Raw genomic sequence first — 57354 nt, forward strand, 5'->3', positions numbered from 1 at the left:
GTATCGGGGCAGGTGGCCAGGCAACGGATCCGAGTCCAGTCATGGCGGGCAACCTATCGCACGCCAGTGAAAGTGATCCGAAAGAGACGGCCTAGCCCCGCACGCGCGGGATTCGACGTGCCCGGGGCCCGGTCGTCAGGAGTCGTCCGTCTCCCGCACCACCCGGACGGTCCGCAGCTCCGGGTCGGCCGCGTCCGGCAGGTGCATTCCCGCCTCGATGCCGGTCCGCAGGTACTCCAGGACCGGCCCGGTGAGGCGTTCGCCGGGCAGGACCGCCGGGATGCCCGGCGGGTACGGGGTGACCATCTCGGCGGCGATCCGGCCCTCGGCCCGGTCGTACGCGACGTCCTCGACGGGTCCGAAGTAGGCGTCGCGCGGCGGCAGGGCCTGCTCCATGCGCAGCTCTCCCGGCGAGGGCACGGCGACGGCGGGTGCCGGCCGCAGCCCCGGGGCCTCCTCGGACAGGTCGCGGAGGGCGTCGAGCAGGGTCTCGGCCGTCTTCTCGTCGTCGGCGTGGGTGAGCTGGGCGCTGATCCGCCGGTGATCGACGAGGTGCAGGTCGATGTGGTGCCGGTCGCGCAGCCAGTCCGCCGCCCGATAGCCGGTGGTGCCGAGCTCCGCCATGTCGATGATCACGGGCAGCGGGTCCAGGTCCGCCGCCAGGTCCGACCCCGTGAAGTCGGCCCGGTCGTTCACGTGCAGCCCGTCGATCCGCTCGATCCCCTTGCGCACCGACGCCGCCAGTTCCAGCGTGTGGTCCAGCAGCTCGCGTCCGTGCAGCATCATCTGGCGCCGCCAGGCGTCGATGCCGGCCAGGATCAGGACGGACGGGCTGGTGGTGCCCAGCAGGTCGGCGCGGGACTTCAGGGCGGCCGGATCGATCAGGTCGCCCTGGAGGTGGAACACCGAGCCCTGCTCCAGGCCGCTGCCCATCTTGTGGATGCTGGTCACGCACACGTCGGCGCCGGCGTCCATCGCCCACGCCGGCAGGTCCGGATGGAACGGCAGGTGGGCGCCCCACGCCTCGTCCACGATGAGCGGGCGCCCCCGCTCGTGGCAGACCTCGGCGATGCCCGCCAGGTCGGCGCAGGACCCGTACGGCGTCGGGCTGGTGACCAGCGCGCCGCGCGCGTCCGGATGCTTCGCGAAGGCGCGCGCGAACGCCTCGGCCGACGGCGGGTGCGCGAGGTGCCGCTCCGCGTCCCACTGCGGCTCCACCCACACCGGGTGGATGCCGGCCAGGATCAGCCCGGCGACCACGGACTTGTGGGCGTCCCGGCCCACCAGCAGCTCCTCGTGCGGGCTGGCGACGGCCAGCATCGCGGCCTTGACCGACAGCGAGCTGCCGCAGGTGGTGAAGAACGTGTGCTCGGCGTGGACCGCGTCGGCCATCAGGGCCTCGGCGCGCTCCAGGACCCGCCCGGTGGTACGCCGGTCGTCCAGACCGCCGGAGGCCAGGACGTCCGCGCGGAACACGGCGTCGCCCAGCTCCCGCCGGGCCGCCGGGTCGGCGCCCCTGGCCTGTTTGTGACCGGGCGGGGTGAACGGCAGCCGGCCGGCCTCGTGGTAGGCGGCGAGTGCTTCCAGGACGGGGGCCTGCGTGTGGTCCATCGGTTCCCTCCGGACGGCCGGCGACGTTCGTTACCCGTGTGACCCGGCCCCCGCGGCGGAAACCTGACCCGTCCGGGTGACCCGGTCGTGGTCCGGTGACGACCCGGTCGTGGTCCGTGGTCCGTGGTCGGTGGTCCGAGGGCCGGTCATGGCCCGGTCGGGATCCGGTCGGAGACCGGTCAGTCCGACGCGGGCGTCCAGTCCGCCACCAGCGCGAGCAGCCCGGGGAACCGGGCCTCCAGGTCCGTCACCCGCACCTGGCTGCGCCGCTCCAGGCCGTACTGGCGCTGCCGGGTGACCCCGGCCTCGCGCAGCGCCTTGAAGTGGTGGGTCAGCGAGGACTTGGGCCGGTCGAGGCCGAACCAGCCGCACGGGTGGTCGAACGCCTCGGACTCCAGCAGCAGCTTGCGGACGATGCGCAGCCGCAGCGGATCGCTCAGTGCGCCCAGCACGGTCTCCAGCCGGAGGTCCGCCACGTCGGGTTCGGGCAGCGGGGCCGGCGCGCCGGCGGGCTCCGGGGGGATGGCGAAGGCGGTGACGGGGTGGGCGGTGGCCATCTGCTGCTTCCTCACTTCCACGGGTCGAGCGGGGGTGCGGGGGGCGTCGATTCACTGTACGAGTTTGATCGTACTGCATGCTAAGTTCGAAATAACTCGTACAGCGGCGCCTGCGGATGCCGCCGTCGACACGTCGGCGCGCCCCGGCGCGCCCCCCTGATTCCCGAATAGGAGTTCCGGTGACGGACATCCGGCTTGCCCCCGCGGCCCCACGCTCCGCCCGCCCGACGGCCACCGCCCTCGCAGGTGCTCCCGGAAGTGCCTCCGAGGCCACCCCGGGCCGGTGGCTGTGGCTGTCCGCCTGGCCCGTGACGGCCGTGTTCGTGCTGTCCAACGCCGCGACGCCGCTCTACGCGCTCTGGCAGCGGGACATCGGCTTCTCCCGGGGCACCCTGACCCTCGTCTTCGCCAGCTACATCGTGGGCCTGATCGGCTCCCTCCTCGTCTCGGGCGTCCTCTCCGACCGGATCGGCCGACGGCCGGTCCTCGTCCCGGCGGTACTCCTCGCCCTCGTCGCCTGCGGGATCTTCGCCACCGCGTCCTCCGTCGCCGCCCTCACGGCCGCCCGGCTGCTCACCGGGGTCGCCGTCGGCGCGGTCGTCTCCGCCGGCATGGCGGCCGTCTCCGACGTGGCCGGGCCCGCGCGCCGACGCCAGGCGGCGCTGCTCGCCTCCACCGCGATGGTGCTCGGCGCGGGCCTCGGCCCGCTGCTCGCCGGCGTGCTCTCCGAGACCCTGCCCGCCCCCACCACGACCGTCTTCGCCGTCGAGGCCGTCCTCCTCGTCCTCGCCCTGGCCGTCGTCCTGCGCATGCCCCTCCCGCGACCGGCCGGGAACGGCGGCGGCTCGTGGATCCGGGTGCCCGGCGTCCCGCGCGGCCGGGGCGGCGACCTGCTGCGGGCCGTCGCCGTCTTCGCCCCCGGCATCACCGCCACCTCCTTCGTCCTCTCCCTCGGCCCGTCCCTGCTCGCCGGCCTCCTCGGCACCGCCAACCGGGTGGTGCCCGGCGCCTTGGCCTTCGCGATGTTCCTCACCGCCACCGGCGTCCAGTTCGCCGTCCGCCGGCTGCGCCCCGACAACGTCCTGCTCGCCGGCGCCGTGAACACCGTGCTGGCCATGGCGGCCCTCGTGGCCGCGGTGCGCCTCTCCTCGGCCGTCCTCCTGGCCGCCGCCGCGCTGCTCGCCGGCGCCGGGCAGGGCATGGGACTGCTCGGCGGGCTCTCCCTGCTCAACGGCGGCGTCCCGGCCCGGCGGCTCGCCGAGGCGAACGCGGCGCTGAACGTGGGCGGTTACGTGCCGGCGGGCACCCTGCCCGTCGCCGTCGGGTTCCTCAGCGACGCGGTGGGGCTGCCGACCGGGACGACGCTCTTCGGGGCGTTCCTCGCGGTGGCCGCGGCGGCCGGGGGGCTGGCCGTCCTGGCTCGACGGGACCGCGTCTGAGCCCTGACCGGGCAGTGGGAGTAGTGCGGGCCGTGGGGTTCACGTGGTTCATGTGAGTCCGTGTAGGCCATATAGGCCGCGCGGGTCGTGGGGGTCGTGCGGGTCGTGTGGGCCGTGTGGGTTGTGCGGGCCGGGCGCGGCGCCCGGGAGTGCCTCCCGGTACCGCGAAGCCGCCCCGAGACGACGGGGACGGTGAACTCCCGTGCCACCGGGGTATGCCTGAGCCCGTGCGGATCGGCCGGCACCGCCCGACGGCCCGCCGGACACGGACCGCCACAAGTGACGTGACACCAACGGAAACGGAAAGGGCAGCGCACATGCCGCTCAAAGGCGAGTACGAACCGAGCCCCGAGCAGTGGGTCAGGGACCAGGTGGAGCTCTACGAGAGCTCCGGCGGGACCGAGGGGACGACGCTGCGCGACATGCCCGTCGTCATTCTCACCACACGCGGGGCCAAGAGCGGGAAGCTCCGCAAGACGCCCGTGATGCGGGTCGAGCACGAGGGCCGGTACGCCGTCGTCGCCTCGCTGGGCGGCGCCCCCAAGCACCCGGTCTGGTACCACAACCTCAAGGCCGACCCCCGGGCGGAGCTCCAAGACGGGCCAGTGCGGCAGGACATGACGGCCCGCGAGGTCACCGGCGAGGAAAAGGACTTCTGGTGGCAGCGGGCCGTGGCGGCCTATCCCGACTACGCGGACTACCAGCAGAAGACCGACCGGGTGATCCCCGTCTTCGTCCTGGAGCGGGTGCCCGACGGGCACTGAGCGGGCCTGCTCGACGGGTTCCGCTCCGGGAGCGGCCGGTCCGGGCGACGACGCAGGGCCCGGCGCGGCTTGCGGGTGCCGCCTCACCGCCCTCACCGCCTCACGGGCCGAGCGCCGTCCCGCTCATCGCGTCCCGTGCCCGTCCGGCGGTCCCAGCCGGGGCAACGTCCTGCGCCTCGGCCGAGGCGCCGTAGGCGAGACCGGACCAGGGCGTCGCCCTGGGCCTTGCCCCAGACGTCGGCCGGCGGTGCTCCGCCGACGCCGCTTACGTCCTTGGGCCGGACGCGGCTCTCGTTTGCGGGCCGGCCGGCGGGAAGAAGGTCCGGTCGCAGACATGGGTCCGGCCGTCGATGTGAGGGCGGTCGGTGGTGAGGGAGCCGGCGAGTGGGAGGCCGTATGAGAGGGGTGGGCAGTCATTGCCGGGCCCTCCGCCTGCCCGCCTGCCCGCCTGCCCGTCGGCCGGGCGGTCGCGCGGGCCCCCGCCCGGTTCGGGAGCCCGGTCTCCGGTGTGCGTGCGGCCGGTGGTGAGAGTCCGGCCGGCGGTGGGGATGCGGTCGGCGGTGGGGGCCGGGAGTGGCACTGCCGGGTCGTCCGCCCGTTCTTGGGCTGGGCGGTCACGCGGTTCCCCGCTGCCCGCTCCCGATGTGCGTGCGGCCGGTGGTGAGAGTCCGGCCGGTGGTGGGGATGCGGTCGGCGGCGAGGGTGCCTACGGGCTGAAGGCCTCGTGGCCGGGGAGGAGGGGGCGGGCGTTGGCTGCCGGCCCCCGTCTGCCCCCCTTGACCGGGCGGCCGCCCGGGCCTGCGTCCCGCCCCCGGACCCGCCTCAGGCGGTCGCGGTCAGCAGCCGGGACGCCACCGCTGCCCCGGGGCTGGTCTCCGTCAGTGCCTCGGCCAGCGCGTCCCCCGCCGCGTCGAGCTCCGCGTCGCTCATCGGCCCGAGCGCGTCGAGGACGAACAGCGCCCGGGTGGTGGTCTCCGTCAGCCGGGTGCGCGTGCACTGACGCCAGTTCCAGCGCCGGCAGGTGACGCCCGCGTCGTCCCGCCAGACCACCTCGCCGGGCGGGCAGTGCTCGACGACGGCCTCCCCGCCCGCCGTGGTCTCGAACGGCTCGTCGCCACCGGCTCGCACCAGCCGGGGCGCGCCGGCGTAGTGGTCCAGGTCCTCGCCGCCGAGCGGCAGGACATGGGCGACCGAGACCGCGTTGTAGACGTCGGTGAGCCGGTCCACGCGCGGCAGGCCCGGGGGAACCCGGCGGAGCAGGGCCTCGGCGCTCGGCCGGGTCCGCTGCGGTTTCGCGCCGAATGCGCGGAACGCCTCGCGCCAGGCGGCCAGGTGCGGGTGCTCCTCGGGCGGGACATCGGCGAAGCGGCGGCGGGCGCTCGCCTCGGCCGCCGACAGCAGCCGCTCGCTCGCGGCATCGCTCGGCCCGGGCCGGAGGCCTTCGGCGACGACGAGCAGCGCCCGGTAGTCGGGGCGCAGGGCGTGGACCGAGGCGTCGATGGCGGCGGCGTCGAGCCGGCTCCTGAGGTCGGCGGTGACGGTGGGCATACGTCTCCTTGAGTTCAGCGCAATGAACTCAAGAGTGCCATACAGTGAACTAGAAGGGAATCGCTTTCCGTCTTCACCGGGTACGGGCCCGGCCGACCCTCGCCGATCCCCTAGGGGGCGAGGCGGACGAAACAGTCGTAGTTGCGCTGCGACACGATCCTGCCGTCCCGGAAATCCAGGAAGACGGCGAGGTGCGCCCGCAGTTCGTGGCCGGCGGGCAGCCTGCCGAGCGGTACGGCGAGTGTGCCTCGCCAACGGACTTCCAGGGCGACCGTGTCGCCGGCCGCGACCGCCTCCACGACGTCGAACGCCTGCGCGGCCAGCACCGCGCGGCCCCGCTCCGCCGCCGCCAGGATGGCGGGCAGGTCGCGGACGGCGCCGTCGGGGGCCAGGGCGTTGGGCAACTCGTGCTGGACGACGTCCGGATGGAAGAAGGGCGCCAGCTCCTCAGCGGTCGCCAGGCGGGCCACCGTCGCGAGGTAGCGGACGGCGGTCTCGACGTCGGGGTGCCGGGGGGTGGCCGTCATGGCCGTCAGGGTAGGGGTGCGGTCGCGGCGCGGGGAAGGCGCTCGCGAGCGCCGGCCGGCCTGGTCCGTGGCGGCGGGCCGGCCTGGCCCGTGGCGGCAGGCCGGCCTGGTGTGCGCCGGCCGCCGCGGTCTCGCTGTGGCGGCGCCGTGCCGGTTGTCCGCGTGGTGCCGGGCGACGGCGGGGCGGCGGGTGGGGCGGGCGGGGGCGACCGCGTCAGGCGAGCCCGAAGACGTCGATCGTGTCGCCGAGGGGCCGGTAGCGCTCGGGGGCGGTGGTGAACACGGTCCATCCGGACGGCACCGCGACGGCGGCCGTGTGCGCCAGCGCGATGTCCTCCAGCGCGTACCGGCGCATCATCGTCCCGGCCGCCTCGACGGCCGTCAGATCCAGCGGCCGGATGAGCACCGACGGGCCGCAGCGGGCGAGCAGCAGCTCCAGGGCGACCCGAGCGCGGCCGGGCTTCTCGCGCTCGGCGAGGACGAGCTCGGTCTGCGGCACATTGACCGAGACGGCGTGCCAGCTCCACCGGTCCGTGAGGACCTCGTGCTCGATCCTGCGGTCGGTGGCCAGGTCGGAGAGGAAGCCGGCGTCGAGGACGACGCCCGTCACCGCGTCGACCGTCACGCGGCGCTGCTCCGGCGGGTGGCGATGTACTGGTCGAGGGACAGCCGGGTGCGGCGGCCGGTCGCGTCGTCCGCCCACTGGCGGGCCAGGGCGATCGACTCCTCGTCCAGGCCGAAGTCCCGTCGCAGCCGCTCCTCGCTCTCACGGTGGCGACGGTCGCGGTCGATCTGGCCGGCCAGCGTTCTCGTCACGAACGCGGACACGGACTCGATGACGTTCGCGTCCTTCAAACCGCGCAACTGCTCGGCCAGCTCGCGGGGCACCGTGATGCTGATCCGCTCGAAGTCGGGGGTCTGCTCGTCGCCCATGGTCGAATACTACGGGAGCCGCCCCCGGGCGCACCGCCGGTCGGGCAAGGCGATGGCGCGCGCCGGGGCCCGGGCTCCACTCCGCGCAACGTGCGCCGTCGGGGCGGACGTTGGGGCAGCGGCGGTCGCGGAGGCGTCGGGTCCGTGACCGCGCCGCGGGTGCGTGAGCGCGCCGCGGGTCCGTGAGCGCGCCGCGGGTGCGGTCCGTGCCGCTGTGGACGTCCGTGCCGTCCCCGGCGTTCGTGCCGCCGCCCATGTCCGTGCCGCCCCGTGTCCCTGCCGCCTCCGTGTCCGTGCCGCCCCGGTGTCCGTACCGTTCGTGCCGCGGGCGCCTGCCGCCCCTGCCGTCCGCTCCGGCGTCGGAGCCGTGACCTGCGAGGCCGACGAGGACCGCCTCCGACACCAGGCGCGGGCGGCGTCGGTGGCCGCCGCCGACCCGGTCGGCGCGGCCGACCTGGCCGTGTTCGTCCCTCGGCGACAAGCCGATCGTCGGAGCCCGGGGCGAGGCCGCAGACGGCATCCCGACCGAGGCCGATGGACCGGCTCCGGAGGGCGGTGGCCAGGCGGCGGCGTGCCTGACGCGGCGTCGCGGCGCCCCCGCGATGTTCCCTGTCGGTGAAGGCCGAGGCAGGCGGCCCTCCTGCTCCCGGACGGCGCGGTGAGCCGGGAGTCCGGCTCAGGGCTGTGCAAGGCCGTGTCCGGCAGGACGATGTGCCATGACACGACCGCGTGCGTGCCGGGGGAGTCACGGTCGCGCCGGTGGTGCCGGGCGGAGGCGTCGACGGCCTCCAAGAGGTCCGTGCCGTCGGGAACCGCCTGTTCGGTCTCCGCTGTAGCGGGGCCGCAGACGCTCGGTGGCCAGGGCGCCCGCCAAGCCACAGAAGGCACGCGTGGAGTGGGGGCGGGGACGAGCCGGCCGCGCACGCGTGGGCGTGGGGTGTCGCCGACGGTGCGTTCGAGACGTGCTCGGTGCGGTGCGGTGCGGTGCGCGTGATCGGGGCGGCCGCACTGGAGGGACCGTTCGACGAGCCTCCTGGCTGCTGATCGCAACCGGCGTCGTACTGTCGGCCACCGGCGGCGGGACCGAGCTCGGGTACGTGCGCGCACGAGCCCTGCCCGCCCGCATCCACCTGATGACCGCTTACGTCGGCGGCCGGGCGCCGCGACGCTGACCGCTCGCCTAGTGGCGAGGTGTGGCGCGGCGGTACCACCGGCGGTGGGGTGGGGCTCGGCTGTCGGACGGTGGCTTCGCTCGTGTTCGCTGTGCTGCTCGTGACGGTCGTGCCCGTACCGCGCTCCGTTGACACCGGTGCCAGGCGGGCGCTGAGGCCGGCGCGCGGGACGCCGCGTCCTGATGGAGCGCTTGCGTCTCCCGGCCGCTCCGGTGCCGCCGCGTGACCGCCCCGCCCCCGTCCGGACGCCGACCGGCCTTCGCCCACCCCCGGCCGGCCCCCGCCCAGGCCACACCCGCCGGGCGTCGGCCGGGAAGCCGGTCTAGGGTCGGAACCGTGCGGTGCCGGACAGAACGGGACGGAGGCGGGCCGACCGGGCGTTCCGGCGCGGCCTGTCCGGGCGGGCGCCGATGACGACCCGCCTGCGCGAGGAACGGCTGGGCGACGCGGCGCTCTCCTCCCGCCGCGTGGCCTGGATCCGGCTCGCCATGACCGTCCCCCTGTTCATGGCGGGACGCCGGCCGCCCGACGTCTCGTACCGGCACTGGTTCGACGGTCTGCTCGTGGCCTACCTGATCTGGGCCGTCGGGCGGATGGTGTGGATCCGGCGCCGCCCGGTGGCCGGCGTGCGCGGTGCCGCGGGCGCCCTCGTCGTGGACCTCGCGCTGATCACCGCCCTCGCGGCGGTGTCCGGCGGCCCGGACTCCCCGGTCCGTTACGCCTACTTCCTGTGGTCCACGGCCACGGTCCTCTGGCAGATGCCGAAGGTCACGGCCGGCTTCGGAGCCGTCTGTGTGGTCTGCTACGCGGCGATGTCCGTACCGCACGCCTTGACGCACCCGGCGCGGGAGTCCTGGGACATCGTCGTCGACGAGGCGTACCTGCTGTGGACGGTCGGCGCCTCGGTGCTCATCGCGGTCCTGCTGGCCCGGCGCAGCCGACGGGTGGCCGAACTCCTCGACACCCGCGAACTCCTGCTCGACGACGCCCTCGCCGCCGAGACGCGGGAACGCTCTCGTGTCGCCGACTCCCTGCACGACGGCGCGGTCCAGACGCTGCTGGCCGCTCTGCACGACCTGGAGGAGGCCGAGGAATCCGCCACCGACCCCACGGCCCGTGCCGCCCTCGGCCGCGCCCAGGACGAAGTGCGGCGCACGGTCCGCGAGATGCGGGAGATCATCTTCAACCTTCATCCGCAGATCCTCGCCGCCGCCGGACTGGGCGCCGCGCTGGAGGCCGCGGGGGAACGGTTCGCGCGGCGCGGCGGCTTCCGCGTCCACTACGACGTGCGGCTGCCCGGCCGCGTCGGCCACGAGACCCTGCTCTACTCCACCGCCAGGGAACTCCTCCGCAACATCGTCAAGCACGCGCGGGCCGCCGACGTGTGGCTGACCCTCGCCACCGAAGGCGACGAGACCGTGCTGACCGTCCGCGACAACGGCGTCGGCTTCGACCCGCGCGTCGTCCAGGACCGGCTGCGCGCCGGGCACATCGGCCTGGCCAGCCACTATGTGCGGGTCGAGAGCGCGGGCGGGCGGTTCACCGTGGACAGCGCGCCCGGCCGGGGCACGGCGATCGAGGTCCGGCTGCCCACGGCGGAGCCCGGCCCCCCACCCGCCGTGCCCGTCGTCCCGTGACCGGGCGGCACGCCGCCGCGCGGCGGGTGCGGGGACACGGTCCGCCGGGCCGGCTCTCCCTGCCCGCCCTCCTGCGGCCCGAGGGCCGGCCGCGCTACGCGGACGGCGTCGCCGCCGGGGCGGCGCTCGCCGTCCCGCTCGCCGCCGGTACCGCGACCGGCCATCCCGGCGCCGGCGCGGCCGTCGCCCTGCCGGCCGTCCTGCTGGCCATGCCCCTCCCGGAGGGCGCGGGCCGGGCCGAACGCGCCCGCTGCCTCGCGGTACGCACCGCCTGGACGACCGCCGCGGGCGCCTACACCGCCCTCACCGGGAGCGGCCTGCTCGCCCTGGCCCTCGGCGTCGGCGCCACCGCCATCATCGGGGCCCTCTTCTCCCGCGTGGGCACCACGGCCGCCCTCGCCGTCCTCCTCACCGGCATCACCGGCACCCACGGCGCACCCCCGGAGGGCCTGCCCCTCCCCGGACTCGCCCAACTCATCGGCTCCGCCTGGACATCGGCCCTCCTCCTGCCCCTGAGCCAACGAGCACCTGCCCACCCCCAGCCGATCACCAACTCCTCGAACACCCCACCACCACCCTCACCGCCCTCACCACCCCAACACCCGCACCCCACGCCTTCCACCGTGTCCCGGACCGCGTCGGCGGCCACCGGCCGACTGCGCCACGCCGCCCGGCTCGGCGCCCTCACGGCCGCCGCCGTGGCCGCCACCGGCTCCCAGGGCGTGCTCCGGGGCGAGGGCCACTGGTTCGTGACGTCCCTCCTCCTCACCTTGCGGCCCACAGCTGAGGAAACCCGCACCAAGTTCGCCAAACGGGTCGTGGGCAACAGCCTCGGTGGTGTGGCCGCCGCCCTGATGCTGCTGGGCGGACCCGGCCCCTACGCGGTCGCGGCGCTCGTCGGAATCTCCGGCGCGACGGCCTACGCCTTCCGCCCCGCCAACTACGTCTACTGGTCACTCGCCTCGCCCGCGCTCCTGCTCCTCCTCAGCGACTTCGGCGAACCGGTCCCCTGGTACGCGACGGCGATCCGGGTGGCCCTGAACCTGGCCGGCGGCTGCGTGGCCGTCCTCGCCACCCGCGGCCTGTGGCCGACACCGCGGACCCCCGACGGTCCACACGAAGCCGGACGCCGCTGACGGACGCGGCGAGCGGACGGGTGAATCCCCGCCTGGAGCAGGACGGCCGACTGGCATGCGGTGCTTCGCTGTGCCGCGGTCACGCTTTCGCCACGACGACAGAACCGCGGCAACGGCTGCCCGGCGCACTGTCGGACCGGCGCACTGGCGGACCGGCTCGGGGGAGACACACGTCGACCGCCGGCCCGCACCTTCGCCGCGCCACGCTCCCAGTGCGCGTACCCAGTCGTGCCGGCGTATCCGAGCCCGCGCCGGGTCGGCCAAGCTCAGGGGTCCGTTCATTCAAGGAGTGCGAACGACGTCCGCTTCTGCCACCCCGCGCCGTCGAACACCATGAGGTCAACGGATGAGACCCGGGAGGTGAAGGGGAGACCGCCGGGCAACTCGGCCTCGATCTCGTCCAGAACAGCGTCCTCCTGACCATCCGCGACGGTCAGGTGGGGCACTATTTCGGCGAACTGGCCTCCGTAGGGCGGGGCTTCCGACCATTGGTCGGTGATCACCTCAGTGAGCCGCCGCAACTGCGTATCCGGCTCGGGAGCGAGATAGAGGACCCCTGGAAACCGTCCACAACTCTCGAACCGCACGTCAAAGGCATGATGTCTGCCGAGGACGTCAGTGAGAGCCGAGCGGACACGCGCATCCATTCGGTTCTCGTCGAGAAACGGGAAAAGTACCGTGACATGCGCTGGCACTCCTGCTTGCGCCGACGGATCGAACCGTTCACGCCACGTGCGGACGGCCGGCTCCGCGTCCGGGATCCTGACGATGAGGCCCGTCTGGCCTGCCTGGAACCTGCTGGTGCTGCCGTCTGCCATGACACGGGATGCTGCTACTCCGGGAGGTCACGGCGCTGAGAACGCGTTCGTGATCGGGATCGATTCGCCGCACAGGAGAAGCAGGTCCGCCGCACTGGAGAAGCAGGGAAGCCGGCGGCGCCGGGGCACGAATGCCGTCATCTCCCGTGGGTACCCAGAGGGCCGCTGACGAGCGACAGGCGCGGCCGGACCCGTGGGCAAACGATGTCGGGTGAGGTGAACGAAGCCACGACGGACGCGCGCGTCAGCACGCGGCTCCGGCCGCGCGTACTTCGGCGAGTGCTTGCCGTGCCAGCGGGCCGAAGCCCTCGCTGTTGCCGGGGGCGATCCAGTGGTCGTAGGCGATCTCCCAGACGAGCGTGCCCAGTTTCGTGGCCACGCGCGCGGTCAGGTTCGGGACTCCGCGGCGGTTGAGGGCCTCGATCATGGAGGCGGTGAGGTCGATCCTTTTCAGGGCTTCGCGTTCACGCAGTTCCGTGTGGGCGTTCAGCACGGCCTGGCGTCGGCGGCTGAACTCGCGGCGGTCGGCGGTGAAGAACGTTCGGCCGAGCGCGTCGAGGGCGTCCGCCACCGCGTCGAGCGGCTCGGCCGCCGGTGGCGCCGAGGCGATCCCTTCGACGAGCAGGCCGGTCACTGTGCCCCTGCCGAAGAGCACCTCGCGCTTGTCCGGGAAGTACCGGAAGAAGGTGCTTTTGGTGAGTCCCGCGCGCTCCGCGATCTCGATCACGGTCGTGTTCTCGTAGCCGTTCTCCTCGAAGAGGTCGAGGGCGGCGGCGGCGAGTCGTCCTGGTGCGTCGGGTTGCCATCGAGCCATGGGAGAAGTGTACGGGACTTGGTCCCATCACTGGTGTACGGTCGATGAGACCAAGTCCCATCACTGGCCAAGAGAGGTCACCGATGAGCAAAGCTGTCCGTTATCAGCGTTTTGGCGGTCCTGAAGTGCTCGAACTGCAGGAGATACCCGAGCCGCACGCCGCACCGGACGAGATTCGCGTCCGGGTCAAGGCCGCCGGGCTGAACCCGATGGACTGGCAGATCACTACACAGCCCGACATGGCGGCGCGGTTCGGCATCACCTTGCCGGCCGGCTTCGGCAGCGACTTCGCCGGAGTGGTGGACGAAGTGGGCGCCGAAGCCACGGGATTCGCCGTCGGCGAGCGGGTGTACGGGGCCGCGATTGGGCGTTCCGTCGCCGATTTCGTGCTGGTCAAGACGCCTGCGGCGACGCTGTGGCCCACCCCGGGGGGTGTCGGCGACGAGGTGGCGTGCACACTTCCGGTGTCCGGTCTGACGGCCTCCGCCGCGCTCGCCACGATCGGGCTCGGCGCCGGGGACACCGTCCTGATCGGTGGGGCGGCGGGGGGTGTGGGCATCTTCGCCGTGCAGTTGGCGCAGCTCGCGGGTGCACGGGTGCTCGGCACCGCCTCCGAGGGCACGTTCGGATTCCTGAGTGGACTCGGCGCCGAACCCGTGGCGTACGGCCCCGGCCTGGCGGACCGGGTGCGGACCCTGGCGCCCGAGGGGATCACCGCCGCAACCGACCTGTTCGGAAGGGAGGCGGCCGAGACCGCGCTCAAGCTCGGCGTGGCACCCGAGCGGATCTCCGTCGTGGCCGACGGCCCCGCCCCGCCGCCCGGCGTGCGCAAGGTGGGCGCCCTCGACGCGGACCCAGGCTCTTTGGAACGGATCGCCGAGGCGATCCACTCCGGCGAGATCACGGTGCCCATCGCGGCGACCTTCCCGGTCGAGCGGATCCGCGAAGCCGTGACGACGCAGGCCGAGAGGCATGTTCACGGCAAAATCGTGATCTCACTGTGAACCGGTACACGGTGGACGCGGCGACAAGAAGGAGAGTGCGTATCGCGTCATGACCATGCTGTGGGTCTGCCTGCGCTCCGAGGCCCGATCCGTGGACCACTGTGCGTGACACGAGTACACCTCACTGCCGACGAGCGTGGCCACCGGCCCGTCGGAAGCGAGACCCTGACGGGCGGTGTCCTCGGACGCGTCGTTGGACTGGCCTCGGCGGCGCGCAGGCCGTCGTAGGTCAGCTCGCGTTGGAGTTCGCCGGCGGCGGCGAGGGCCTGCATCGTGAACTTCACGGTGGACAGCAACTCGCCGGTGCGCGGGTGGCGGGCGGTGAGGGCCATCGCGGAGAACACGCCGTCGTGGAACCGCAGGGCGAGCCGGCCCGCGTGCAGGACGTCGAGGATGTGCCCGGTGCCGCGTACGAGGCGGAACATTTCGGAGATGTGCACGGTATTCCCGGGCCGCGCGTAGTCGAGGTGCGCGCGGAACTTCGGACGCTGGAGCGGGTGGAGGCGGCTGGAGGTGCCGCCGTCCTCTTCGAAGACGACCGGGTGATGATGCCGGCCTCGGCCTGCCGCCTCTACTGGACGGTTCCAGCGGAGCCACCTGGGGAGACAAGCCCTGTCTCGTAGGCGAGGACGACGGCTTGGGCTCGGTCGCGCAGGGTGAGTTTGGCGAAGATCCGGGCCACATGGGTCTTCACCGTCGCCTCACTGAGCGTCAGCGTCTGCGCGAGTTCGCTGTTGGACAGACCTCGGCCCATGAGCGTCAACACCTCGCGCTCCCGCTGCGTCAGGGCGGCCAGGTCGCGGTGGACGGCCGGGGTCGCGGGCCGCCTGGGGGTTCCGGCGGAGACGCTGTGTCGTGGTTCGCGTTCGGCCCCGTTTCGTTGTTCACCGCCGGAGCGGCTCTGATGTCCGCCTCCGGTAAAACGTTCCACCAGGCGGCGGGTGATCGAGGGTGCGAGCAGTGCGTCACCGGTCTTGACCAGACGTACGGCGGAGGCGAGGTGTTCGGGGGTGACGTCTTTGAGGAGGAAGCCGCTGGCACCGGCGGCGAGGGCGGCGTAGACGTAGTGGTCGAGGTCGAAGGTGGTCAGCATGATCACCCGGCAGTCCGGGACCTGCGCGATGACGCGGCGGGCGGCTTCCAGACCGTCCATGGCGGGCATCCGGATGTCCATCAGCACGACGTCGGGCCGCAGTTCGCACGCCGCTGCCACCGCTTCCGCTCCGTCGGCGGCCTCGCCCACCACGTCGATTCCGCGGGCGGTCAGGATCAGTCGGAAGCCGGTGCGGACGAGTTCCTGGTCGTCGGCGACGACGACGCGGGGGGCGGGGTCGGCGGGTGTCACGGCCGGTCCAGGGGAATCCGGGCGCGGACGCGGTAGCCGCCGCCGAGGCGGCGGCGGGCGTCCAGGTCGCCGCCGTAGACGGCGACCCGCTCCCGCAGCCCGAGCAACCCGCGTCCGGTTCCCTCCGCCCGGTCGGTGGCCGGGCCGCTCGGAGATGCGGAGCCGTCGGCCGTCAGGACGCTCGGCCCGCTGTTGAGTACCTCGACCCTCAGGTAGTGGTCCGCGTACCGCACTGTCACCTCGGCCTTCACCGTGTTTCCGTGTTTGAGGGCGTTGGTCAGCGACTCCTGGACGATCCGGTAGGCGGTGACGTCGATTCCGCCCGGCAGCGGGCGTGGTTCCCCGGAGACGCGTACGTCCACGGGCAGGCCGGCGAAGGCGAACCGGTCGATCAGCGGGCTGAGCCGGCTCAGACTCGGCTGGGGTGACAGATCGGCAGCGTGGGGCTCGTCGTCGCCGTTCTGTGCGGGGGCGAGCAGGCCGAGCAGGTGCCGCAGCTCGGTCATCGCGTTCCGTCCGGCGCTCTCGACCGCGCTCATCGCGGCCGCGGCCTCGTCCGGCATGGTGGTCAGCACCTCGCGGGCGGCACCAGCCTGGACCACCATGAGGCTCACGTTGTGGCTGACGATGTCGTGGAGGTCCGCCGCGATCCTGGCCCGCTCGGCGTCGACCGCGGTCCGTGCCGCGCTCTCCCGCTCCCGCTCCAGCAGCCAGCCGCGCTCCTCGATGGCCGATCGGTGGCGCCGCCGCATCCGGACGAGGGCCGCGCCCAGCCAGCCGGCGGCCGTGCACGCCGCCGCCAACGCGAGGACGAGCCACCCCACTCCTGAACTCCACACTCCGTCAGCCTCGCAGTCCCGCCCGTGATCCGCGTCATCCCCAGGGGTCGGCTCCGTACATCCCCGGGATGACGTGCTCGTACGGTTACATCCGGGGAGGGACGCCGCCCCGCCCCACCGATTCTAGGTTCGTGGCATGACTGATGATCCCGGAAGTTCGCAGCAGGTCGTCGTGCGGTTGGACGGCGTGCACAAGGAATACGGCGACGCCAAGGCCCTGGACGGCATGTCCCTGAAGATTCGCGCGGGGGACGCGGTCGCGGTGATGGGGCCCTCCGGCTGCGGCAAGTCCACCCTGCTCAACATGGTCGCGGGCTTGGACCGGCCGACGTCCGGCACCGTCGAGGTCCACGGCCAGAACCTCGGCAAGCTGAACGAAACCGGGTTGGCCCTGTTCCGGCGGCGGCACATCGGCATGATCTTCCAGTTCTTCAACCTCATCGACGACCTCCCGGCGCTGGACAACGTGGCGCTGGCGGCCCAGTTGACCGGGGCCTCGGTCCGGCAGGCGCGCCGTCGTGCGTTGGAACTCCTCGACGAACTCGGCGTCGCCGACCGCAAGGACACCTATCCGGCCGCGTTGAGCGGTGGGGAGCGCCAGCGGGTCGCCGTGGCCAGGGCGTTGATGAACCGTCCGGCCCTGCTGCTGGCCGACGAGCCGACCGGTGCCCTGGACAGCCGCTCGGGCGAGCAAGTGATGGACCTGCTGATCGACCTCAACCAGATCGGCCAGACCCTTCTGGTCGTCACCCACGACCCGTATCTGGCCACCCGCTGCGCCAGCCGTCTGATCGAGGTGGCCGACGGCCGGGTGGCTCGCGAGAGCGCACTGGAGCCGACCGCATGAGCGCCGTGTGGTCCGCCTCGCGCGCGATCGTGAAGCGCCGCAAGGCCCAGACGGTCGTCATTGGACTGGTCGTGCTGTGCTCCACCACGACCATCCTGCTCGCGCTGGCACTGCTGAGCGCCGCGTCGGCCCCTTTCGAGCGGTCCTTCGGCCGGCAGCGCGGCGCCCATGCGGTGGCGGCCTTCGACCGGACCAAGGTCTCGGACGCCCAGTTGGCGCGCACCGGCCGGCAACCGGGCGTCGAGGCCGCCGCGGGGCCGTACCCCCAGGCTGTCGTCGACATACCCAAACAGTGGCTGTGGGTCCCGGCCGGTCCCCTGACGATCGTGGGCCGGTCCGATCCGGCGGGCACCGTGGACCGCGTCCATCTCCTGGAGGGCCGCTGGGCCACCAAGCCCGGCGAGATCGTCGTCAGCTCCCCCGGCCGAGGCGCCGCCGGCCCGCTCAGGCCGGGTACGACGTTCACGGTGCGTGGTGCCCCGCCGCTCACCGTCGTCGGCTACGCCGGCAGCGTCAGCAAGTCCGCCGGCGCCTGGGTCGCACCGGAGCAGATGGCCGCGCTGCACCCGTCCTCCACCCAGATGCTCTACCGCTTCGCCAAGTCCTCCACCGAGAGGGAGATCCGCGACGGCCTGTCGGAGGCTACCGCGGGGCTGCCCGAGGGCTCGCTGACGACCACGCAGTCCTACCTGACGCTCAAGCGAGCCTTCTCCGCGGGGGCCGATTCCTACCTCCCCTTCCTGACGGCCTTCGGCGTGCTCGGCCTGCTGGTCTCCATCCTGATCGTCGGGAACGTGGTCAGCGGGGTGGTCGTCTCCGGGTACCGGCGCATCGGGGTGCTCAAGGCGCTGGGCTTCACACCGAACCAGGTGCTCGCGATCTACCTCACGATGATCTCCGTACCCGCGGTCGCCGGCTGCGCCGCCGGCGTCCTGATCGGTGACGTGCTGTCGCAGCCCATCCTGCGGGATGCCTTCAGTGGCATCGAGACCGGCGACGCCTCCATCGGCGTCGGACCCTGGGTGTACGCCGTCTGCCTGCTGGGCATGCCCGCCCTCGTCGTGCTCGCCGCGCTGGTCCCCGCGCTGCGCGCGCACCGGCTTTCCGCGGTGCGGGCGATCAGCGCGGGCAACGCACCGCGGACCGGGCGCGGCCTGTGGATCCAGCGGTGGCTTGGTGGCACCCGGCTGCCGCGCGCCGTGAGCCTGGGCCTGAGCCAGCCGTTCGCCCGCCCGGGCCGCACCGTCATGACGATGGCGGCCATCGTCCTCGGCGTCACGACCGTGACCCTGACGACCGGTCTGACCAGCACCATGGTCGCGTTCGGTAAACACGGCCAGAACAACGGCTCCGCCTGGGTGAACGTGGAGGCGGGCAGGCCCGGGCTCGGCCAGAAGGCCGCGAAACTGAGCGACCGGCAGATCGAGGCACGGCTGCGGTCCCTGCCCGGAGCGGACCTGGTGACCGCCCGCGCCATCAGCAAGGTGCGCCTGGCCGGGTACACGGAGACCGCCGCCGCGAACTTCCACCGTGGGGACACCCGGATGTACGACTCCGAGGTCGTCAAGGGGCACTGGCCGCACGGACCGGGCGAGGCCGCGGCCGCGCCGGCGTTCCTGAAGCAGCGCGGGCTCGCGGTCGGCGACCGGATCACCCTCTACCTGAACGGCAGGCAGGCACACGTCACCGTCGTCGGCGAACTCATCGAAGGCCACGCCGATGCCTTGGAGTGCGACTGGCGGACCCTGGCCGAGTTCGCACCGGACCTGCGGGCCATCCTGTACACGGTCGAACTCGCCGACGGCGCCGACGCCGAGGCGTACGCCCGGGCGGTCAAGGCATCCGACCCGGGCCTTTATCTGATGCCCGGTGCCTCGACGAACACCACCGCCGTGACCGTCGTCGGCGTCTCGGCGGCGTTCACCGTACTCCTGACCGTCGTCGCGGCCCTCGGGGTGTTCAACACGGTCCTGCTGAACACCCGGGAACGCCGCCGCGACCTGGGCATGCTCAAGTCAATCGGTATGACGCCACGTCAGGTCATCGTGATGACCGTGATGTCCGTGGCGGGATCGGGCGCGGTCGGCGGGCTGCTGGGGATACCCCTCGGGATCGCCGCGCACCGGCTGCTCGTGGACCACGTCGGGCAGGTCGCGTTCCCGGAGTCCATGAAGGACGTCTGGCACACGCCCCAGTTGGCCCTTCTGGTCCTGTCGGGGGTCGCGATCGCCGTCCTTGGCGCGCTGATCCCGGCCCGCTCGGCGGCGCGGCTCACGATCGCCAAGGTGCTGCACAACGAGTAGGCCGTCCGTTCCCCCTTGCAAGCGCATCCCGTGCACCGGCTGACCATGATCAATCTCAGCGACACTTTCCGTACCGCAAGTACTCATACCCGACACAGTCCACCCGGCGCCGCCCCCCCCGTGGGGCGGCGCCGGGGCCGATCGCCGTCTCAGGGAGGCCCGGCTGCCGTGGTGCGGAGGCCGGCCTGCCGGTTCGGCCTCATCCCTCCGCCCCTGCCCCCGCCCTCGTCCGCTCCGGTCTCGGCGGCGGTCAGAAGCGCCGCCGCCGCCCGGACCAGTGCGCCGTTGCCGGGCGTCGGGGAGCCGTCCGGGAGATGGAGGACGTCCTCCAGGCCGACGCGGGTCGGGAGACCTCGTCGCGCGGCCAGCCGGAGTGCGGGCCAGGCGCCGCCGTCCTCGCCGTGGAGGAGTACGGGCGCGGAGAGGTCCGTACCCAGATCGTCCAGCAGCGTGCGGGCCGTTCTCTCGGCGGTCGTGGGGGAGGTGTCGGTGATCTCCGCCAGGATGCGCAGCACCTTGCCCGCGAAGGGCGAAGCGCGGAAGCGGGCCACGGCGTCCGTGCCGGAGAACAGGCCCGCCTCGATGCCGATGCCGCGCTCGGTCAGCGCGGCGGCGACCAGGTCGGCGCCCTCCTCGTGCCAGTTGACGGACGCGTGGTCCGGGAGGACCGTCCACGACCGCACCAGGGCGGCACGGGTACGGGCGTCGGGGGCGGCCCAGGCGCCCGTCGTGACCCCGACCGGAACGCCGGGCACCGCGGCCCGTATCCGCGTGACGGTCTCGGCGACGGCGGCCGGATCGAGGGTGTCGGCGCCGGCGGCGTCCTTCGGGTGCACGTGGAGGTCCACAGCCCCGGCGGCGACCGCCTCCCGTGCCGCCTCCGCCAGTTCGGCGGCGGTGACGGGCAGAGCCGGATGTTCCCGCCGGGAGCGGGAACCGTTCGGACACGCTTGCAGGATCATGCCGACAGCATGACAGCGGGGTCTGACAACGGACTCCGACCGGTTCTGGTCAGGCGGCTCGCCTTGTAGGGATCCCACAGGGCGGGCCGGTCCACCCTGACCCTTGCCGCACCGGCGCCCGGGGCCGCCCATCAGTGAGGATGAGCGGGTGGCCGATCTTCTGAACCCGGCGGACCCCGCCTTCGCGCGCGACCCTTACCCCTACTACGCGCGCCTGCGCGCCCGCGGCCCGGCCGCACGGGTGGAACTCGTCAACGGCACCCACGCCTGGCTCGTCACCGGTTACCGGGAAGCCCGGGCCGTCCTGGCCGACCCCCGCTTCTCCAACGTGCCCCCGCAGGCCGCCGGCCGCCCCCGGCCCGACTCGCCCGCCCGCCGCGCGCAGGCATGCCTCGCCCGGCACATGCTCAACTCCGACGCCCCCGACCACACCCGGCTGCGTCGGCTCACCACCGCCGCGTTCAGCCCGCGCCGCGTCGACGGCCTCCGTCCCCGTATCGCCGGGCTGGCCGCCGGCCTGGCCGGGGACCTCGCGGCCCGGCTGGACCGCGACGGCACCGCCGACCTCGTCGACGCGTTCGCCTTCCCGCTGCCCGTCCTGGTGATCGGCGAGGTCCTGGGCGTCCCGGAGGCCGACCGCGCCGACCTGCGGGAGTGGACGTACCGCGTCGGATCGCCCGCCGACGCGCTGCCGCCCGGCGCGGTGGACGCCGCGTGGACCGACCTCCACGCCTACTTCACGTCCCTCATCGCGGACAAACGACGCGCGCCCGGCGACGACCTCTTCAGCTCCCTCGTGCACGACGCTCGGGGCGGTGGCCCGGACGGTGGTCCGGTCGGCGGTCTGGACGGTGGTCCGGTCGGCGGTTCGGATCGCTGCCCGGACGGCGGCCCGGACAGGGGGCTTGACAGGGGCTTGGACGACGCCGAACTCCTGGCCATGGCCTTCCTGCTGCTGTTCGCAGGCTACGAGACGACGATGAACCTCCTCGCCTCCGCGGCCCTGCTGCTCCTCACCCACCCCGACGAACTGTCGGCCGCCCGGCGCGACGGAACCGGACGCCGCTGGGAAGCCGTCGTCGAGGAGACCCTGCGGCACGCCAGTCCGCTGGAGGGAACCACTTGGCGGCGGACGACCGAGGCGGTGGACCTGGGCGGGGGAACGGTCATACCGGCCGGGGCCTCCGTGCTCGTCGTCCTCGCCGCCGCCGGCCGCGACCCCGGCCGCTTCCCCGACCCGGACGCTTTCCGGCCCGCCCGCTACCTGCCAGGTCCCGGACGGGCCGCCGCGCACACCGCGTTCGGCCACGGACCGCATTTCTGCCTCGGCGCCCGGCTGGCCCGGCTGGAGGCGACGATCGCCCTGCCGCTGCTGTGGGACGCGCTGCCGGGACTGCGCCCGGCCGCCGACCCGGGTCTCCTCCCGTACCGTCCCGGCCTGTTGGTCCGAGGGCCCCGGGAACTGCCCGTCACCCGCTGACCGATGCCGGGGCGGCCGGTGCGGCCACCCCGCGCCGACGGGCGGGCCCGTACCGTCAGCCGACGGCGGCGAACCGGTCGAGCGCCGCCCGGGCCTCCGTCCGCATCGTCTCGCTGCCCAGGTGGCCCGAGTCCGACACGACCACCAGCCGGGCGTCCGGCCAGACCTTCGCCAGTTCCCAGGCGCTGACGAGCGGACCGGCGACGTCGAACCGGCCGTGCAGCAGCACGCCCGGTATCCCGGCCAGCCGGCCCGCGTCCCGGAGCAGGGCGCCCTCCTCCAGCCAGGCGCCGTGTGCGAAGTAGTGGGTGACGATCCGGACGAACCCGGCCCGCGCCCGCGAAGACCGGTCGGTGTACGGCGTGGGGGCGGGACTGGTGCCCGCACCGGTGCCGGGCTCGGCGGAGACCACCGCGTCCTCCCAGGCACACCAGTCCCGCACGGCCCGTTCGCGTACGGCCGGGTCCGGATGCTCCGCCAGCCGGGCGTACGCGGCCACGAGGTCCCCGTCGCGTTCCGCCTCCGGGACGCCGTCCCGGAACCGCTCCCACTGCTCCGGGAAGAAGCGGGCGGCGCCCCGGTACAGCCAGTCGATGTCCGAACGTCCGGTCACGGTGACGCCGGTGATCACGATCTCCGCGACCCGCTCGGGGTGCCGCTCCGCGTACGCGAGGATCAGCGTGGACCCCCAGGAGCCGCCGAACAGCGTCCACCGGTCGACGCCCAGGTGCTCGCGCAGCCGCTCCATGTCGGCGATCAGGTGGTGCGTGGTGTTGTGCCGCATGTCGGTCGCGGGGTCGGCGGCGTGCGGCGTGCTCCGGCCGCAGCCTCGCTGGTCGAAGAGGACGACGCGGTAGCGGTCCGGGTCGAAGTACCGGCGGGCTCCGGGCGAGAACCCGGAACCGGGTCCGCCGTGCACGACGAGCGCCGGCTTGCCGTCCGGCCTGCCGCACACCTCCTAGTACACGCGGTTGCCGTCCCCGACGTCGAGCATGCCCTCGTCGTACGGTTCCGTCGGCGGGTAGAGGACGTCGGTTGCCATGCGGGATCCCTTTCGCTCGGATGGTGTTGCGGGCGTGCGGGCGTGCGGGCGTGCGGGCGTGCGGGCGTGCGGGCGTGCGGGCGTGCGGGCGTGCGGGCGGTCAGCGGTCAGTGGGTGTGGTGTTGCCGCGTCCGCTGGGCGAGGGGCGGGGTGGCCTGTGCGGCTGCCGGCTCGGTGGAGGACTCTCTCGAGGGTCTTGTGCGGCTCTAGCGGCAGGAGTCGGGAGTGCCCGGCGCTCGCTGAGGAGGGGTGAGGGAGTGTGTCCAGGTGGCTGATCCTCGGTCGGCCGGTGGAGCGGACGAGGCGGAGGGGTTCATGGTGAAGCCGGCCGGGCCGGTGGCAGCGGGTGCGTTCGGTGGTTCGCAGCGCTGGGCGTCGTGGCCGGCGTCGAAGACGATGAGATGTTCCGGAGATGTCCCGGCCACCCACGCGCCAACAGCCTATCTCGATCACGCTGGTTGCCACACGGTGGAGCTGGGTGGCGATGACCTCGGCGACGTCGTCCTCGCGGCCGGTCCGTGGCCATCGGGCCTCCGCGGAGTGAGATGTCGGCTCGGGACACAGGTGTGTCGGACCCAGACCTGGGCGTTTCGGTTGGCCAGGCCCGGACGCAGTCGTATTGCGGGGCGTCGATACCCCACCGGTCATGCGGGGCCGACGAATCGGAAGAGGGGAAAACCATCACGTTCCCCAGCTCGCTACCCGAAATGCCGCCTCATCGCCACAGGTTGAAGAACAAGGCCGCAATTCACCCCTTGTAGGCACTCCGCGGGTACGTCATGATCACCCAATTGGTGCTCTTCGCCCTCAGACGGTGCGGAGTGCCCGAAACACGGCCCCGGCAGGTGACTTCGCGTCCGGGGATCCTTCGCTGTTGAGGAGTGATGGGCAGCATGCCCGGTTCAGGAATGGCGAGAACACGCCCCGGCGGGCGCGGACGGCACAGACGCCTGCGCGGCAATTTCCTCATCACGTTCGCCGTGACGATGGCGTTGCTGATGGTCGGGTCCGCGGGACCCGCCATGGCGCAGGGGCCCACCAAGGGACCTGGTGAGGCGTGCGGCGCGCACGCCACGTCCTTTACCGTCGAACAGGACGCTCCCGTATCGCTCCGTATGGGCTGCGCCCGGGACGCCGGGACGCTCCGGCAGTTGGGGAAGAGCGATGACGACTTGATCATCGCCCTCGATTTCCATGTTCCCCCCGAGCGTCAGGATCAGTTGGACCAGGTCAAGTCGGACTGGGCCGACTCGATACGTGCCGACCAGGACGCGGGCATGACCGTGGGCGAGTCGGTGGCCAAGCGGCTCCAGCAGCACAGCGTGGGGATCTATCCCCCGAAGGACTGGAGCAACACCACCGACCTCGACGGGCGCGTGGTCTTGGTCGATAACAGCCTCGTGTTCGTGGTCGCCAAGGACAAGGTCGGTACCACGGCGAACGCTTGGCAGAAGTGGATAGCCAGTGGTGTCGCCCTCGGCGTCACCATCGTCTCCGGAGCCGCGTGCCTGATCGCGTTCAACGTGGGAGCCCCGGCCGCGGCTCCGGTATGCGGAGCGGTCAGCGGGGCGATGGGCGCACTCGTCGGTGAGCTGATGAACGCCTATTTCGACAACCGGTCGCTGGGCGACGCCGACGTGTGGGCGGAGGCGCTGGCCGTCGCGATGTGGGGCGGCGTCAGCGGCGGCCTTGGCGGCCAGTTGCTGAAATGGGCTGCCTCGGGCACCACCTCCGTGATAACGAATGCTCAGACGAGCCTGCGGAGCTGGGCGACGACGCTGGGGAACATGGGCAATCCCCTCGGGTTCATGGCCGACCGCCTGAAGGGTATGGGGCCGAATCTGTACGAGTCCCTGCAAAGGCTTTCCCGCGGTGTCGGCCAGTCCAAGGTGCCGCTGAAGGTCATGGTGGTGGGTGATTCGATGTCTCAGGGCTACGAGGGTGACTGGACCTGGCGCTACCGCCTGTGGGAATGGTTCAAGAAGGAGCGCATCGACGTCGATTTCGTCGGCCCGTACGAGGGAACCCGGCCGCAGGACGCCCCCAAGGCCCCGTCCGCGCCGCCACTTCAGGGGGAAGCCCCGCCACCGGCCGACAGCGCTCCCGTCACCTCGGGCGGATACGCGGCCGGGGTCGCGCCGGATTTCGACACCGACCACTTCGCGGTCTGGGGACGGCAGGCGGCGCAGGACAAGAAGCTGATCGCCGAACAGGTGGCGAAGTACCAGCCCGACCTGCTGCTGGTGGGGCTCGGGTTCAACGACATGGGCTGGTTCGTCAGTGGCCCGGAAGGCACGCTGGACAGTATGCGGACGCTGGTCGAGCAGGCCCGCGCCGTCAAACCGGACCTCAATTTCGCCCTGGCCAACGTTCCGCAGCGGACGTACATCGGCGGCCGGGACGACCTGCCGGTCAACACGGACAAGTACAACAGCATGCTCGCGGCCGCGATCCCGAAGTGGAGTACCGACAAGTCCCGCGTGGCCCTGGTCGACTGGGCCCGAAACTACAGTTGCGACAGGACCACCTGTCATGCCGGCTACGACGGGCTGCACCCCAACGCCCTGGGCGAATACCAGATCGCCCAGGCATTCGTGCGCACACTGCACGACAGCTACGGTCTCGGTAGAGAACTGGTCAGTTTCCCCACGCACATCCCCGACCGGCCGGCGCTCGCGCCGGGCACGATCTGGGTCGACTCCGGACCGAGCGGAATCACCCTGAAATGGAAACCGGTCTACGGAGCCCGCGGTTACACCGTCCGGCACCGGATCAAGGGCTCCGGCACCTGGAACGAGACGCCGGTCAGAGCGGCCCGCTTCGACACCACCTGGACCCTCGACGGCTGGGAGTGGGAATACCAGGTTCGCACCGACAACGCCGATGACGGGAAGTCGGGGTGGTCCGAGACGCTCAGCGCCACCGCGCACCCGAAGACCGCCGCGGCGCCCAAGAAAATCGTCACCCGCGCCACCGCCACCGGCGTGGACGTCTCCTGGGACGCGCCGACCGGCCCGTACACCGATGCGATCGACCGGTACGAGGTCATCACCTGGGACAGGGACACCCCCGGAGCGTTCATCAACAGCACCGCGGTCAGGGGGACGTCCGCGCGCATCAACGGGTTGCACGAGGGCCACCACTACCTCGTCGCGGTGGTCACCTGGAACGCCGCCGGCGGCGGTATGCCGGGCGTCGCCCGTTCCGTCACCGTCGGCGCCGGGACACCACCGGCCCCCAGCGGCTTGAAGGTCACCTCCACCGACGCCACCACCGTGCAGTTGACCTGGTCCGGGTCCGCCCAGGCCGCCGGCTACCGCGTCTGGGTCCGCAACGTCAACGACGGCAGCCCGTCCAAGGCCGACGAGTACGTCACCAACGAGACCAGCCGGGGCATCGCCTACCTGTTCCCCGGCGTCTGGAACTACGAATTCTGTGTCACCGCCGTCAACGGCGAGGCCGAATCCGGCAAGTCCGACTGCGTGATCGCATCGCGGCCCGGAATGAAAGGCAGCGGCGTGGCCCCGCCGGCGGACACCAGGAAGCAGGGCAACCCGCTCTCCGCCCTGATCCGGGCTCCCCGGACACCGACCGCGTCGGCCGGATAGCCCCACCTGACGAGACAGCGGCGGGGAACGCTCCCCGCCGCTCCTCGCCTGCCGTGCCCCCGGGCCCTGCTCCGGCACTCCGGCCTCCGGTCCTCCCGCCGCCGGTACTCCGGCCTCCGGTCCTCCCGCCGCCGGTACTCCGGCCTCCGGTCCTCCCGCCGCCGGTACTCCGGCCTCCGGTACTCTCGCCGCCGCACGGTCGCCCGGCCCGGCCGGACGCTCCGGCGCCGGACCGGATCACTTACACCACCGACGGTCCTCCCCTGTGCGTTCGGGGTGCAGTTCGCCCGTTTCGCGGTGAGGTCCACGTTGAGCGTGCCGTCGCCCGAGGTGTGGCCGTCCCGATGCATGGGCCGTCCCGATGCGTGGGCCGTCACGTTTCCGGTGTCCGGATGCTCTCGCGCCCCGTTGACCTTTCCCCTGGGGAAAGCCGCAGCATCGGCCGTGCCGGGTGACGGACCCGGCGTGAACGAGGAAGGACGGGCCCGCCGTGGGACTGCTGACCATCGGGGCGTTCGCCAGGGCGTCCCGGCTCACGCCGAAGGCACTCCGCCTCTACGACGAACTGGGCCTGCTGCCCCCGGCCAAGGTCGACGCCGTCACCGGCTACCGCTTCTACCACCCGTCCCAGCTCGAACGGGCCCGGCTCGTGTCGTGGTTACGCCACGTCGGCATGCCGCTGGCCCGGATCCGCCGGGTCTGCGCATGCCACGACGAGGTGTCACCGCTCGTGGCGGCCGAAGAGATCCGCGCTTTCTGGAGCGAGTTCGAAACCGTGTTCGCCGCGCGGCGCGAGCTCGTCGCCTTCCTCGTCGACCACCTCTTGTGTAGGGGAAAGGAATCCGCCATGACATCCACCGGCAGCTCCCTGCGCATCCGCTGCGCGGCTCTTTCCGACCCCGGTTCCGTCCGGGCGCTGAACCAGGACACCGCCTACGCCGGTCCTCGGCTCCTCGCCGTCGCAGACGGTTACGGTGATCAGGGTGCCCGGGCCGGCGCGGCCGCGATCGAGGCGCTGAAATGGCTCGAGGGGGTTGGGGACGGGGGTGCCGTCGACGCCGCTCGCGCCGCCGGTCCCATCGCCGACGCGGCGGCCGTGCCTGCCGATGACCTGCTGAACGTTCTCCAGGAGGCCGTGGACCGGGCGGACCGGGCGGTACGGGATGTCGCGGCAGCGGACACGGCAGAAAACCGCGGCGTTTCCCGTGCCTCGGCCGCCGCTCCCGCCTCTTCCACTCTGCCCGCCCCTTTTACTCCTTCCACTCCTTCCGCCTCTTCCGGCACGACGCTCACGGCGCTGCTCTGGACCGGTTCCCGCGTGGCCCTCGTCCACATCGGCGATTCCCGTGCTTACCTGCTGCGCGAGGGCGAGTTCTTCCAGATCACCGAAGACCACACGTTCGTCCGCGCGATGGTCGAACAAGGCGCCCTCACCCCGGGCGAGGCCGCGTCCCACCCGCAACGGGTGTTGCTGCTCCGGGCCCTGGGCGCGGGTGAACGGGCCGTCGCGGACGTGCGGTTGCGCGAGGTGCGGGCGGGGGACCGGTACCTGCTGTGTTCGGACGGCCTCTCGGCCGTCGTCCCGGACGACGCGGTACGCCGCGTGGCGGCGGCCGGCGAGGACCCCGAGCGTACGGTCGGCGAGCTGGTCGCGCTGGCCCACGCGGCGGGTGCGCCGGACAATGTGAGCTGCGCGGTGGCGGACGTCCACCAGGAACGCTGACCGCCGGTGACAGGGCGCTCCACGACTCCCCGTCACACCCTCGACGCACCGTCGCCGTACGGCCCCCATACCGCCTTCCGAACCGCCTCGGAACAGGCACAACCTCCCCTCCCGGACGAACCGTCGCACCACATAGGGTTGGCGGAATGACGACCCATCCCTTCGATGCCGCCGTGACCGCCCTGAGCCGGAACGCCTGGCTGCCCACCGGTGAGGAGGTGGCCCTGGGCCAGGAGTTCTTCCACCGCCGCGAGGGGCTCCAGCGACGCCTGCTGCCCGGTATGCCCCCCTGCCCCGACCCGCAGGGCTGGGTGACCGAACACGTGCTGTGGCTGGAGGACGTCGTCGGCATCGCCGACTCCCTCGTCGCCGCCTGGCGCTCCTACCTCCCGAACAGCCACATGATCGCCCTGCTGGAGGCCTACGCCCACCAGGCCCGCCCGGCCGTCCCTTACGCCGCCGACCTCCTCCGCGCATGGGAGGCGGAAGCGTTCGAGTCCTGCTCGGTGGAGGAGGCGGGGTGGTGGGAGGAGTGGCACATCCCGGAAACGGAGCGGCAGGCGCTTGACGCCTTGAACCAGCAACTGATTCCTATCGGGGCGATGCTTGTCACGGCGGTGGACCGGGGGGTGGCGGCTGTGTGAGGGCCGGGGGTGTGGTGAAGGGATGGGTGGGGTGGGGGGTTTGTTCTGTATGTCGCGTTGCTTGGAAGTGAGTAAAAACCAGGGTGGGCCGCGATAAAGCCCCAGGTCGCGCCCTGTGCTCCCCGCGTACGCGGGGGTGGTCCCTTGGACAGCACCAGGCAGTTCTTCGAGTCGGCGTGCTCCCCGCGTACGCGGGGGTGGTCCCTCCGAGGACGTCTCCGACCAGATCAAGATCATGTGCTCCCCGCGTACGCGGGGGTGGTCCCGACGCCCGCGAAGTGGAGGGTCCCTCCCGGCAGTGCTCCCCGTGTACGCGGGGGTGGTCCCCGGTACAGCACCCGCGCCACCTGCCCGGCCAGGTGCTCCCCGCGTACGCGGGGGTGGTCCCCAGTCACCACGGCAATCGTCGTGATGCCGGCCGTGCTCCCCGCGCACGCGGGGGTGGTCCCGTCAAGACGGTGGAGCGCTGGATCGACGACGAGTGCTCCTCGCGCACGCGGGGGTGGTCCCATCACGACGGGCGAGACCGTCGAGTACGACATGTGCTCCCCGCGCACGCGGGGGTGGTCCCGATGCGCCCCATACGGTGACCCGCGTCCCGGTGTGCTCCACGCGCCAGCGGCGGTGCGCCCAGCCGACTGGTAACAGCGAGCTCCCTACACGCCACCCCCGCCCGCCCGAAGTTCCCCCGCCCAGGCCTCCGCCCCCACCGAAGCCACCAACCGGTACCCCCGCTTCGTCACTGTCCCCACCAAGTGTCCGTATGGGCCCAGCGCTCCCCTCAGCCGTCCCACCACCGCCTCCAGCGCGTGGTCGTCCGGCCGGTGGCGGCTGTTTTCCGTCGGCCAGAGGCGGTGTGCCAGTTCCGTGCGGCTGAGGACTGTGCCCGGGCGTTCGGCCAGGGTGGAGAGGAGGGTGGCCGGCAGGGGTGGGAGGTGGAGGATCGTTTCGGGGGTGTGGACGGTGGTGCCCTGGATGGTGAGGGGGCCTGCCGGGGTGGAGAGGGTGTGGCGGTGGCGGCGGGTGAGTTCGGTGGTGAGGGTTCTGACCAGGGAGCCGAGTCTGCCGCGCTCGGGCCAGGTGCAGGGGATTCCTTCCGCGAGGAGGGGGCGGGCGCAGAGGGGGCCTATGCAGACCGGCAGGACGTCGTGGCGCAGGGCGGCCAGCAGATGCTGCCGGGCCGGGCCTGCCGCGTCCAGGAACGCCTCGATCGCGGGGGCGCTGGTGAAGGGGAGGGCGTGGATCTCCCGGCGGACGGTCCGGGTCGCGAGCCGGCGTACCGCGTCGGGGTCCTCGGGCGGGCCCCAGCGGTAGACGGGAAGCGCGGTCACGGAGGCTCCGCGGGCGCGCAGCGCGTCGGTGAAACCGGCGAGCGGAGCGCCGTGTTCCTGGACGACGACATGCCGTCCGCGCAGGTCGCGGGCGAGCAGCCAGGCGAGGACCGCCTCAGTGGTCTCGGACTCGGGGGCGTGGTCCTCGCGCAGCCCGCTGGCACGCAGCGCCCCCGTCGTCTTCGAGCCGCGGCTGAGGACGGCCGCCTCCCGGCAGGCGCCGAGCAGCGCCTCGGCGAGGCCCCAGCCCTCGGCGGCGCTCATCCAGCCGCGCCAGCCGACGCCGGTGGTGGCCACGACGTAGTCGATCGGGCGGGCCAGGCACGCCTCCGTCGCGGCGCGGAGCAGCGCGTCGTCTGCCAAGGGCACCATGCGCAGGGCGGGGGCGACGGTCACGGAGGCGCCGCGGCGGAGGAGGAGAGCGGCGAGTTCGTCCCGGCGGCGGTCCGCCGTGACGCCCACGGTGAGACCTGTCAACGGGCCGATCGGCTCACCGGGGGCTCCCGGTACGGCTGTTCCCATGGGGCGAGATTCGTCGACGGGGATTAAGCGGCCGTTGCGCCGTCGTCACAGGGGCGTTAGGACCGCGCGTGGTTTCGTACGGTCATGTGTCGGGTGCCGCACATCGGGTACCGCCCGGGGTGTGGGGGACGTGCGCGCATGGCAACGTCGCTGTATCACGGCCGTAATGAGGGCGGATGACGCTTACCGGCATGACCCCAGCAGCACCGCCGACCGACACCCACTGCCCGTACTGTTCCCTGCAGTGCGGTATGCGGCTGCGCCGTATCGTTTCCGCGGGTCCGGACACCGACTCCGACTCCCGGTCCGGTTCCGGGTCCGGCTCCGGGTCCGACTTCGCGCCGGAGCCGGAGCCGGTGCCGGGCGACGGTCCCGGTCCCGTCGTAGCGGTGGAGGAACGGCCCGACTTCCCCGTCAACCGCGGTGCGCTGTGCGGCAAAGGGCGTTCGGCCGCGGCCGTGCTCGCGCCCGGTGCCCGGCTGACCGCTCCGCTGGTCCGTGACCGCCGCACCGGCCGGCTGCGCGAGGCGGGCTGGGACGAGGCGCTGGGGCGGGCCGCCGACGGGCTCGCGGACGCCGCCGCGCGGTACGGCCGCGACGCGGCCGGCGTGTTCGGGGGCGGCGGTCTCACCAACGAGAAGGCGTACCTGCTGGGCAAGTTCGCCCGGGTCGTGCTGCGCACGGCCAACATCGACTACAACGGCCGGTTCTGCATGTCGTCCGCCGCGGCCGCCCAGCGGGCGGCGTTCGGCCTCGACCGGGGGCTGCCCTTCCCGCTCGCGGACATCGGACGCACCGGCTGCCTCATCCTGGTCGGGGGCAATCCCGCCGACACCATGCCGCCCGCCATGCGCTACTTCCGTGCCCAACAGGCGGCGGGCGGGCGGCTGGTGGTCGTCGATCCGCGCCGCACCCGGACCGCCGAGACCGCCGATCTGCATCTGCGCCCGGCCCCGGGCACGGACCTGGCGCTCGCTCTCGGCCTGCTCCACCTGGTCGTCGCGGAGGGGCGGGTGGACGAGGAGTTCGTGGCCGCCCGCACCACCGGCTGGGAAGAGGTCCGTGCGGCGGCCATGGCGCACTGGCCGGAACGGGTGGAACGCCTCACCGGCGTCCCGGTGGCCGCGATGCGCCGGACCGTGGAGCTGTTCTGCGACGCGCCCAGCGGCATGGTCCTCACCGCGCGCGGCGGCGAACAGCACAGCAAGGGCGTGGACACCGTCGGCGCGTGGATCAACCTGTGCCTGGCGACCGGCAAGGCGGGCCGGCCGTTCAGCGGCTACGGCTGCCTGACCGGGCAGGGCAACGGCCAGGGCGGGCGCGAACACGGCCAGAAGGCCGACCAGTTGCCCGGCTACCGGTCGATCACCGACCCGGCGGCCCGCGCGCACGTCGCCGGGGTGTGGGGCGTCGACCCCGACACCCTCCCCGGCCCCGGCCGGTCCGCGTACGAACTCCTCGACACCCTCGGTACCGACGGCGGCGTACGCGCCCTGCTGCTCATGGGGTCCAACCCGGTCGTCTCCGCCCCGCACGCCTCCCACGTCACCGAGCGCCTGCGCGCTCTGGACTGCCTCGTCGTCTGCGACGTCGTCCGGTCCGAGACCGCCGAACTCGCCGACGTCGTCCTGCCCACCGCCCAGTGGGCCGAGGAAGCGGGCACCATGACCAACCTGGAAGGGAGGGTGATCCTCCGCAGCCCGGCACTCGCCCCGCCGCCCGGCGTCCGGACGGATCTCGACGTCCTGCACGGGCTCGCCGAACGACTCGGCGTCGGGAAGGGGTTCCCGACCGATGCCGAGGAGGCGTTCGAGGAACTGCGCGAGGCGTCCGCCGGCGGCCAGGCCGACTACTCCGGCATCAGCTACGCGCGGATCCGGTCGGAGGACGGCGTCTTCTGGCCCTGCCCGCGCGGCGGCGCCGGGCGGCTCCGTCACCCCGGGACCCCGCGGCTGTTCCTCGACCGCTTCGCCACCCCGGACGGCCGCGCCCGGTTCGCGGACGTCTCCCACCGGCCCGCCGCCGAGGAGCCGGACGCCGACTACCCCCTGCGGCTGACGACCGGACGCGTGCTCGCGCACTACCAGAGCGGCGCCCAGACGCGCCGCACTCCGGAACTCGTCCGGGCGGCGCCCGGCCCCTTCGTCGAACTCCACCCGCGGCTCGCGGCCCGGCTCGGGATCGCGGACGGCGACCGGCTCACCGTCACCAGCCGGCGAGGCCGCGTCACCGCCCCCGCCGTGGTCACCGACCGGATCCGCCCCGACACCGTCTTCATGCCCTTCCACTGGCCCGGCGCCGGCCGCGCCAACACCCTCACCAATCCGGCCCTCGACCCGGTCTCCCGCATGCCGGAGTTCAAGGTGTGCGCGGTACGGGTGGAGGCGGCGGCGGGGGAGGAGCGGTGAGGGGAGTGGTGGTGAGGGGAGCGGTGGGCGGCCGGGATCCGGGTCGGGAGCCGGCCGGCGAGCCCGGCCGGGGTGCCGGGGCGAGCCCGGCGGGTGCCTCCTCCCTCCCGGCAGGCGCCCCCGCGCTCGCGCCGGGGAGGAGCGGGCGCGCCCCGCGCTCCGGCGAGTCCGCGCCCGCCGCCGAACGGGCGCGGCGAGCCGACGCGGCGGGCGCCGCGCGGACGGGCAGGGCCGGAAAGCCGTCCCAGGACGACACGTGGGTGACGGGCGAGGCCGTGACGTGCACGGCCACCGGATCGCCGGGAGGCGGGGCAGCGACCGTGGGGGACCCGGACGTTGCCACTGACGCGGGGGTACGAGCCGTCCGCGCCGCCTCGAACGCCGTCCCGGCCCGCCCGTGCGGCGGTTCCGGGGCGGTGCCGGACCAGGGCACGCTCGGCCGGGCTCCGCGGACCCGCCCGTCGGCCGGGCACCCGGAACAGGACCGGCCCCGGCCCACCACCCGAGCCGTGCCGCGCCCCCGCGCCCCCCGCCACGTCGCCGTCGTCGGTGCCGGCATGGCCGCCGCCCGGTTCGCGCGGCAGTTGCTCGCGCTCGTGCCGGACGGGACCGTACGGGTCACCCTCTTCGGGGCCGAGCCGCACGTGCCGTACAACCGCACCCTGCTCACCGGCCTGCTGGGCGGCCGGTACTCGTCCGATGCCATCGCCCTGCCCACCGGCGGAGCCGTTGTCCGCACCGGCAGCGAGGTCGTCGGGTTCGATCCGGACGCGCGGACCCTGCACACGGCAGACGGGGAGACGGTCGCCTGGGACACGCTCGTCCTGGCCACCGGGGCCGCGCCCGTCGTGCCGGATCTGCCCGGGCTGCGTACCGTGTCCGGGACGCTCAAGGGCGGCGTCCACCCGCTGCGCACCCTCGGTGACCGGGCCGGGATCGCCGCGGACGTCCGGGCCGGCGGCACGGCCGTCGTCGTCGGCGGGGGAGTGCTCGGCGTCGGCGTGGCGCAGGCCCTCGCCGGGGCGGGCGTCGCCGTTCGTCTGGTGCACGACGGGCCGCACCTGATGGACCGGCACCTCGACGCGGGCGCCGCCGGGACCGTGCGCCGCACGCTCGCCGCGCTCGGCGTCACCGTGTACCAGGACCAGTGCGATGGCGCCGTGCTCGGCGACGACGTCCGGATCACGGGGTTCCGGCTGTCCGACGGGACGCGGATCGACGCCCGGACCGCCGTCCTCGCCTGCGGAGCCCGCCCCCGGACGGAACTCGCGCGGGCCGCCGGCCTCGCCGTGGCCACCGGCGTCGCCGTGGACGACACCCTCGCCACCTCCGCTCCGGAGGTGTACGCGATCGGCGACTGCGCCGAGCACCGGAACGTCGTACACGGGCGGGCGGAGGCCGCCTGGGAACAGGCCGACGCACTGGCCGCCGCGCTCGCCGCGCGCCTTTCCGGGGCGTCGGGGGACCGTCCCTGCCCACCCCCTCCCGTCCTGCTCCGGCTCGGGGCCGGGCCCCTGGACCTGGCCGCGTTCGGCGACTCCACCGCCTCGGGTGACGACGTCGACGTCATCACCCTGGCCGACGCGACCCGCGGCACCTACCGGAAACTGATGTTGCGCGACGGCGTCCCCGTCGGCGCGATCCTCGTCGGCGACCTCACCGCCGTGGGCGAGGTAGGGGACGCCGTGGTGCGTGGCGAACCGGTGGTGGGGGATGCGCTGGGCCTGCTCGTGGGGGAGAACTGCCCATGATCCCACCGGACATGTCCAGGAAGCGTCGTCGAAAGTCGCCCGTACGATTGCCGGGGGCCGGCCGGGATGGTCGGAAGGGCGACCCGCAGACCCTTGCTCCGGACGCTCTGGACGCCCCGCACGCGGCGGCCACCCGCGACCGCGCTGCCGGGACCGTCCGGCGTCCCCTCCTCGATGTGGACCGCCGGACGAGCCACCACGGGCCGGGACGGCAAGCCGCGCCGGGGGCCGCGCCGCCTCGACGGACTTCCCTGGCCCGGCCTCGTGAACCCCCCGGCCCGGTCCGACCACCACCCTTCCCGAGCCGGGTGAACCGACCGCGCGCCCCCGGATGAACCGCCTGCGATCCGCCCGCCCCCACCTGCAACCCGCCCGCAGCCCACCTGCAACCCGCCGGCTGAGACGAACCCGCCACGCCGCCCGAACCTCCCCCGCCCCACCGCTCGCCCCCACACCACGGGCCGAACCATCACGGACCGAACCACCACCGACCGAACCGCCACCGTCCTCCCCGCCGACGACGCCGGGGCCCAGGGGACACCGAGGAGACCGAGGGCACACCGTCCGACGCCGGATCCGGCGGTCCCGCCGGAACCGTCGCCGACAGCGAGTCCACCACCGCGCGCACCGGTGGCGCGTCCTCCTCCGCCCCCCTCCCACCCGCTGACGCTCCCGAAAGGCGGACGACCGCATGACCACTCCCGGCACCACTGCCGGCGCCACCCCCGGCACCACTCCGCCCCACCTCGTCCTGATCGGTCACGGCATGGTCGGCCAGCGCTTCCTCGAAGCGCTCGCCCGCCGGACGGACGGGCTCGGCGCGGACGCGCCGCACGTCACCGTCCTGGCGGAGGAGCCGCGCCCCGCCTACGACCGCGTCCGGCTCACCTCGTTCCTCTCCGGCGTCACCGAGGCGGAACTCTCCCTCTGGAAACCCGAGTTCGCGGACCGCCCCCACCTCGAACTCCACCTGGGAGACCCGGTCACGGCCGTGGACCGCGCCGCCCGGAAGGTCACCACACGCTCCGGAGCGGTGCACGCGTACGACACCCTCGTCCTGGCCACCGGCTCGCGCCCCTTCGTCCCGCCTGTCACCGGGCACGACACTCCCGGCTGTTTCGTGTACCGCACCATCGACGACCTGGAGGCACTCCGCGTCCGCGCCAGTGCCGACGGGGTGCGGGCCGGGCTCGTGGTCGGCGGCGGGCTGCTCGGGCTGGAGGCGGCCGGGGCGCTGCGTGCCCTGGGGCTGGAGACGCACGTCGTCGAGTTCACCTCGCGGCTGATGGCCGCGCAGGTCGACGACGGCGGTGGTGCCGCCCTGCGCCGCAAGGTCGAGGAGCTCGGGGTCGTCGTGCACACCGGGGTCGGCGCCGGTGCCGTGGAGGCCGGCCCGGACGGCACCGTCGCCCGCGTGACGCTCTCCGACGGCACCGTCGTCCCCTGCGGTCTCGTCGTCTTCTCCGCCGGGGTCCGGCCCCGCGACGGCCTCGCCCGCGCCTGCGGCCTGCCCGTCGGCGAGCGCGGCGGCATCGTCGTGGACGACGGCTGCCGCACCGCCGACCCCCGTGTGTGGGCCGTCGGCGAGTGCGCCCTCACCCCCGACGGCCGGGTGCACGGCCTGGTCGCCCCCGGGTACGCGATGGCGGAGGCCGCCGCCGACCGGATCACGGGCGGCGACGGCACCTTCACCGGGGCCGAACCCGCCGCCCGGCTCAAGCTGCTGGGCGTCGCCGTGGCCAGCTTCGGCGACGCCCACGCCACCGGCGACGACGCCCTGGAGGTCAGCTACGCCAACAGCCGCGACGGCGTCTACAAGAAGCTCGTCGTCACCCCCGACGGCCGGCTGCTCGGCGGCGTCCTCGTCGGGGACACGGACGCCTACGACGTGCTCCGGCCGCTCGCCGAGGCGGGTACCCCGCTGACCACCCCGCCGGAACGGCTCCTCCTGCCGGCCTCCGCTTCCTCCGCCGGCGCGGCGCCGGGCCCGGAGAGCCTCCCGGACACCACGATCGTCTGCTCCTGCCACAACGTCACCAAGGGCTGCATCCGAGCCGCCGTCACCGACCACGGCTGCGGTGACGTCAAGGCCGTCCAGCGGCGCACCAACGCCGGTACCGGCTGCGGCTCCTGCCTCTCCATGGTGGGCAAGCTCGTCGAGGGCGAGACGACTCCAGCGGGCACCACACCCGCCCCCAAGGGCCTCTGCGAACACTTCACTCACACCCGCGCCGAACTCTTCGACATCATCAGCGTCACCGGCATCACCACCTTCTCCCGCCTCATCGACGAACACGGCAGCGACGAACACGGCGGCGACGCCCACGGCAGCGACGGCTGCGACACCTGCAAACCCGTCGTCGCCTCCATCCTCGCCACCCTCAACCCCCGCCTCGGCAACTCCGTCCACATCCTCGACGGCGAACAGGCCGCCCTCCAGGACACCAACGACCACTTCCTCGCCAACCTCCAGCGCAACGGCTCCTACTCCGTCGTCCCCCGCGTCCCCGCCGGCGAGATCACTCCCGAGAAACTCATCGTCCTCGGCGAGATCGCCCGCGACTTCGGCCTCTACACGAAGATCACCGGCGGGCAGCGCATCGACCTGCTCGGCGCCACCGTCGACCAGCTCCCGCACATCTGGCGGCGGCTCGTCGACGCCGGCTTCGAATCCGGCCACGCCTACGGCAAGGCCCTGCGCACGGTGAAGTCCTGCGTCGGATCGGTCTGGTGCCGGTACGGCGTCCAGGACTCCGTCGCGCTCGCCGTCGAACTCGAACTCCGCTACCGCGGCCTGCGCTCCCCGCACAAGCTGAAGGCCGCCGTCAGCGGCTGCGCCCGCGAGTGCGCCGAGGCGCGCGGCAAGGACTTCGGCGTCATCGCCACCGCCGCCGGCTGGAACCTCTACGTCGGCGGCAACGGCGGAACGACCCCCCGCCACGCCGAACTGCTCCTCGCCGACGCCGACCGCGACACCCTCGTCCGCACCCTCGACCGCTTCCTCATGTTCTACATCCGTACCGCGGACCGGCTGGAGCGCACCGCCCCCTGGATCGCGCGCATGGAGGGCGGCCTCGACCGGCTGCGGTCCGTCGTCGTCGACGACTCCCTCGGCATCTGCGCCGACCTCGACGCCCTCATGGAACGGCATGTCGCCACCTACGAGGACGAGTGGCGCGCCACCCTCGACGACCCCGAACGGCTGCGCCGCTTCGTCTCGTTCGTCAACGCGCCCGGCACTCCCGACCCCGCCGTGCGCTTCGAGGGCGAACCCGGCCGGATCCGCCCGGCCGCGCCGCCCCTCCTCCCCGTTCCGGCCGTCGAGACCGCCAAGGCCGTCGAGACCGCCAAGGCCGTCGAGACCGCCGAGGCCGTCAAGACCGCCAGGGCCGCCATGGTCGCCAAGGCCGCGGAGGTCATCGCGACGGTGGCCCGGTGACCGCCCGCCGCGCCGTCGAGGTCGACACCGGCGCCGGCTGGACCCCCGTCTGCGCCTACGACGACCTGATCCCCGGCCGCGGGGTCGCCGCCCTCGTCGGCGGCCACCAGGTGGCGGTCTTCCGGGACCGCGCCGGACGGCTCTACGCCGTCGGCAACCGGGACCCGTTCAGCGGGGCGTACGTGGTCTCCCGAGGCCTTCTCGGGAGCCGTGACGGGACGCCCGTCGTGGTCGAGCCCATGTACCACCGAGCCTTCGACCTGCGCTCGGGCGTCTGCCCCGACGAATCCGAGGCGCCCGGCGGCGTCCCCGCCGCGCTGCCCGTGTGGCCGGTGCGCCTCATGGGCGCGTCCGAAGAGGGCATGGCCGGCGGGTCCGACGACCGCGACCGCCGAGCCCGTGCCTCCGGCGACCGCGGCCGCCACACAAGTGCCTCCGAAGGCCCCGCCCGCCACACGGACAGCCCCGTCGACCGCCACGGCCTCGCCGGCGCGGCCACCGCCCCACCCGCCGACCGCCCGTCCACCCCGCCCCGGGAGCACCCGTGAACCCCGCCACACCCGCCGTCGAACGGGCCCACGAGCCACCCGCCGCCCCGGCATCCCGCCGTCGGCGCATCGAGGACTGGCGGCCCGAGGACCCGGCGTTCTGGGCGGCCGGGGGTGCCCGGACGGCCCGGCGCAACCTCGTCCACTCCGTCCTCTGCGAGCACGTCGGCTTCTCGGTGTGGAGCCTGTGGTCGGTCCTCGTCCTCTTCCTCGGCCCCGAGTACGGCGTCGACCCGGCCGGCAAGTTCCTGCTCACGGCCGTGCCCACGCTCGTCGGCGGCGCGCTGCGGCTGCCGTACACCGTCGCCGTGGGCGTCTTCGGCGGCCGGACGTGGACGGTGATCAGCGCCGCCGCCCTCCTCGTCCCCACCACCCTCGCGGCCGTCGTCCTCGAACCGGGCGTCTCCTACCCGACCCTGCTGGCCGTCGCCGCCGTCGCGGGCATCGGGGGCGGGAACTTCGCCTCGTCGATGGCCAACATCAACGCGTTCTACCCCCAGCACCTCAAGGGCCGCGCACTCGGCGTCAACGCCGGCGGCGGCAACCTCGGCGTCCCCGCCGTGCAGTTGCTCGGCCTGCTGGTGCTCGGCACGGCGGGCGCCGGGCACCCCCGGCTGATCGTCCTCGTCTACATCCCGCTCATCGTCCTCGCGGCGCTCGCCGCCGCCCTGCGCATGGACGACCTCGCCGGCCCCCGCCCGCCCGGCCGCCCCCTGCGCGAGGTGGCCCGGCAAGGGCACACCTGGACCGTGTCCCTGCTCTACATCGGGACCTTCGGCTCGTTCATCGGCTTCGGCTTCGCCTTCGGGCAGGTGCTCCTCGTCCAGTTCCCGGACGACTTCCCGACCCCCGTGCGGGCGGCCTCCCTCACCTTCCTGGGGCCGCTGTTGGGCTCGCTGGTCCGGCCCCTGGGCGGCGTCCTCGCCGACCGGTGGGGCGGAGCCCGCGTCACCTTCTGGACGTTCGCCGCCATGGCCGGCAGCACCGCCCTCGTGCTCGCGGCCTCGCGGGAGGGCTCCCTTCCGCTGTTCCTGACCGGGTTCGTGCTCCTCTTCGTCCTCAGCGGCGTCGGCAACGGGTCGACCTACAAGATGATCCCCGCCCTCCACCGCGCCGCCGCCCGGCGACGGGTCGACGCCGGCGCGGAGCCCGAGGCGGCCCACCGGCTGGCGCACCGGCACGCCAACGCCGCGATGGGCATCGCGGGCGCGGTCGGGGCGCTCGGCGGCGTTCTGATCAACGTCGCGTTCCGGCAGGCGTTCCAGAGCGGCGGCACCGGCGAACCGGCGTATCTGGCCTTTCTGGCGTGGTACGTGGTGTGTCTGGTGGTCACGTGGGTGGTGTATCTGCGGCGAGGGGTCGATCGGGTGTGAGGTGCCCCCGTCCCGCCCCCGGAGGGGGCACCCCCAACGGGCCGGAGTGGGCGCCCTGTTCAGCCCGTCCGGCGTTCGAGGACGAGCGGCGGAGCCGCGAAAAGGGGTCTGGGGCGCAGCCCCAGGAAACGGTGAAAGGGCGGGACCGGGGCACCTCACCCCCGGGCCGCGCCCGCGTCCCGCACCACCCCCGCCAGCCACGCCTCCGTGTCGGCGACCAGCAGGACGTCGGCCGCCGGGGCCGACGACGCGTGACCGGCCACCCAGCGCAGAGCGCCGGACGCCTCGGCGGGCCGGGCACCGCCGGCGTCCCGTCCGGGGGCTCGTCCCGAGCGGAGGGCCTCCGCCGCCGCCAGGCATCCGGCCGACGCCGCCCCGGCCAGCGCGGTCAGCTCCGCGCAGGCGGCGGCCGGCAGCGGTGGGCGGTCGCCGTCCCGGCGCCGGGCGAGCATCAGGGAGCCGCCGCCGACCGCCTCGTACACGGGCAGCATGAACGCCTCCCAGGGCGGGTCCCGGCCGTCCCGCGAGGCGGCTTCCATGTGGTACTGGAGGTACGTCCCCTGCGCGAGGAACAGGGCCCGCCGCGCCGCGGCCAGCTCCTCCACGCCGTTGCCGTGCGGGCGGACCAGCCGGTCGGTCACGGCCGGGCACGCCGCGGCGGCCCGGGCCAGGGCGCGGGCGATGTCGTGCCGCAGTTGTCCGGCCGCCCCGCGAGGCCAGGCGAGCACGCTCGCCACCGCGCCGATCCCTCCGCCGAGCAGCACGGTGAGCAGCCGTACGGCGGGCAGGTCCCAGTGGGGCGGCGCCACCTGTCCGAAGATCAGCACGAGGGCGACGGTCACCACGCCCTGGGTCCACGCGGGGCCGAGCACCGGACCCACGGTCAGTCCCACGAGCAGGAAGAAAGGGGTGAAGGCCGCGTAGAAGACGGTCGCGCCGTCCACGGCGAGCAGCATCCCGGTGGCGAGGGCGCCACCCACGACCGTCCCGACGACACCGGGCACCAGCGCGGCGCGGGTGTCGGCCGCGGAGGTGCGCATGAGGCTGAGGATCGTCAGCAGCACCCAGAACCCGTGCGGCAGTTCCAGGACACCGACCAGGAGCCGGGCGCCGGCCAGGGCCACGGAGAGCCGGACGGCGTTCCGGAACAGGACGGAGGTCGGTGCCAGGCGCACGACCAACCGGTGCCACCACCACGCCGCGGTGCCGACGCCGGCGTACGCGAAGGGGCTGCCCGGGTAGTCCCAGTCGGCGGACAGCCGCCCACCGGCCGCCAGGTGCCCCGCCTCGCACGCCACGAGGGTCCCTTCCGCCACTCGGCGGACCACGGCGTCCTGACGCAGCCGCCCGGGCGTCGCCCGGGCGAGTCCCCGGGCCCGCTCCTCGTCGAACGCGGCCAGCACGGCGTGCGGGTCGTCGCCGCCCTCCGGGCCCCGGACGTCCGCGCGCGACGACGTGGCGTCCCCGCGCGACGAAGCGGCGTCCCCGGGCGCCGTCAAGGCCTCCGCGCGCAAGGACGAGGCGGTGCGCCGCAGGGACTCCGCGCAGTGCCGCAGCAGCCCGGGCGCGCCGGGCACGTGCCCGCCGTGGTCGTCGACGATGCCGTCCAGGAGGTCGCGCACGTGCCGCACCGCGGCGCGGGTGTGGACGAGGGCCCGGTCCCGGTGCACGGCCGAGGTGGGACGTTCGGCCGGTGGCACCTCGGACAGCAGCGTCGCCGTCAGGGCCCGGTCGGCCGCTTCCCGCGGGCCCCGGACGTCCGCGGCGGCGCGGTCGGCCGCCAGGAGACGCCCGACCGCGTCGCAGTAGCCGGCCGTGGCCTCGGTGGCGTCGGCGAGCAGCGTCCGGTAGGGGACGGCCGGCGGCTCGCGCCACAGCAACCGGTCCACGAGCGCGGTGAGCAGGATGCCGACGGTGAGGCCGGCCAGGCGGGCCAGCAGGGTGTCCGGCGCGTACGGGGGGAAGCAGGGAAGCACGTAGTAGAGCTGGAAGGCGGGCGCCGGACCGGCGGTCCGCGGCCCGCCGTTCGCGAGCAGGGAGACGGCGAAGCCCACGACCAGCATCCCCAGCGCCGCCGTCCAGTCGTGGACGGCGAGCAGGGTGCCGGCGGTGACCAGCGCCCAGCCGACGGGCAGTGTCAGCAGCACCGTCCCGGTACGCCGCCGGGGTGGCCCCGGGATCGAGGAGAAGAGGATCAGGGGCAGCGCGCCGAACATGGCGAAGAGCGCCATGTCGCGCCGGCCGAAGGCGTACGCGAGCGTGTAGAACCCCGCGCAGCCGGCCACGGTCAGCCACGTGGCGCGCCGCAGCGCCTCCGGTCCGCCCGGAGCGCGCAGGAGCCGGCGGAGCGGTCCGCCCGCGCCGGGGCGCGGGTCCGGTGTGCCGATCACACGGCCACGGTAGGGGAACCGCCCTCCGCCGCAACTCGGCCGGCGGCCGCCCGCGCCCCGTCATGACGGGCGGGGAGGCCGCCGGCCGCGCGCGGTCAGGCGTTGGCGGTCTGGCGGAACTCCTTCACGAACGCCGAGCAGAAGGCCGGCAGATCACCCGGCTTCCGGCTGGTGATCAGGGTGTTGGGACCGCCCGTGCACACCTTCACCTGCTCGTCCACCCAGGTGCCGCCCGCGTTGCGGACGTCGGTGCGCAGGCTCGGCCACGAGGTCAGGGTCCGGCCCCGCAGCACGTCGGCCTCCACCAGCGTCCACGGGGCGTGGCAGATCGCCGCGACCGGCTTGCCCGCTTCGAAGAAGGACTTCACGAAAGAGACGGCGCCTTCGTGCATGCGCAGCGCGTCCGGGTTGGCCACTCCGCCGGGGAGCACCAGCCCGTCGTACTCCTGGACGGATACCTCGTCCACCACGTCGTCGACGGGGAAGGTGTCGGCCTTGTCGAGGTGGTGGAACGCCTGCACGCTGCCCGACTCGGTCGAGACGAGACGCGGGGTGCCGCCGGCGTTGCGCACCGCCTGCCACGGGTCGGTCAGCTCGACCTGCTCGATGCCTTCCGGGGCCACGAGAAATGCCACCTTCATGCGGTGTGCTCCTTGTCCTGTCTCATCTGGATCGGCTGTCGAGACGGTCACGACGGTGACGGCCGTCACGGGTAACGGCAGATGCCTCCCGTGCCCTGGGCCGGGGTCCGGGCCTCGCCCGGCTCCAGCACCCGCACGTCGGCACCGGTCAGCAGGGCCGCCCGGACCGCCACGTCGGCCAGGCGCCCCTCGTGGGGCTCCCCGCCGCCGTCCGGCGGCAGGTCCTCCCGGCGTTCGGCGAGCTCGGCGGGCGAGTCGCCGAACCAGGCGGTCCGCTGGTCCCGTGGGTCGTCGGTGACCGTCAGGGTCCCCACCCGGCCGACGGCGAGTGCGTCGAGCGTGGCGCGGACCCCTTCGACCGCGTGCCCGCCGGGCGCGAGCTCATGCTCCAGCGTGCGGAGCAGTTCCGCGGTGCGGGTGTGGCCGGCCCGGGCGACCTCGGTCTCGGTGCGGGCCGTGCGCACGGCCGCCGAGCCGTCCGCCGACCGGCTGCCGCTGATGTGCCCGACGGTCACGTCCCGGCGGACCCGCGCGGGCAGGTGCTTGGTCAGGTACTGCCGGGCCCGGACGTCGCCCGCGACCAGCAGCAGGGACGCCGACACCTCGGCGAGTGCCTCGTCCACGGCCTCCGCGACGACCTTCGCGTTCCGTTCCCAGGAGTCCTCGGCGCGGTGCTGGAAGCGCATGTTCGGCAGGCCCGAGGTGCGCAGGATCTCGTCGTCGGTCCCCTGGACCGTACGCCGCCGGACGTCGGTGCCGCCCTCGGGGTGGACGAGGAGGTCGGCGCCGGTGCGGTCGACGACGGCCACGACGTGCGCGGGGTGTTCCTGCCGCCACTCCAGCAGCGGCAACAGGTGCGGTACGTCGGCGAATTCGGCGACGTCGCCGTGGTGGCCGCCGGGCAGTTCGGCGGCGTGGCGCAGCTCGCCGTGCGAGGCGAAGAGGGCGAGGACGCCGGTGCCGGGCAGCGAGTCCATGACGCGCGCCGTGAGCGCGTCCACGGTGGCGGCGTCGGCGCCCTCCCGGGCGAGCCGGGCGGCCAGTTCGCGCCAGCGGGCCCCGGCCTCCTCCGCCCGCTGGGGGCGCGCCTCGAGGTCGAAGTAGACCGAGGCGAACGGCCCCGGCGCGGCCAGCAGCTCGCGCAGGGTCCCCAGGTCGGTCCGGGTGTCGGTCCGGGTGGCAAACCGGGTGGCAGTGGTCATGCGGACTCCTCCTCCCGGGCGGTTCCCGCCCACCCATCCAGCTCAACAGATGGGGCACGACGGCGCACGCCGGGGCGCGTACCCGGAAGACACACCCCGGCCGGCCGGTTACAGGTCGTGACGGAATGAATGCGCTCTGGAATCATGGGAGTTGAGCGGGCCGAGGCGGGGTCGGCGCCCCTAGGAGGGGAGGGCGTCCGGCGCCGCCTCGGCCTCTTCGTGTGCGCCGGGCTCGGCGGCTCGGGAGCAGGCCGATGTCGGAGGAAGTCAAAGGAAGCCTTGGGTTCGTTAATGGAATTCGTTATTCGACTTATGGATGGATTCCCGTTAGCGTCGAAAGCGGTCCGGGAGCCAGGCAACCGCCGCTCCCCACCGGCCCTTTCCACAGCTTCTGCACTCGTCTACCGATGGGCGGTGACCTCCCATGACGGCCGAGCGCCGCACGGCGTCTCCCTGGACGTTCATGGCCGCGACGGCGATCCTCTGGGGGTCCGCCTTCCCGGCGATCCGCGTCGCCCTCGACGGCTACTCCCCGGTGGCCATCGCCGTCCTGCGGCTCGTCTGCGCCGTGGCGATCCTCGCCCCGTGCGCGCTCACCGGGCGGATCAGCCGGCTGCGCCGGGCGGACGCCCTGCGGATGGCGGGCTTCGGTCTCACCGGGATGACCGCGTACCAACTGCTGCTCTACGCCGGCGAACGGCACGTCGAGGGCGGCACCGCCGCCATGCTGGTCGCCACCTCGCCCGTCTTCGCCACCCTCCTCGGCATGCTGGTCCTCAAGGAGCGGCCCGGCGCCCGCGGTGTCACCGGCCTGCTCGTGGCGCTGGGCGGAGCCCTCGTCGTCGCCACGGCCGGCGGGGCCGGCGGGGGTTCGCACGCCGGCATGGCGATGATCGTCCTCGCCGCCGCCGCGCAGGCCACCTCGTTCGTCCTCCAGAAGCCGCTGCTGCGCCGCTACTCGGGCCTGGACTGCATCTTCTACGGCAGCCTCTTCGGCCTGCTGCCGCTGCTGTTCGCGGTCCCGGACGCCGTACGGCAGTCGGCCGACGTCGGCTGGCGGCAGGGGGCGGCCGTCGGTTGGCTGGGCCTCGGCTGCACCGTCCTCGCCTTCTGCACCTGGTCCCGGGTCCTCCGCGGTGCCACGGCCGCCACCAGCTCGCTGGTGCTCTACGCCGTGCCCGTCGCGGCCCTGGCCCTGGACGCGGCCCTGTTCGGCAACGTCCCCGCGCCGATGGCCGGGGTCGGCGGGCTGATCGTGCTGCTCGGCGTGGCCGTCGCCGCGACGCGGCGCAGGCCGGCCCGGCGAGTGGCCGGCTCCGGCGCGCCCTCCGGCGGCACCGGGTCCTCGGTCGCGACCGCGCCGTCCGACGGCACGCGGCCGTCAGACAGCACGCGGCCGGCAGACGACGGGAAACGGACGCACCGCCGCCGCCCGGTGGCCGCCGGCCGCTGAAAACGGCGGTCAGGGACCGCCGCGGGGGACGGCCGGAACCGCCACGGCCGTCCCCCGCGGCGGTCCCGTACAACCGGCGGCCGCGGGCCCGTCGGGGCGTTCGGGCACCCGCACCGCCGGGGTACCTCTCGCGGGCGTCAGCCGTCCAGCAGCGGCCGCACCCGCGACAGCGTCTCGCGCACGTTCTCCTCGGTCACCATTGCGAGCGCCTCCGCCACCCCGGCCCAGTGCAGGTCCGCCCCCGGACGCTCCGGACGGACGGCCTCCGGCGTCCCGGTCGCCAGGACGAAGCGCAGATCGGCGTGTTCGTGCGCCGGCTCGCGGTGGGACGCGGGCACCGGCAGGACGCCGACGTGCAGCACCTCCCCGTCCGGCCACGGCGTCAGATCCGTCAGCGCGGTCTCCTCCCGCCCCTCACGCAGCACCACGGCCAGCGGATCGTGCTCTCCGGGATCCCCGTGCCCGCCCACCAGCAGCCACGACTCGTGCAACGGGTGCCGGCGCAGCAGCACCCGACGGCTCTCCCGGTGGACGATCACCGCCGTCGCGGTGAGGTGGAGGGGAAGCGAACGGGCCCAGGGATCACCGTCGGAAGCCAGCAGAGCGCGGACGCGCTCGACAGCGACGCGTTCCTGCTCGTCGGCAGGGCGGTGGCGGGACACGAGGTCCGGGACGGACCGGGATGTGATCATGCGCGGCATCCTAGGGAGCGGCCGTCGGCGGTCCAACGGGATTACGGCCAGGGCCGGCCACGCGGCCCGACCGGCCCTGGCCGCCCGGCACTTCGAGGCCCGGCGCTTCGGTGCCCGGCCGGGCGTACGCGCTCACCCGGCGGCGAGGTGGCACGCCTCGATCAGCGCCCGCAGCTCCGCCCTCGGCGGGTCGGGACGGACCGCCAGGTACGCCCGCATGACCGGTGCCGGATCCCGCAGCCGCCGGAAGACCACGCCCGGCACCGGCAGTTGGTCGGCGTGCGACGCGTAGAAGACCGTCCACGACGGCTTCCCGTAACCGATGGACGCCAGGGTGTCCTGCGCCGAGGTGAACTCCGGACCGAACTCGGGGGTGAAACCGGCCTCCTCGCACGAGCGCACCACGAGCTCGTGGAGCGCGGGGTTGCGTTCGGGTCCGGACAGGCGCAGCGGGAGTCCGGCCAGCTCCGCCATGGCGATCGTGTCGCGCACGGCCAGGTCGTGCCGGGCGGGCAGCGCGACCATCACCTCGTCCTCCCACAACGGCAGCAGCTCCACGCCGGGGACCGTGCGGTCGCCGCGCAGCAGGGTCGCGTCCAGCTCGCCCGAGCGGACGCGGCGGAGCCGCTCGTCGGTGGCCGCGGTGACCAGTTCCAGGTGGGCCGAGGGGGCGAGCCGGGCGAAGCCGTCGAGGATGGTCTCCAGCCGGGCGCCCAGTCCCGAGCTGGTGCCGAGCCGCAGGGTGACCGCGCGTTCGGCGCGCAGGTCGTCGACGGCGGCCCGGGCCCGTTCCCGCGCGGCCAGCACCTCGCGGGCGTGCGGCAGCAGCCGGCGTCCGGCCTCCGTCAGGCCGACGGCCCGGGTCGTCCGGTCGAAGAGGGGCATCCCCAGCTCGCGTTCCAGCCGGCGCACCTGCTGGCTCACCGCCGACTGCACGATGCGCAACCGCTCGGCGGCCCGCCCGAAATGCAGCTCCTCCGCCACCGCCAGGAAGTACTCCAACTGCCGGAGCTCCACGCCCGCCCCTTCCGACCGGCACTGATCACGATTCGTGATGAGTGTAGACGCGCTTCGCCCCTTGGTCGCGTGCGGCCGGTGCGGTGAAGTGGTGATCACCGACGGACCGGCGGCAGCACCCGCCCGACCGCCGGGAAACCTTCACCAGTCGTCAGGAAAGGGGTCACGCCATGCCCTACGCGAACGTCAACGGCACCACGCTCTACCACGAGGACGAGGGCACCGGGCCGGCCCTGCTGTTCCTGCACGGCTGGGGGACCAGCGGCCGGGTGTGGGGCGCCCAGCTCCCCGCGTTCGTCCCGGACCACCGCGTCGTGACCGTCGACTGGCGCGGCTGCGGGCGCTCCGCCCGGCCCGCCGCGGGCAACGACATCGCCGGTGTGGTCGGTGACACCGTGGAGCTGATCCACGCCCTGGGCCTGGAGCGGCCGGTGGTCGTCGGCTCGTCCATCGGCGCCGTCTTCGCCGTCGAACTGGCCCTGCGCCACCCCGAGGCCGTCGCGGGGGCGGTCTCGGTGGACGGGCCCGCCTACTGGCCGTCGCTCGACGCGTCCTCCTCCGACCTCGTCGGCCGACTGCGGGAGGACCGGGCGGGCACGCTGGCGGACTGGGTGCCCGGCTGGTTCGGACCGGACGCCTCGCCGGCGCTGGCCGACTGGACGATCCGGCAGATCCTGGACTCGGGGGTGTTCGTGGACGGCCAGTTCGCCGAGGCCCTGGTCTACGACCCGCGCCCGGCGCTGCCGGACCTGCGGGTGCCGGTCCACTACATCCACGGCGAGCTCAGCCACATCCCCCTCGCCGTCTCCCGGGAGTGCGCGGAGCTGACCCCCGGCGCCGCACTCCGTGCCGTCGCCGGCTCCGGCCACATGCCGCACCAGGAGCGGCCCGCCGCCTTCAACGAGGCGCTGCGGGGTCTGCTCGCCGGGATGCGGGACGGCGTTCCCGCGTAGCGGACGCCACCGCACCCCCTGTTCCACCTTTCACACGAGAAACGGACACCCATGCCCACCACCACCGCCACCCTCTCCCACGGCGAGGCCACCGTCGCCTACGACCGCACCGGCTCCGGCCCCGGCCTGGTCCTCGTCCACGGCACGGGGGCCGGGAAAGAGCAGTGGCAGCCGCTGACCGCGGCCGTCGCCGACCGCTTCACCGTGGTGGCCCCCGACCTCTCCGGATCAGGCGCCACCACCGACCACGGCGGCCCCCTCACCGTCGCCGACCTCGCCGACGAGGTCCTCGCCGCCGCCGACGACGCCGGGCTCGCCACCTTCCACCTGGCGGGCCACTCGCTGGGCGCCGTGGTGGCCGCGCACCTCGCGGGCACCCACCCCGACCGCGTCCGTTCGCTGGCGCTGCACGCCGGCTGGGTGCGGACGGACACCCGGATGGCGGCGGAGTTCCGCTACTGGCTCGCCCTGCTCCGCGCCGACGCCCGGCACGGCACGGACCTGTTCGTCCGGATGCTCCCGCTGATGGCCTTCGGCCCGCGGTACTGGGAACACACGGACACCGCCGCCTACGAGGCCCTGGTCCAGGCGCTCTCCGGGGCGATCGCCCCCGGCACCGACCGGCAGACCGAGGCCGACCTGACGGTCGACCTGAGCGCGCTGCTGGGCCGGATCACCGCGCCCACCCTGGTGCTGGCCAGCGCACACGACCGGATCATCGGGGCCGACCAGCAGCAGGCCCTGCTGGCCGGCATCGCGGACAGCCGCTACGCGGAGATCGACGCCGGGCACGGCGCTCCCGGGGAGGACCCGGAGGGCTTCACCGCGAAGCTCGCGGCCTTCCTCGACGAGCGCGCGGCCGCCGAGCGGGAGCCCGCGGGGCTGCGCTGACCGCGCGGCGCTCAGACCTCCAGGTCGCTCTCTATGCGCTTGAGCTGGTGGCGGGCCATCGCCAGATTGGCCCGCTTGACGTCCAGGACCAGATAGAGGAAGAGGCCGCTGCCCCCGCGCCCGGTGAGCAGCCGTATCAGGTGGTACTGGGTGCCGAGCGTGATGAGGATGTCCTCGATGCGGTCCTGGAGGTTCAGCATCTCCATGGCCCGCAGCTTCGCCCGGACGACGTCGGTGTTGGCCGCCGCGGCCACGTTGAGGTCGATCGACTGGTTGCCGCCCAGGGTGCCGAGCGCCATGCCGCTGCCGTAGTCGACGAGCGCGACGCCGATGGCCCCCTCGATGGAGTTCATCGCGTCCTTGAGTGCCATTTCGGTGTTGGCCATGAGAGTTCCGCTTTCGGTGTCGGTAAGGGATGCGGGGGCGCTTCACGGGTCTCCGCCCCCATGGTCGTCGGGGGCGCGCCGCTATGGCTGCCGCTGCCGCTGGAAGGCGCCGTCGATCAGGGCGCCGAGGCGGGGACAGGCCCGGCGGGCCTCGATGTTGAGCCGGCCGACGTTCGCGTCGGCGGTGGCCAGCAGGGTGAGGACGCTGGCGGTGCCCGCCGCATAGGTGGCCACGTAGCCGAACTCGCCGTTGACCAGCAGTTCGCGGAAGCCGCCGTGGCCCACGGCGTCCGTCAGCCGGGCACCCACGCCCAGCGCCGCGGCGGTCAGCGCGGCCACCCCGTCGGGTTCCGCGTTGGCGAGCAGGTGGGCGATCACCAGGCCGTCCGTGCTCGCCACCATCGCACCGGTCAGATACGGAACCCTGACCCGTAACTCCTGTAACTCGGCGAGCACTTCGGGTGGTGCGGCGGTCATCGACTGCCTCCTTCCGGCGAACTGCCTCAAGGCGCGCCTCATGATGGATTCGGTGGAGTCGGGCGGGTGCACGGCACGGTCACACAATCCTCTCCCGCCCTCGGGCGATTACCGGTGGCGTGTCCGTTGCGACGGAAGGTATGCGAAAGGAGCGTGGTGGCGGGAGGGTTTCGGCATTTTCCCTCGGCACATTCGCCGGACGCTTGACAGGGGAGTGGGCCGGAAAACGACGTTTCAATTGGTCCGGACCAGGTTCGGGTTCAGGGTTTCTCCGGTCGGCCCCAGGCGCCCGGGCCCGCCGGACCGGCGACGCCCGGCACCTCACACCGGCAGCTCACCCCTGGCCCCACTCCGGCGTCCACAGCGGACCGGCTCCCTTGATCGTGCGGTGGATGGGCGCGGTGCCGGTGCCCAGGATGCCGGGCAACGCGGCCACCGGACCGGTGAGATAGCGGTAGAACGCCGTGACGTCCGGCGTCGTGACGCTCGCGTGCACATTGGCGTTCCCCGTGGTCGCCGCCGCGAACGGCACCTCCGGATGGGAGGCGAGCGCCCGGCCGACCTCCTCGATCCGGGACGGCTCGACGTTCAGCCACAGCAGGGAGCGGAAATTCCGCTGGATCACCCGCGGGTGGTAGTCCACGTCGAAGTAGAGCACCCCGGCCGCCCGCAGCTCCGCCATCCGGCGCCGCACGGTGGTCTGCGACCAGCCGGTGGCCGCCGCGAGCTCCCCGACGGAGGCCCGGCCGTCCAGCGCCAGGACGTCGAACATCCGGCGGTCCGCCGAGCCGATCGGGAAGGCCGGCGCCGGGTCGGAGGGCAGGACACGCGGCGCCTCGCGGGGCGTCAGGGCGGCCACCTGGTCCGCCGACAGGGGGCCCGACTTGGTCACCAGGCTGCAGTCGTGGCCGAAGAAGACGTGCAGCAGCGCGTGGGCCGCGACGTCCACCACCCGGGGGGTACTCGGCAGCTTCTCCAGCAGGAGGGCGTCCTCCCCGGGCTTCGCCGGCCGCACCAGACAGGTGATCTCGGTACCGCCCGCCGCCAGGTTGATCCACGTGGTGTCCCTGCGCCGGGCCAGCGCCGTGGCGATCTGCGCGGAGGCGCTCGGCGCGCAGCGGATCCGGACGATCCACGGCGCCTGACCCATGCGCAGCGGTTCGGTGAGGCCCAGGATCCGCAGGACGCCGGCCGACCGCAGCCGCGTGTAGCGGCGGGCCACCGTCTGGTCGGAGACGCCGAGCACCTCGGCGATCCTGCGGAACGGCGCCCGGCCGTCGATCTGGAGGGCGTGGACCAGGGAGTGGTCGGCGGTGTCGAGCGGCGGCAGCACAGAACGCGGCACATCGGCCGGGTCGCCAGCCGGGTCGTCGGACAGGGCGGCGGGTGGGGTGTCGAGTTTCACCGTTCCACGCTAAAGGATGTCGGATTCCGCGCTCCGGCCGCTCCTGGCTGGGGTGAGGGTGTCCCTCCGCCTGATCGTTCCTGTCGCGGGGTGACGCGGCGACCGGCCGCGGCCCCCGGACGAACGGAGTAATCACATGCGTAAATGGTGGCCCTTGGTGGCGGTGAGTCTGGGCGCCTTCATCCTGCTGGTGGACGTCACCATCGTGAACGTCGCCCTGCCGGAGATGGGGGACGACCTTCACGCCACCTTCTCGTCCCTCCAGTGGGTGGTCGACGCCTACGCCCTGTCCCTGGCCGCACTGCTGCTGGTGGCCGGCTCGCTGGCCGACCTCTTCGGACACCGCCGGCTCTACGCGGCCGGCCTCACCCTCTTCGCCCTCGCCTCGCTCGGCTGCGGCCTCGCCCCGAACGCGGGCGTGCTGGTGGCCGCCCGCGCGGTGCAGGGTGCCGGTGGCGCCCTGATGTTCGCCACCTCGGCCGCCCTGCTCGGCGCCACCTACCAGGGCCGCGACCGGGGAACGGCCTTCGGGATCTGGGGCGCCGTCAACGGCGCCGCCGCGGCGGCCGGACCCATCCTCGGCGGACTGCTCACCGAGCACATCGGCTGGGAAGCGATCTTCCTGGTCAACCTGCCGGTCGCCGCGGCGGCCGTCCTGCTCACCCTCCGCGTCGTCCGCCCCGACCGGCCGCGCACCGACGGGCGGCCCGCCCGGGTGGACATCCCCGGCGCCGTCACCTTCACCCTCGCCGCCGCGGCCCTCACCTACGGACTGATCCGCAGCGCCGAGTCCGGCTGGACCTCGGCCACCGTCCTCGCCTCGTTCGCCGTCACGGCCGCCGCCCTCGTCGGGTTCGTCCTCGCCGAGACCCGCGCCGGCCGCCGGGGCGAGGTGCCCATGCTGGACCTGGCCCTGCTCCGCCGGCCGTCGTTCGCCGGCCTGATGGGCGGCGCGCTGCTGTTCCAGGGCGGCGCGTTCGGCGGGCTGGTCCTCGTCTCCATCTGGCTGCAGTCCGTCCTCGGCCTCGGCCCGGTGGAGAGCGGCCTGGCCCTGACCCCGATGGCTGTGGCCTCCTTCCTGGTGGCCGCGTTCGCCGGGCGGCACACCCAGCGGATGGCGCCGCGGCTGCCCATCGGCGTCGGCCTGCTGCTGGTCGCCGTCGGCATGTACCTGCTGTACACGGCGATGTCCGCCGACGCGGGCCGCTCGGCGCTGGTGCTCGGGCTGGCCGTCGCGGGCGTCGGCGTCGGTCTCGCCACGCCGGTGCTGGTCTCGGCCGCCACCGGCAGCGTGCCGCCGCGGCGCATGGGCATGGCCGCCGGCGCGGTCAACACCTTCCGCCAGCTCGGCACCAGCCTCGCCATCGCGGTCCTCGGCGCCGTGTTCACCCACGCCGCACGCGCCGACCTGTCCGGCGCCGTCCCGGACCCGCACGGCACCGCGTCCGCCCTCGCCGGCGGCCAGGCCCAGCGCATCGTCGCCGCCGCGCCGAAGGAGCACCGGGGCGCGGCCGAGGACCTGGTCCACCGCGCCTTCGCCGACGGCCTCCAGTCCGTCTTCCTCTGGTCCGCCGCCGCGGCGGTCCTGGGCGGCCTCCTGGTCCTGGCCCTCGTCCGACCCAACCCGCCCCAGCCCCCGGCCACGGCCGCCGCGGGCGAGACGGAACCCGCGCGGGAAGCGGCCGTCAAGGCGTGACCTGACGGGGCCGGACGTGACGGAGGCGTACCGGCCCCGATGGGGCCTGGGCGGCACCCGCTGCCGGCGGTCGGGCCGGCCCCGCACGGCCGCCGGGGCGGGCGGCGGCGCGGACGTGGGCGCCGGGCGCCCCCACCGGCGTCCGGCCGCGCTCCCACCGGTGTCCCAGCGCGCTCCCCGCTGCGAAGGCGGGCCGGCCGGACCCGCCCGGGTGATGCCGGGTCTCGCCCGTTCCCGCCGGGCTGACGTAGCACCAGCGCCGGTGTCTGCCGCAGGCGACGGCGCAGGGGAGCGGGCCGGCACTGTCGTGCGCTTACGGAGCCGTGGTCACCCCGGGCGGTTTCCCGCTTCCCTCCGCGCGCGTCCGCCCCGGGCACAAGCGCGCGACCGGTCGTCCTCGGGGCGACGGCCGCGGCGGTGACGGTCCGGCGCCGGCCGGGACGGGCGTCTGTTCGTGTGACCGGTGCGCTGCGGGTGGCGCCGTGGGGGCGGTGAGACGGCGCGTTCTGCCACCGTTGCGCAAGCGGCCCCGCCGTGGCGCAAACGGCCCGCCGGGCGCCGGTGACCGCCCGCCGAACAGGAGGGATATCCGTGACCGACGTCCTCACGGTGCTGTTCGCCGTACTGGCCGCCGTCAGCAACGCCACCGCCGTGGTGCTGCAGCGGACGGCGGCGCGGACCGTCCCGAAGGCCGACGCCTTCAGCTTCCGTCTGGTCCGCGACCTGCTGCGCCACCCCGTGTGGTTCGCCGGCATCGCCGCCGTCCTCTGCGCCGCCGTCTTCCAGGCGCTCGCGCTCTCCCTCGGCTCGCTCTCCCTCGTACAGCCCCTCTTCGTCAGCGAACTCCCGTTCGCGCTGCTGATCGCCGGCGCCGTCTTCCGCCGCAGGCTGCCGGCGTACGGCTGGGCGGCGATCCTGCTGGTCGCCGCCGGGCTGGCGCTGGGGCTGGCCGCCGCCGCGCCGGGCGGGGAGCACGTACGGGTCGGCACCGCGCGCTGGCTGACCGCCCTGGGCACCGCGGTCGCCGCGATGGCGGCCTGCGTCGTGGCGGCCCTGCCGCGCCCCCGGGGCAAGGCCCGCGCCGCCCTCTTCGGCTCGGCGGCGGCCGTCGGCTACGCCCTGACCGCCGCGCTGATGAAGGACGCCGCCGTGACCTTCGCCGGGCACGGCGCCGGGGCCTTCTTCACCTGTTGGCAGACGTACGCCTTCGCCGCCGCGGGCGCGGCCTCCCTGTTCCTGCTCTCGAACGCCATGGAGTCCGGGCCGCTGCTCGCCTCCCAGCCCGCCCTCACCCTTGGGGACGCGCTCGTCAGCCTGACGCTGGGGCTCCTGGTGTACGAGGAACACGTGCGCACCGGGTGGTGGCTGGTCCCGGAGGCCGTCGGAGCGCTCATGATCATCGCCGGGGCGTTGATCCTGCCGAGGGTGGAGGCGGAGGCGCTGCCGGGCTGATCGTGCGGCCCGTCCGGCGTTCGAGGACAAGCGGTGAAGCCGCTTTTCGCAGTGGGAGGAGCAGCGCGGACCCTCCCGTGGGAAAAGGCGAGGGGCCGGGGCCGGAGCATCGCCACCGTGCCGGGCGCCCGCCCGCCGGCTCCCGGCATGTCCGTCCCGGCCGCGCCGCCACGCGCTACCGCTTGACGGCCCGCAGCACCACGAACTTCGGATCGCTCGCCACGACCTCGGAGTCGCCGAAGATCCGGCGCAGCTTGACGTGGTAACCGAGGTGCCGGTTGCCGACGACCCAGAGTTCCCCGCCCGGGCGCAGTGCCCGGCGCGCGCCCGTGAACATCCGCCAGGCGGTGGTGTCGGTCGTCGCCTGATGGGAGTGGAACGGCGGGTTGTTCAGCACCAGGTCCACCGAGCCCGGGTCCACCGCGGACAGGGCGTCACCGACGAGGAACTCGGCCGCCCGCCCCTCTCCGGCGTTCGCCCGGAACGTGGCCCGCGCCGAGGCGACGGCCTGGTGCGACTCGTCCGTGAACACCACCTCGGCGTCCGGGTCGGCCATGGCGGCGGCCGTCCCGAGGACGCCGTTGCCGCAGCCGAGGTCCACCACGCGCGCGCCGCCGCGCGGTCGCGGCAGGTTGTCGAGGAAGAAGCGGGTGCCGATGTCGAGGCGGTCCGCGCAGAACACGCCCGCGTGGTTGACCACCGTCAGCCCGGCCGCCGGCCCGGCGTCCGGGCCCAGCGTGTACTCGATCGGCCACGGACTGGGCTGCCGGGCGGTCTCCGGGTCCGGTGTGCAGAAGATCAGCCGGGCCTTCTTGACCGCGAGCGACGTTCGCGTCGGACCGAGGATCTCCTCGAACAGCTTCAGCGTCGAGGTGTGGATCTCGGTGACCTTCCCCGTGCCGACGACCGTCGTCCCGGCGTGCACGGCGGGTGCCAGCCGGCGCAACTGGTCCTCCAGCAGGGCCAGGCTCTTCGGCACCCGGACCAGCAGGACGTCGATCCGCTCCGGCGGGGTGTCCCGCGTGGACAGCAGCCGTACCGAGTCCACCGGGACGCCGTTGCGCTCCAGGTTGGCGCCGGTCGCCCGCTGGGTCAGGAACGAGTCCGTGATCTGCGTGGGGCGGTGCGGGGCGAGGGCGGTGACCAGTGCGCCCCAGCGGTCGCCCAGGACGACCACCTCACCCGACAGGTCCACCGGGCCGCCGTCCCCGTGCGCGAGGTGGTTCAGCAGGTACTCGTCGGCGGCGTCCCAGGCGAACAGCCGGTCGCGCGGGTCCTCCGGAAAGCGGGCGAGGCCGAATGCGCCCCATGACGTGGAAAAACGCTTCATCGTGCCGCTCAGGCTAGCGGAGCGGCCGCCGCGGCCCCAATCAGCGCGGTGGACCCGGCACCGGTGGTCCGCGCCCCGCCGCGCGCGGCTCCCGCCCGCGGTGTTCACGGCGGCAACGGGACCGTACGGAGACGGCCTACGGCGGTCCGTACGGCGGGACGCGCCGCGGTGGCTTCGCGCGCCGCGGCCGCGGTGCGCGGGGTGGGCGTCCGATCGATGTGATCCGGTTTCTCTCCCCGCTGCCGCCGGCCGCCGGGGCGGTGGCAGCGGGGAAGGCGTGGCCCAGGAGGTACTTGAGCGCCTTACCGAGGAGCGCCTCACCGAGCGGCTCGCCGACTCCGCCCACGCGGAAAAATCTCAGCGCGGGGATGCCGGACGGGTCCAGGATGAACCCTGGCGCCCGGCACGGGGGTACGGGCGCCGCCCTCTCCCGGGCCGGGGCGCGGAGAAGGGCGCACCGGGCGGCGCGACGGGCGGTGCGACGGGGGGACCTTGGGGTCCGCCGCCTCAGGAGGGACGCGGCGGTCACCGCCGGCCGGCCGGCGACCGGAGCGGACCCGACGCCCTCACCCCGACCTGGGCGCCCTCCCCTCGCTACCGGTGGCCCTCCCCGTTCTCCGCCTCCTGGGCACCCTCGGCGCCCGGCCCGCCGCTCGCGCCGTCGCCGGAGCGGAAGCGCAGATAGCGGGCGGGGACGGCGTCCGTCAGCCACACGCCGTTCTCGGTGACGTGGAAGACGTGTCCGGCGGCGTGCATGGCGCCGGAGTCGACGGCGATGACGACGGGCCTGCCCCGCCGGGCACCCACGCGCGTGGCGGTCTCGCGGTCGGGGGAGAGGTGCACATGGTGACGGCCCATGGGGCGGAGGCCCTCGTCACGGATCGCGGGGAGGAAGCGCGCGACGGTGCCGTGATAGAGGAAGGCCGGCGGTTCGGCGGGCGGCAGGGCGAGGTCCACCGGCACCGAATGCCCCTGCCGGGCCCGGATCCGCTCCCCGTCCACGGCGAACCGCCGCTTGTCACTGACCGCCACGGCATGGTCCAACTCCTCGCGGCCGAACGGGAAGCCGTGGGCAGCGGCGGCGGCCAGGAGCTCGTCGATCCGCACCCAGCCCGCCGCGTCGAGCCGGATGCCGATGCCCTCGGGGTCGTGGCGCAGGTGTTTCGAGAGGTACTTGGAGATCCGTACCGTTCTGCCGTCGTTCATGCCGCCAGTCTGCTCGACGGGGTCCGCACGGTCACCTC

The 57354-nt window shown here is 73.9% G+C and carries 43 protein-coding genes, 1 pseudogene and 1 CRISPR repeat array; of the genes and pseudogenes, 21 read left to right on the forward strand and 23 right to left on the reverse strand.

Annotated features, from left to right (window positions below; translation table 11 throughout):
* Nucleotides 1–135: 135 nt before the first annotated feature.
* The gene (locus ACZ6X9_RS31520) at nt 136–1611 is read right to left on the reverse strand and encodes an aminotransferase class I/II-fold pyridoxal phosphate-dependent enzyme (protein WP_469781442.1); all 1476 of its coding nucleotides are present in this window, start codon (nt 1609–1611) and stop codon (nt 136–138) included.
* Nucleotides 1612–1790: 179 nt separating this feature from the next.
* Nucleotides 1791–2168 (reverse strand): ArsR/SmtB family transcription factor, encoded by a 378-nt coding sequence (locus ACZ6X9_RS31525; protein ID WP_469781443.1) that lies wholly within the window; start codon nt 2166–2168, stop codon nt 1791–1793.
* Nucleotides 2169–2347: 179 nt separating this feature from the next.
* Here ACZ6X9_RS31525 and ACZ6X9_RS31530 point away from each other — a divergent pair, with 179 nt between their 5' ends.
* Both ACZ6X9_RS31530 and ACZ6X9_RS31535 read left to right on the forward strand, forming a co-directional pair.
* Nucleotides 2348–3607 carry an MFS transporter gene (locus ACZ6X9_RS31530; RefSeq protein WP_469781444.1) on the forward strand — a complete coding sequence of 420 codons (1260 nt, stop codon included), beginning with the start codon at nt 2348–2350 and terminating at the stop codon, nt 3605–3607.
* Between the two features lie 317 nt (nt 3608–3924).
* A complete protein-coding gene (locus tag ACZ6X9_RS31535) occupies nt 3925–4371 on the forward strand; it encodes a nitroreductase family deazaflavin-dependent oxidoreductase (RefSeq protein WP_469781445.1) in 447 nt (148 codons plus the stop codon).
* An 822-nt stretch (nt 4372–5193) separates the two neighbouring features.
* Here the strand turns inward: ACZ6X9_RS31535 and ACZ6X9_RS31540 are convergent.
* The 4 genes from ACZ6X9_RS31540 to ACZ6X9_RS31555 all read right to left on the reverse strand — a co-directional run bounded on the left by ACZ6X9_RS31540 (nt 5194) and on the right by ACZ6X9_RS31555 (nt 7379).
* Nucleotides 5194–5919, reverse strand: a complete 726-nt coding sequence (locus ACZ6X9_RS31540) for a B3/B4 domain-containing protein (protein WP_469781446.1) — start codon at nt 5917–5919, stop codon at nt 5194–5196.
* Nucleotides 5920–6029: 110 nt separating this feature from the next.
* On the reverse strand, nt 6030–6446 hold the full coding sequence (locus tag ACZ6X9_RS31545) for a nuclear transport factor 2 family protein (protein WP_469781447.1): 417 nt from the start codon (nt 6444–6446) through the stop codon (nt 6030–6032).
* A gap of 214 nt (nt 6447–6660) precedes the next feature.
* Entirely contained in the window at nt 6661–7071 is a 411-nt protein-coding gene (locus tag ACZ6X9_RS31550; RefSeq protein WP_469781448.1) for a PIN domain-containing protein, read from the reverse strand.
* On the reverse strand, nt 7068–7379 hold the full coding sequence (locus ACZ6X9_RS31555) for a hypothetical protein (RefSeq protein WP_469781449.1): 312 nt from the start codon (nt 7377–7379) through the stop codon (nt 7068–7070). The genes ACZ6X9_RS31550 and ACZ6X9_RS31555 overlap by 4 nt, the downstream gene beginning before the upstream one ends.
* A 1582-nt stretch (nt 7380–8961) precedes the next feature.
* On the opposite strand from ACZ6X9_RS31555, the gene ACZ6X9_RS31560 reads away from it, so the two are divergent.
* A complete protein-coding gene (locus ACZ6X9_RS31560; protein ID WP_469781450.1) occupies nt 8962–10188 on the forward strand; it encodes a sensor histidine kinase in 1227 nt (408 codons plus the stop codon).
* A complete protein-coding gene (locus ACZ6X9_RS31565; protein ID WP_469781451.1) occupies nt 10185–11324 on the forward strand; it encodes an FUSC family protein in 1140 nt (379 codons plus the stop codon). Before ACZ6X9_RS31560 ends, ACZ6X9_RS31565 begins: the two co-directional genes overlap by 4 nt.
* Nucleotides 11325–11602: 278 nt before the next feature.
* Here ACZ6X9_RS31565 and ACZ6X9_RS31570 read toward each other — a convergent pair whose 3' ends face one another.
* Nucleotides 11603–12142 (reverse strand): 2'-5' RNA ligase family protein, encoded by a 540-nt coding sequence (locus ACZ6X9_RS31570; protein WP_469781452.1) that lies wholly within the window; start codon nt 12140–12142, stop codon nt 11603–11605.
* Between the two features lie 244 nt (nt 12143–12386).
* Nucleotides 12387–12956: a TetR/AcrR family transcriptional regulator gene (locus tag ACZ6X9_RS31575; protein ID WP_469781453.1), complete on the reverse strand. Its 570-nt coding sequence runs from the start codon at nt 12954–12956 to the stop codon at nt 12387–12389.
* 83 nt (nt 12957–13039) lie between these two features.
* Between ACZ6X9_RS31575 and ACZ6X9_RS31580 the strand changes: the two genes are divergently transcribed.
* Nucleotides 13040–13960 carry an NADP-dependent oxidoreductase gene (locus ACZ6X9_RS31580; RefSeq protein ID WP_469781454.1) on the forward strand — a complete coding sequence of 307 codons (921 nt, stop codon included), beginning with the start codon at nt 13040–13042 and terminating at the stop codon, nt 13958–13960.
* Between the two features lie 571 nt (nt 13961–14531).
* Here ACZ6X9_RS31580 and ACZ6X9_RS31585 read toward each other — a convergent pair.
* Nucleotides 14532–15305, reverse strand: a complete 774-nt coding sequence (locus tag ACZ6X9_RS31585) for a response regulator (RefSeq protein WP_469781455.1) — start codon at nt 15303–15305, stop codon at nt 14532–14534.
* The gene (locus ACZ6X9_RS31590) at nt 15302–16129 is read right to left on the reverse strand and encodes a sensor histidine kinase (protein ID WP_469781456.1); all 828 of its coding nucleotides are present in this window, start codon (nt 16127–16129) and stop codon (nt 15302–15304) included. The genes ACZ6X9_RS31585 and ACZ6X9_RS31590 overlap by 4 nt, the downstream gene beginning before the upstream one ends.
* A gap of 151 nt (nt 16130–16280) precedes the next feature.
* Here ACZ6X9_RS31590 and ACZ6X9_RS31595 point away from each other — a divergent pair, with 151 nt between their 5' ends.
* Both ACZ6X9_RS31595 and ACZ6X9_RS31600 read left to right on the forward strand, forming a co-directional pair.
* Nucleotides 16281–16991 (forward strand): ABC transporter ATP-binding protein, encoded by a 711-nt coding sequence (locus ACZ6X9_RS31595; RefSeq protein WP_469781457.1) that lies wholly within the window; start codon nt 16281–16283, stop codon nt 16989–16991.
* The gene (locus tag ACZ6X9_RS31600; protein ID WP_469781458.1) at nt 16988–19294 is read left to right on the forward strand and encodes an ABC transporter permease; all 2307 of its coding nucleotides are present in this window, start codon (nt 16988–16990) and stop codon (nt 19292–19294) included. The genes ACZ6X9_RS31595 and ACZ6X9_RS31600 overlap by 4 nt, the downstream gene beginning before the upstream one ends.
* Before the next feature lie 149 nt (nt 19295–19443).
* Here ACZ6X9_RS31600 and ACZ6X9_RS31605 read toward each other — a convergent pair whose 3' ends face one another.
* The gene (locus ACZ6X9_RS31605; RefSeq protein WP_469781459.1) at nt 19444–20256 is read right to left on the reverse strand and encodes a 3-keto-5-aminohexanoate cleavage protein; all 813 of its coding nucleotides are present in this window, start codon (nt 20254–20256) and stop codon (nt 19444–19446) included.
* Nucleotides 20257–20404: 148 nt separating this feature from the next.
* On the opposite strand from ACZ6X9_RS31605, the gene ACZ6X9_RS31610 reads away from it, so the two are divergent.
* Entirely contained in the window at nt 20405–21736 is a 1332-nt protein-coding gene (locus ACZ6X9_RS31610) for a cytochrome P450 (RefSeq protein ID WP_469781460.1), read from the forward strand.
* Between the two features lie 55 nt (nt 21737–21791).
* Here the strand turns inward: ACZ6X9_RS31610 and pip are convergent, their stop codons facing one another.
* Nucleotides 21792–22691, reverse strand: coding sequence for a prolyl aminopeptidase (gene pip, locus ACZ6X9_RS31615; RefSeq protein WP_469781461.1), 900 nt, complete (start codon nt 22689–22691; stop codon nt 21792–21794).
* 995 nt (nt 22692–23686) lie between these two features.
* Here pip and ACZ6X9_RS31620 point away from each other — a divergent pair.
* The 3 genes from ACZ6X9_RS31620 (at nt 23687) to ACZ6X9_RS31630 (ending at nt 28753) form a co-directional block, all read left to right on the forward strand.
* Nucleotides 23687–26386 (forward strand): fibronectin type III domain-containing protein, encoded by a 2700-nt coding sequence (locus tag ACZ6X9_RS31620; protein ID WP_469781462.1) that lies wholly within the window; start codon nt 23687–23689, stop codon nt 26384–26386.
* 490 nt (nt 26387–26876) lie between these two features.
* Nucleotides 26877–28109 (forward strand): MerR family transcriptional regulator, encoded by a 1233-nt coding sequence (locus tag ACZ6X9_RS31625; protein WP_469781463.1) that lies wholly within the window; start codon nt 26877–26879, stop codon nt 28107–28109.
* A 146-nt stretch (nt 28110–28255) separates the two neighbouring features.
* Nucleotides 28256–28753, forward strand: coding sequence for a hypothetical protein (locus ACZ6X9_RS31630; RefSeq protein WP_469781464.1), 498 nt, complete (start codon nt 28256–28258; stop codon nt 28751–28753).
* A 115-nt stretch (nt 28754–28868) separates the two neighbouring features.
* Nucleotides 28869–29324: a CRISPR direct-repeat array (repeat unit 29 nt; unit sequence GTGCTCCCCGCGTACGCGGGGGTGGTCCC).
* Nucleotides 29325–29409: 85 nt separating this feature from the next.
* On the opposite strand, the gene ACZ6X9_RS31635 is transcribed toward ACZ6X9_RS31630, so the two are convergent.
* A complete protein-coding gene (locus ACZ6X9_RS31635; protein WP_469781465.1) occupies nt 29410–30606 on the reverse strand; it encodes a uroporphyrinogen-III synthase in 1197 nt (398 codons plus the stop codon).
* Nucleotides 30607–30797: 191 nt separating this feature from the next.
* On the opposite strand from ACZ6X9_RS31635, the gene ACZ6X9_RS31640 reads away from it, so the two are divergent.
* The 5 genes and pseudogenes from ACZ6X9_RS31640 to ACZ6X9_RS31660 all read left to right on the forward strand — a co-directional run bounded on the left by ACZ6X9_RS31640 (nt 30798) and on the right by ACZ6X9_RS31660 (nt 40125).
* The gene (locus ACZ6X9_RS31640; RefSeq protein WP_469781466.1) at nt 30798–33014 is read left to right on the forward strand and encodes a molybdopterin oxidoreductase family protein; all 2217 of its coding nucleotides are present in this window, start codon (nt 30798–30800) and stop codon (nt 33012–33014) included.
* Between the two features lie 509 nt (nt 33015–33523).
* Nucleotides 33524–34765, forward strand: a complete 1242-nt coding sequence (locus ACZ6X9_RS31645; RefSeq protein WP_469781467.1) for an NAD(P)/FAD-dependent oxidoreductase — start codon at nt 33524–33526, stop codon at nt 34763–34765.
* Nucleotides 34766–35456: 691 nt separating this feature from the next.
* Nucleotides 35457–38204 carry a nitrite reductase large subunit NirB gene (nirB, locus tag ACZ6X9_RS31650; RefSeq protein WP_469781468.1) on the forward strand — a complete coding sequence of 916 codons (2748 nt, stop codon included), beginning with the start codon at nt 35457–35459 and terminating at the stop codon, nt 38202–38204.
* Nucleotides 38201–38542, forward strand: a pseudogene (locus ACZ6X9_RS31655) (nitrite reductase (NAD(P)H) small subunit); the annotation flags it as partial. The gene nirB and the pseudogene ACZ6X9_RS31655, both read left to right, overlap by 4 nt.
* A gap of 206 nt (nt 38543–38748) precedes the next feature.
* Nucleotides 38749–40125, forward strand: coding sequence for a nitrate/nitrite transporter (locus tag ACZ6X9_RS31660; RefSeq protein ID WP_469781469.1), 1377 nt, complete (start codon nt 38749–38751; stop codon nt 40123–40125).
* Nucleotides 40126–40280: 155 nt separating this feature from the next.
* On the opposite strand, the gene ACZ6X9_RS31665 is transcribed toward ACZ6X9_RS31660, so the two are convergent.
* From ACZ6X9_RS31665 to ACZ6X9_RS31675, 3 genes are all read right to left on the reverse strand, one after another.
* The gene (locus tag ACZ6X9_RS31665; RefSeq protein WP_469781470.1) at nt 40281–42515 is read right to left on the reverse strand and encodes an FUSC family protein; all 2235 of its coding nucleotides are present in this window, start codon (nt 42513–42515) and stop codon (nt 40281–40283) included.
* A 95-nt stretch (nt 42516–42610) separates the two neighbouring features.
* A complete protein-coding gene (locus tag ACZ6X9_RS31670) occupies nt 42611–43156 on the reverse strand; it encodes a type 1 glutamine amidotransferase domain-containing protein (protein WP_469781471.1) in 546 nt (181 codons plus the stop codon).
* A 65-nt stretch (nt 43157–43221) separates the two neighbouring features.
* The gene (locus ACZ6X9_RS31675) at nt 43222–44358 is read right to left on the reverse strand and encodes a baeRF2 domain-containing protein (RefSeq protein WP_469781472.1); all 1137 of its coding nucleotides are present in this window, start codon (nt 44356–44358) and stop codon (nt 43222–43224) included.
* Nucleotides 44359–44782: 424 nt separating this feature from the next.
* Here ACZ6X9_RS31675 and ACZ6X9_RS31680 point away from each other — a divergent pair, with 424 nt between their 5' ends.
* Nucleotides 44783–45811 (forward strand): DMT family transporter, encoded by a 1029-nt coding sequence (locus ACZ6X9_RS31680; protein ID WP_469781473.1) that lies wholly within the window; start codon nt 44783–44785, stop codon nt 45809–45811.
* Nucleotides 45812–45948: 137 nt separating this feature from the next.
* On the opposite strand, the gene ACZ6X9_RS31685 is transcribed toward ACZ6X9_RS31680, so the two are convergent.
* Complete coding sequence (locus ACZ6X9_RS31685; RefSeq protein ID WP_469781474.1) at nt 45949–46503, reverse strand: NUDIX hydrolase; 555 nt, start codon at nt 46501–46503, stop codon at nt 45949–45951.
* Between the two features lie 132 nt (nt 46504–46635).
* Nucleotides 46636–47520 carry a LysR family transcriptional regulator gene (locus tag ACZ6X9_RS31690; protein WP_469781475.1) on the reverse strand — a complete coding sequence of 295 codons (885 nt, stop codon included), beginning with the start codon at nt 47518–47520 and terminating at the stop codon, nt 46636–46638.
* Between the two features lie 170 nt (nt 47521–47690).
* Between ACZ6X9_RS31690 and ACZ6X9_RS31695 the strand changes: the two genes are divergently transcribed.
* Together ACZ6X9_RS31695 and ACZ6X9_RS31700 are read left to right on the forward strand one after the other, a co-directional pair.
* Nucleotides 47691–48473 carry an alpha/beta fold hydrolase gene (locus ACZ6X9_RS31695; RefSeq protein ID WP_469781476.1) on the forward strand — a complete coding sequence of 261 codons (783 nt, stop codon included), beginning with the start codon at nt 47691–47693 and terminating at the stop codon, nt 48471–48473.
* A gap of 51 nt (nt 48474–48524) precedes the next feature.
* Complete coding sequence (locus ACZ6X9_RS31700; protein WP_469781477.1) at nt 48525–49364, forward strand: alpha/beta fold hydrolase; 840 nt, start codon at nt 48525–48527, stop codon at nt 49362–49364.
* Between the two features lie 11 nt (nt 49365–49375).
* On the opposite strand, the gene ACZ6X9_RS31705 is transcribed toward ACZ6X9_RS31700, so the two are convergent.
* The 3 genes from ACZ6X9_RS31705 to ACZ6X9_RS31715 form a co-directional block, all read right to left on the reverse strand.
* Complete coding sequence (locus ACZ6X9_RS31705; protein ID WP_469781478.1) at nt 49376–49750, reverse strand: hypothetical protein; 375 nt, start codon at nt 49748–49750, stop codon at nt 49376–49378.
* Nucleotides 49751–49831: 81 nt separating this feature from the next.
* A complete protein-coding gene (locus ACZ6X9_RS31710; RefSeq protein ID WP_469781479.1) occupies nt 49832–50227 on the reverse strand; it encodes a roadblock/LC7 domain-containing protein in 396 nt (131 codons plus the stop codon).
* A gap of 334 nt (nt 50228–50561) precedes the next feature.
* On the reverse strand, nt 50562–51560 hold the full coding sequence (locus tag ACZ6X9_RS31715; protein WP_469781525.1) for an Lrp/AsnC family transcriptional regulator: 999 nt from the start codon (nt 51558–51560) through the stop codon (nt 50562–50564).
* 208 nt (nt 51561–51768) lie between these two features.
* Here ACZ6X9_RS31715 and ACZ6X9_RS31720 point away from each other — a divergent pair, with 208 nt between their 5' ends.
* Nucleotides 51769–53328: an MFS transporter gene (locus ACZ6X9_RS31720; RefSeq protein ID WP_469781480.1), complete on the forward strand. Its 1560-nt coding sequence runs from the start codon at nt 51769–51771 to the stop codon at nt 53326–53328.
* 591 nt (nt 53329–53919) lie between these two features.
* The gene (locus ACZ6X9_RS31725; RefSeq protein ID WP_469781481.1) at nt 53920–54780 is read left to right on the forward strand and encodes a DMT family transporter; all 861 of its coding nucleotides are present in this window, start codon (nt 53920–53922) and stop codon (nt 54778–54780) included.
* A 175-nt stretch (nt 54781–54955) separates the two neighbouring features.
* Here the strand turns inward: ACZ6X9_RS31725 and ACZ6X9_RS31730 are convergent, their stop codons facing one another.
* Both ACZ6X9_RS31730 and ACZ6X9_RS31735 read right to left on the reverse strand, forming a co-directional pair.
* Complete coding sequence (locus ACZ6X9_RS31730) at nt 54956–56110, reverse strand: methyltransferase (RefSeq protein WP_469781482.1); 1155 nt, start codon at nt 56108–56110, stop codon at nt 54956–54958.
* Between the two features lie 594 nt (nt 56111–56704).
* Nucleotides 56705–57316: an RNA 2'-phosphotransferase gene (locus ACZ6X9_RS31735; RefSeq protein WP_469781483.1), complete on the reverse strand. Its 612-nt coding sequence runs from the start codon at nt 57314–57316 to the stop codon at nt 56705–56707.
* Nucleotides 57317–57354: the final 38 nt, after the last annotated feature.

This window comes from Streptomyces sp. NPDC052910 (genome assembly GCF_055585605.1).

Coding starts and splice junctions, on each gene's coding strand:
- ACZ6X9_RS31520 (WP_469781442.1), bottom strand. CDS start 1,611: ATGGACCACACGCAGGCCCCCGTCCTGGAAGCACTCGCCGCCTACCAC.
- ACZ6X9_RS31525 (WP_469781443.1), bottom strand. CDS start 2,168: ATGGCCACCGCCCACCCCGTCACCGCCTTCGCCATCCCCCCGGAGCCC.
- ACZ6X9_RS31535 (WP_469781445.1), top strand. CDS start 3,925: ATGCCGCTCAAAGGCGAGTACGAACCGAGCCCCGAGCAGTGGGTCAGG.
- ACZ6X9_RS31540 (WP_469781446.1), bottom strand. CDS start 5,919: ATGCCCACCGTCACCGCCGACCTCAGGAGCCGGCTCGACGCCGCCGCC.
- ACZ6X9_RS31545 (WP_469781447.1), bottom strand. CDS start 6,446: ATGACGGCCACCCCCCGGCACCCCGACGTCGAGACCGCCGTCCGCTAC.
- ACZ6X9_RS31555 (WP_469781449.1), bottom strand. CDS start 7,379: ATGGGCGACGAGCAGACCCCCGACTTCGAGCGGATCAGCATCACGGTG.
- ACZ6X9_RS31560 (WP_469781450.1), top strand. CDS start 8,962: ATGACGACCCGCCTGCGCGAGGAACGGCTGGGCGACGCGGCGCTCTCC.
- ACZ6X9_RS31570 (WP_469781452.1), bottom strand. CDS start 12,142: ATGGCAGACGGCAGCACCAGCAGGTTCCAGGCAGGCCAGACGGGCCTC.
- ACZ6X9_RS31575 (WP_469781453.1), bottom strand. CDS start 12,956: ATGGCTCGATGGCAACCCGACGCACCAGGACGACTCGCCGCCGCCGCC.
- ACZ6X9_RS31580 (WP_469781454.1), top strand. CDS start 13,040: ATGAGCAAAGCTGTCCGTTATCAGCGTTTTGGCGGTCCTGAAGTGCTC.
- ACZ6X9_RS31595 (WP_469781457.1), top strand. CDS start 16,281: ATGACTGATGATCCCGGAAGTTCGCAGCAGGTCGTCGTGCGGTTGGAC.
- ACZ6X9_RS31600 (WP_469781458.1), top strand. CDS start 16,988: ATGAGCGCCGTGTGGTCCGCCTCGCGCGCGATCGTGAAGCGCCGCAAG.
- ACZ6X9_RS31605 (WP_469781459.1), bottom strand. CDS start 20,256: ATGATCCTGCAAGCGTGTCCGAACGGTTCCCGCTCCCGGCGGGAACAT.
- ACZ6X9_RS31620 (WP_469781462.1), top strand. CDS start 23,687: ATGGCGAGAACACGCCCCGGCGGGCGCGGACGGCACAGACGCCTGCGC.
- ACZ6X9_RS31630 (WP_469781464.1), top strand. CDS start 28,256: ATGACGACCCATCCCTTCGATGCCGCCGTGACCGCCCTGAGCCGGAAC.
- ACZ6X9_RS31635 (WP_469781465.1), bottom strand. CDS start 30,606: ATGGGAACAGCCGTACCGGGAGCCCCCGGTGAGCCGATCGGCCCGTTG.
- ACZ6X9_RS31640 (WP_469781466.1), top strand. CDS start 30,798: ATGACCCCAGCAGCACCGCCGACCGACACCCACTGCCCGTACTGTTCC.
- nirB (WP_469781468.1), top strand. CDS start 35,457: ATGACCACTCCCGGCACCACTGCCGGCGCCACCCCCGGCACCACTCCG.
- ACZ6X9_RS31670 (WP_469781471.1), bottom strand. CDS start 43,156: ATGAAGGTGGCATTTCTCGTGGCCCCGGAAGGCATCGAGCAGGTCGAG.
- ACZ6X9_RS31675 (WP_469781472.1), bottom strand. CDS start 44,358: ATGACCACTGCCACCCGGTTTGCCACCCGGACCGACACCCGGACCGAC.
- ACZ6X9_RS31680 (WP_469781473.1), top strand. CDS start 44,783: ATGACGGCCGAGCGCCGCACGGCGTCTCCCTGGACGTTCATGGCCGCG.
- ACZ6X9_RS31685 (WP_469781474.1), bottom strand. CDS start 46,503: ATGATCACATCCCGGTCCGTCCCGGACCTCGTGTCCCGCCACCGCCCT.
- ACZ6X9_RS31695 (WP_469781476.1), top strand. CDS start 47,691: ATGCCCTACGCGAACGTCAACGGCACCACGCTCTACCACGAGGACGAG.
- ACZ6X9_RS31700 (WP_469781477.1), top strand. CDS start 48,525: ATGCCCACCACCACCGCCACCCTCTCCCACGGCGAGGCCACCGTCGCC.
- ACZ6X9_RS31705 (WP_469781478.1), bottom strand. CDS start 49,750: ATGGCCAACACCGAAATGGCACTCAAGGACGCGATGAACTCCATCGAG.
- ACZ6X9_RS31710 (WP_469781479.1), bottom strand. CDS start 50,227: ATGACCGCCGCACCACCCGAAGTGCTCGCCGAGTTACAGGAGTTACGG.
- ACZ6X9_RS31720 (WP_469781480.1), top strand. CDS start 51,769: ATGCGTAAATGGTGGCCCTTGGTGGCGGTGAGTCTGGGCGCCTTCATC.
- ACZ6X9_RS31730 (WP_469781482.1), bottom strand. CDS start 56,110: ATGAAGCGTTTTTCCACGTCATGGGGCGCATTCGGCCTCGCCCGCTTT.
- ACZ6X9_RS31735 (WP_469781483.1), bottom strand. CDS start 57,316: ATGAACGACGGCAGAACGGTACGGATCTCCAAGTACCTCTCGAAACAC.